At 40.5% G+C, this 57,671-nt stretch carries 46 protein-coding genes and 2 pseudogenes; 18 read left to right on the forward strand and 30 right to left on the reverse strand.

The annotated features are described in order from the left end of the window. From SCALIN_RS22095 to SCALIN_RS09445, 3 genes are all read left to right on the forward strand, one after another. Window positions 1-1,434, forward strand: a 1,434-nt coding sequence (locus tag SCALIN_RS22095; RefSeq protein ID WP_203415417.1) for an Ig-like domain-containing protein, incomplete at its 5' end; no start/stop codon positions are given. Then, the gene (locus SCALIN_RS22100; RefSeq protein WP_162532240.1) at window positions 1,424-1,579 is read left to right on the forward strand and encodes a hypothetical protein; all 156 of its coding nucleotides are present in this window, start codon (window positions 1,424-1,426) and stop codon (window positions 1,577-1,579) included. The genes SCALIN_RS22095 and SCALIN_RS22100, both read left to right, overlap by 11 nt. 145 nt (window positions 1,580-1,724) lie before the next feature. Further along, window positions 1,725-2,348, forward strand: coding sequence for a hypothetical protein (locus SCALIN_RS09445; protein WP_096894262.1), 624 nt, complete (start codon window positions 1,725-1,727; stop codon window positions 2,346-2,348). A 19-nt stretch (window positions 2,349-2,367) separates the two neighbouring features. Here SCALIN_RS09445 and SCALIN_RS09450 read toward each other — a convergent pair whose 3' ends face one another. From SCALIN_RS09450 to SCALIN_RS09510, 14 genes and pseudogenes are all read right to left on the reverse strand, one after another. After that, window positions 2,368-2,787 carry a hypothetical protein gene (locus SCALIN_RS09450; protein ID WP_096894263.1) on the reverse strand — a complete coding sequence of 140 codons (420 nt, stop codon included), beginning with the start codon at window positions 2,785-2,787 and terminating at the stop codon, window positions 2,368-2,370. Between the two features lie 328 nt (window positions 2,788-3,115). After that, entirely contained in the window at window positions 3,116-5,431 is a 2,316-nt protein-coding gene (locus tag SCALIN_RS09455; RefSeq protein WP_096894264.1) for a lamin tail domain-containing protein, read from the reverse strand. A 130-nt stretch (window positions 5,432-5,561) separates the two neighbouring features. After that, window positions 5,562-6,239: a prepilin-type N-terminal cleavage/methylation domain-containing protein gene (locus tag SCALIN_RS09460; RefSeq protein ID WP_096894265.1), complete on the reverse strand. Its 678-nt coding sequence runs from the start codon at window positions 6,237-6,239 to the stop codon at window positions 5,562-5,564. Between the two features lie 112 nt (window positions 6,240-6,351). Next, window positions 6,352-7,020 (reverse strand): hypothetical protein, encoded by a 669-nt coding sequence (locus tag SCALIN_RS09465; protein ID WP_096894266.1) that lies wholly within the window; start codon window positions 7,018-7,020, stop codon window positions 6,352-6,354. A 134-nt stretch (window positions 7,021-7,154) separates the two neighbouring features. Next, window positions 7,155-7,616, reverse strand: coding sequence for a pilus assembly FimT family protein (locus SCALIN_RS09470; protein ID WP_096894267.1), 462 nt, complete (start codon window positions 7,614-7,616; stop codon window positions 7,155-7,157). A gap of 48 nt (window positions 7,617-7,664) precedes the next feature. Continuing rightward, window positions 7,665-8,123 carry a type II secretion system protein GspG gene (locus SCALIN_RS09475; RefSeq protein ID WP_162532241.1) on the reverse strand — a complete coding sequence of 153 codons (459 nt, stop codon included), beginning with the start codon at window positions 8,121-8,123 and terminating at the stop codon, window positions 7,665-7,667. Then, window positions 8,104-8,763: a prepilin-type N-terminal cleavage/methylation domain-containing protein gene (locus SCALIN_RS21665; protein ID WP_133111807.1), complete on the reverse strand. Its 660-nt coding sequence runs from the start codon at window positions 8,761-8,763 to the stop codon at window positions 8,104-8,106. The genes SCALIN_RS09475 and SCALIN_RS21665 overlap by 20 nt, the downstream gene beginning before the upstream one ends. A gap of 46 nt (window positions 8,764-8,809) precedes the next feature. After that, window positions 8,810-10,060: a type II secretion system F family protein gene (locus SCALIN_RS09480; RefSeq protein ID WP_096894269.1), complete on the reverse strand. Its 1,251-nt coding sequence runs from the start codon at window positions 10,058-10,060 to the stop codon at window positions 8,810-8,812. 112 nt (window positions 10,061-10,172) lie between these two features. After that, window positions 10,173-11,891 carry a GspE/PulE family protein gene (locus SCALIN_RS09485; RefSeq protein ID WP_096894321.1) on the reverse strand — a complete coding sequence of 573 codons (1,719 nt, stop codon included), beginning with the start codon at window positions 11,889-11,891 and terminating at the stop codon, window positions 10,173-10,175. A gap of 183 nt (window positions 11,892-12,074) precedes the next feature. After that, complete coding sequence (locus SCALIN_RS09490; RefSeq protein ID WP_230406587.1) at window positions 12,075-13,814, reverse strand: GspE/PulE family protein; 1,740 nt, start codon at window positions 13,812-13,814, stop codon at window positions 12,075-12,077. A 502-nt stretch (window positions 13,815-14,316) separates the two neighbouring features. After that, window positions 14,317-15,384, reverse strand: coding sequence for a prepilin-type N-terminal cleavage/methylation domain-containing protein (locus SCALIN_RS09495; protein WP_096894270.1), 1,068 nt, complete (start codon window positions 15,382-15,384; stop codon window positions 14,317-14,319). A gap of 60 nt (window positions 15,385-15,444) precedes the next feature. After that, complete coding sequence (locus SCALIN_RS23880) at window positions 15,445-16,797, reverse strand: HD domain-containing phosphohydrolase (RefSeq protein ID WP_420885423.1); 1,353 nt, start codon at window positions 16,795-16,797, stop codon at window positions 15,445-15,447. A gap of 69 nt (window positions 16,798-16,866) precedes the next feature. Continuing rightward, a pseudogene (locus SCALIN_RS23885) lies at window positions 16,867-17,771 on the reverse strand (CHASE2 domain-containing protein); the annotation flags it as partial. 239 nt (window positions 17,772-18,010) lie between these two features. Further along, window positions 18,011-19,066: a sigma-54 interaction domain-containing protein gene (locus tag SCALIN_RS09510; RefSeq protein ID WP_096894273.1), complete on the reverse strand. Its 1,056-nt coding sequence runs from the start codon at window positions 19,064-19,066 to the stop codon at window positions 18,011-18,013. Window positions 19,067-19,661: 595 nt separating this feature from the next. On the opposite strand from SCALIN_RS09510, the gene SCALIN_RS09515 reads away from it, so the two are divergent. The 5 genes and pseudogenes from SCALIN_RS09515 (at window position 19,662) to SCALIN_RS09535 (ending at window position 26,262) form a co-directional block, all read left to right on the forward strand. Then, a complete protein-coding gene (locus tag SCALIN_RS09515) occupies window positions 19,662-20,489 on the forward strand; it encodes a CheR family methyltransferase (RefSeq protein WP_096894274.1) in 828 nt (275 codons plus the stop codon). A 66-nt stretch (window positions 20,490-20,555) separates the two neighbouring features. Continuing rightward, a pseudogene (locus tag SCALIN_RS09520) lies at window positions 20,556-21,090 on the forward strand (chemotaxis protein CheB). Window positions 21,091-21,219: 129 nt separating this feature from the next. Continuing rightward, a complete protein-coding gene (locus SCALIN_RS09525; RefSeq protein WP_096894275.1) occupies window positions 21,220-22,854 on the forward strand; it encodes a diguanylate cyclase in 1,635 nt (544 codons plus the stop codon). Window positions 22,855-22,963: 109 nt separating this feature from the next. Further along, the gene (cysS, locus tag SCALIN_RS09530; RefSeq protein ID WP_096894276.1) at window positions 22,964-24,430 is read left to right on the forward strand and encodes a cysteine--tRNA ligase; all 1,467 of its coding nucleotides are present in this window, start codon (window positions 22,964-22,966) and stop codon (window positions 24,428-24,430) included. Window positions 24,431-24,723: 293 nt separating this feature from the next. Beyond that, window positions 24,724-26,262: an AMP-binding protein gene (locus SCALIN_RS09535; RefSeq protein ID WP_096894277.1), complete on the forward strand. Its 1,539-nt coding sequence runs from the start codon at window positions 24,724-24,726 to the stop codon at window positions 26,260-26,262. A gap of 151 nt (window positions 26,263-26,413) precedes the next feature. On the opposite strand, the gene SCALIN_RS09540 is transcribed toward SCALIN_RS09535, so the two are convergent. Together SCALIN_RS09540 and SCALIN_RS09545 are read right to left on the reverse strand one after the other, a co-directional pair. Then, a complete protein-coding gene (locus SCALIN_RS09540) occupies window positions 26,414-27,034 on the reverse strand; it encodes an OmpH/Skp family outer membrane protein (RefSeq protein ID WP_096894278.1) in 621 nt (206 codons plus the stop codon). A gap of 31 nt (window positions 27,035-27,065) precedes the next feature. Next, window positions 27,066-27,602 carry a YIP1 family protein gene (locus SCALIN_RS09545; RefSeq protein WP_096894279.1) on the reverse strand — a complete coding sequence of 179 codons (537 nt, stop codon included), beginning with the start codon at window positions 27,600-27,602 and terminating at the stop codon, window positions 27,066-27,068. A gap of 398 nt (window positions 27,603-28,000) precedes the next feature. Between SCALIN_RS09545 and SCALIN_RS09550 the strand changes: the two genes are divergently transcribed. The 3 genes from SCALIN_RS09550 to SCALIN_RS09560 all read left to right on the forward strand — a co-directional run bounded on the left by SCALIN_RS09550 (window position 28,001) and on the right by SCALIN_RS09560 (window position 33,255). Continuing rightward, complete coding sequence (locus SCALIN_RS09550) at window positions 28,001-30,133, forward strand: hypothetical protein (RefSeq protein ID WP_096894280.1); 2,133 nt, start codon at window positions 28,001-28,003, stop codon at window positions 30,131-30,133. A gap of 156 nt (window positions 30,134-30,289) precedes the next feature. Further along, window positions 30,290-31,540 carry an ATP-dependent Clp protease ATP-binding subunit ClpX gene (gene clpX / locus SCALIN_RS09555; RefSeq protein ID WP_096894281.1) on the forward strand — a complete coding sequence of 417 codons (1,251 nt, stop codon included), beginning with the start codon at window positions 30,290-30,292 and terminating at the stop codon, window positions 31,538-31,540. A gap of 257 nt (window positions 31,541-31,797) precedes the next feature. After that, on the forward strand, window positions 31,798-33,255 hold the full coding sequence (locus tag SCALIN_RS09560; RefSeq protein ID WP_096894282.1) for an efflux RND transporter periplasmic adaptor subunit: 1,458 nt from the start codon (window positions 31,798-31,800) through the stop codon (window positions 33,253-33,255). Between the two features lie 43 nt (window positions 33,256-33,298). On the opposite strand, the gene SCALIN_RS09565 is transcribed toward SCALIN_RS09560, so the two are convergent. The 8 genes from SCALIN_RS09565 to SCALIN_RS09600 form a co-directional block, all read right to left on the reverse strand. After that, window positions 33,299-34,018, reverse strand: coding sequence for an ABC transporter permease (locus tag SCALIN_RS09565; RefSeq protein ID WP_096894283.1), 720 nt, complete (start codon window positions 34,016-34,018; stop codon window positions 33,299-33,301). A 522-nt stretch (window positions 34,019-34,540) separates the two neighbouring features. Further along, window positions 34,541-37,966 (reverse strand): SUMF1/EgtB/PvdO family nonheme iron enzyme, encoded by a 3,426-nt coding sequence (locus tag SCALIN_RS09575; protein ID WP_096894285.1) that lies wholly within the window; start codon window positions 37,964-37,966, stop codon window positions 34,541-34,543. 469 nt (window positions 37,967-38,435) lie between these two features. After that, window positions 38,436-38,705, reverse strand: a complete 270-nt coding sequence (locus SCALIN_RS23890) for an SUMF1/EgtB/PvdO family nonheme iron enzyme (protein ID WP_420885422.1) — start codon at window positions 38,703-38,705, stop codon at window positions 38,436-38,438. A 112-nt stretch (window positions 38,706-38,817) separates the two neighbouring features. Further along, on the reverse strand, window positions 38,818-39,828 hold the full coding sequence (locus SCALIN_RS09580) for a reverse transcriptase/maturase family protein (RefSeq protein ID WP_096894286.1): 1,011 nt from the start codon (window positions 39,826-39,828) through the stop codon (window positions 38,818-38,820). 101 nt (window positions 39,829-39,929) lie between these two features. After that, window positions 39,930-40,268 carry a diversity-generating retroelement protein Avd gene (gene avd / locus SCALIN_RS09585; RefSeq protein WP_096894287.1) on the reverse strand — a complete coding sequence of 113 codons (339 nt, stop codon included), beginning with the start codon at window positions 40,266-40,268 and terminating at the stop codon, window positions 39,930-39,932. Then, a complete protein-coding gene (locus tag SCALIN_RS09590; RefSeq protein WP_096894288.1) occupies window positions 40,268-40,762 on the reverse strand; it encodes an HRDC domain-containing protein in 495 nt (164 codons plus the stop codon). Before SCALIN_RS09590 ends, avd begins: the two co-directional genes overlap by 1 nt. Window positions 40,763-41,062: 300 nt before the next feature. Then, window positions 41,063-43,927 (reverse strand): SUMF1/EgtB/PvdO family nonheme iron enzyme, encoded by a 2,865-nt coding sequence (locus SCALIN_RS09595; RefSeq protein WP_096894289.1) that lies wholly within the window; start codon window positions 43,925-43,927, stop codon window positions 41,063-41,065. A gap of 93 nt (window positions 43,928-44,020) precedes the next feature. Next, window positions 44,021-45,400: a nicotinate phosphoribosyltransferase gene (locus tag SCALIN_RS09600; protein WP_096894290.1), complete on the reverse strand. Its 1,380-nt coding sequence runs from the start codon at window positions 45,398-45,400 to the stop codon at window positions 44,021-44,023. A gap of 100 nt (window positions 45,401-45,500) precedes the next feature. On the opposite strand from SCALIN_RS09600, the gene SCALIN_RS09605 reads away from it, so the two are divergent. The 6 genes from SCALIN_RS09605 (at window position 45,501) to SCALIN_RS09630 (ending at window position 50,987) form a co-directional block, all read left to right on the forward strand. Next, complete coding sequence (locus tag SCALIN_RS09605) at window positions 45,501-45,992, forward strand: thiamine pyrophosphate-binding protein (RefSeq protein ID WP_096894291.1); 492 nt, start codon at window positions 45,501-45,503, stop codon at window positions 45,990-45,992. Then, entirely contained in the window at window positions 45,989-46,546 is a 558-nt protein-coding gene (locus tag SCALIN_RS09610) for a thiamine pyrophosphate-dependent enzyme (RefSeq protein WP_203415419.1), read from the forward strand. Before SCALIN_RS09605 ends, SCALIN_RS09610 begins: the two co-directional genes overlap by 4 nt. A gap of 134 nt (window positions 46,547-46,680) precedes the next feature. Next, window positions 46,681-47,784, forward strand: a complete 1,104-nt coding sequence (locus tag SCALIN_RS09615) for a 2-aminoethylphosphonate aminotransferase (protein WP_096894292.1) — start codon at window positions 46,681-46,683, stop codon at window positions 47,782-47,784. 153 nt (window positions 47,785-47,937) lie between these two features. Further along, entirely contained in the window at window positions 47,938-48,675 is a 738-nt protein-coding gene (locus SCALIN_RS09620) for a phosphocholine cytidylyltransferase family protein (protein ID WP_096894293.1), read from the forward strand. Next, complete coding sequence (locus SCALIN_RS09625) at window positions 48,659-49,315, forward strand: CDP-alcohol phosphatidyltransferase family protein (protein WP_096894294.1); 657 nt, start codon at window positions 48,659-48,661, stop codon at window positions 49,313-49,315. Before SCALIN_RS09620 ends, SCALIN_RS09625 begins: the two co-directional genes overlap by 17 nt. Window positions 49,316-49,328: 13 nt before the next feature. Then, window positions 49,329-50,987 (forward strand): SagB/ThcOx family dehydrogenase, encoded by a 1,659-nt coding sequence (locus tag SCALIN_RS09630; protein ID WP_096894295.1) that lies wholly within the window; start codon window positions 49,329-49,331, stop codon window positions 50,985-50,987. Between the two features lie 254 nt (window positions 50,988-51,241). Here SCALIN_RS09630 and SCALIN_RS09635 read toward each other — a convergent pair whose 3' ends face one another. Continuing rightward, complete coding sequence (locus SCALIN_RS09635; protein ID WP_096894296.1) at window positions 51,242-51,643, reverse strand: hemerythrin domain-containing protein; 402 nt, start codon at window positions 51,641-51,643, stop codon at window positions 51,242-51,244. Between the two features lie 341 nt (window positions 51,644-51,984). Here SCALIN_RS09635 and nadB point away from each other — a divergent pair, with 341 nt between their 5' ends. Then, window positions 51,985-53,616 (forward strand): L-aspartate oxidase, encoded by a 1,632-nt coding sequence (gene nadB / locus SCALIN_RS09640; RefSeq protein ID WP_096894297.1) that lies wholly within the window; start codon window positions 51,985-51,987, stop codon window positions 53,614-53,616. Window positions 53,617-53,656: 40 nt separating this feature from the next. Here the strand turns inward: nadB and fabF are convergent, their stop codons facing one another. From fabF to rpmF, 5 genes are all read right to left on the reverse strand, one after another. Next, complete coding sequence (fabF, locus tag SCALIN_RS09645; protein ID WP_096894298.1) at window positions 53,657-54,898, reverse strand: beta-ketoacyl-ACP synthase II; 1,242 nt, start codon at window positions 54,896-54,898, stop codon at window positions 53,657-53,659. Window positions 54,899-54,903: 5 nt separating this feature from the next. Further along, entirely contained in the window at window positions 54,904-55,146 is a 243-nt protein-coding gene (acpP, locus tag SCALIN_RS09650; RefSeq protein WP_096894299.1) for an acyl carrier protein, read from the reverse strand. Window positions 55,147-55,333: 187 nt separating this feature from the next. Continuing rightward, window positions 55,334-56,323, reverse strand: a complete 990-nt coding sequence (locus SCALIN_RS09655; RefSeq protein ID WP_096894300.1) for a beta-ketoacyl-ACP synthase III — start codon at window positions 56,321-56,323, stop codon at window positions 55,334-55,336. Window positions 56,324-56,357: 34 nt separating this feature from the next. Continuing rightward, window positions 56,358-57,377: a phosphate acyltransferase PlsX gene (gene plsX / locus SCALIN_RS09660; RefSeq protein ID WP_096894301.1), complete on the reverse strand. Its 1,020-nt coding sequence runs from the start codon at window positions 57,375-57,377 to the stop codon at window positions 56,358-56,360. 2 nt (window positions 57,378-57,379) lie between these two features. Further along, entirely contained in the window at window positions 57,380-57,610 is a 231-nt protein-coding gene (gene rpmF / locus SCALIN_RS09665) for a 50S ribosomal protein L32 (protein ID WP_096894302.1), read from the reverse strand. Between the last annotated feature and the right edge of the window lie 61 nt (window positions 57,611-57,671).

Below are 57,671 nucleotides of genomic sequence, written 5' to 3' on the forward strand. Positions count from 1 at the left end.
GATGGCAATGATACTGATTCGGAAAATATAACGATAACAGTTGTTGATATTAATCGGCCGCCAGTGCTGGATCCGATACCAGATATTACGGTCAGCGAAACCGCTATCATAACCCTTAACCCTACAGCCACCGACCCGGATGGAGATAATCTTACATACACGTGTACTGGCTGGATGACTTCAAGCAGCTATACAACCGATTATGATGATGCTGGTACTCACACGGTAACGGTAACAGCAAGCGATGGAACATTAACTGATTCTCAGGTTGTAAGCATAACGGTAGAGGACATTAACAGGGCACCGATATTGGATTCTATACCTAACATTGTTGTAAATGAGGGTGCTACCATAACCCTTATCCCTACAGCCACTGACCCGGATGGAGATGCTCTTACATACACGTATACTGGCTGGATGACTTCAAGTAGCTATACAACGGATTATGATGATGCAGGTACACATACAGTAACTGTTACAACAAGTGATGGTTCATTGTTAGATTCCCAGGTTGTTACTATAATTGTTAATGATACAACTCCCTTAATCATAACAACCGGCGATATAGATGGAAGTGGACAGGACGACGTTATAATTGATTTTGGACCTGGCAATGGTATCTGGACACGAATGAACAATAATGGGTGGCTAAAACTGCACGATCTAACTCCAGAGATCATTACAACCGGTGATGTGGATGGTAATGGACAGGACGACGTCATAATTAATTTTGGGCCTGGCTATGGTATCTGGATACGAATGAACAACAGTACATGGGTATTACTGAACTTTCTATCTCCAGAGATCATTACAACTGGTGATATAGATGGTAATGGACAGGACGACGTCATAATTGATTTTGGGTCTTTAGGTATCTGGATACGAATGAACAACAGTACATGGGTATCACTGAATAATGTACCTCGAGAGGCCATTACAACCGGTGATATAGATGGTAATGGGCAGGACGACGTCATAATTGATTATGGGTCTTTAGGTATCTGGATACGAATGAACAACAGTACATGGGTGAAACTGCATAATCTCTCTCCAGAGATCATTACAGCCGGTGATATAGATGGTAATGGGCAGGACGATGTCATCATAGACTTTGGTGATCCCTATGGTATCTCTGTCTTTATGAACAACAATACATGGGTAAAACTACACGATCTAACTCCAGAGATCATTACAACCGGTGATACGGATGGCAATGGGCAGGACGACGTCATCATAGACTTTGGTGATCCTGATGGCACCTCACTCTTCATGAACAACAGTTCATGGGTAGAACTGCACAATCTATCTCCAGAGGCCATTTCAACCGGTGATATGGATGGTAATGGACAGGACGATGTTATCGTAGACTTTGGCGATCCTTATATCTCGCTCTTCATGAACAACAGTACATGGGTAGAACTTCATGAACAATAGTACATGGGTAGAACTGTACAGTATAGATCCAGAGATCATTACAACTGGTGATATGGATGGTAATGGGCAGTACGACGTTACCATAGACTTTGGTGATTTTTGTGGTATCTGGGTCTTCATGAACAACAGTACGTGGACTCGTTAAACGGTAATGAGAAGTTAAATAGCACTAGTCAGAAAAGATTCACATACTAAGTCCAGAGATTACAGCTATAGGGGATCAAGACAGGAACTCAAGATCAATTGCCGTGTTTATGGCTTTAAGTTTATGCTTAAGGCCTAGAGAAAATATGCAGAACAGAAAATCTCAATGTAGAGGTTACTTAATAGTCGGGTTGGTGACAACCTTCCTTCTAGTGGGCAATAACACTTATACCGATGCCCATGGAAAATCCCCGGCAACTATTTCATCCAAACATAATGAGTTAGGGGACATTAAAATTTTTCATTCCCTCGAACTTGACTTTAGACTTGTAGGTACGATTATAGCTGGTGAAGAAAACTCCTATGCTGTCATTATGGATGAAACAACCAGCAAACAAGGTACTTATAAATTAGGAGAGTCTATAAATGAAGCTACAGTGCTTAAAATCGACAAAGAGAGCATAACAGTCGAAAAGGATGGAACGGCTCAAGTCTTGAGGATTACGGGAGGTAGTTACACCGAGGCTGCATCTTCAGAGTTGCTGAGTGGGGATGTGCCGCCTTCCATAGGTGTATCAAAGGACCTCCCCTACTTTGAACCTGTATTTAGCATGACAGGTCCTCCAGTAGATGAGAACATAGCTGTTGAGGAGCTTCCGTACTTTGAGCCCATCACTAATAACACAGGACCTTCGTTTGATGACGAAGAAATCTATGAAGACCTGCCGGGATTTGAACCTTTTGTTAGTTATGCGGAGCTACCTGAATAAACAGGACAAATTTATTGATTTAATCGGTAGCTTTATCGTAAACTCCCCTGGCCTTTTGTGATGCCTTGTTATATAAATCCTTAGATCCTTCCACTGTTGCAGCACCGATCTCCTTGGTTTTCTCAGATGCAGTGCCATAAAACTCTTTTGATTTTTCTATTGTAGCAGTACCGATCTCCTTGGTTGTTTCAGATGCTGCGTCATAAAATTCTTTTGATTTTTCTGCCGTAGCAACGCCTATCTCCTTAGCTTTTTCAGAAGTTTTGTCATATATCTCTTTGGATTTTTCTACAGTAGCTTCGCCAATTTCTTTGGCTTTTTCAGTATAGCTTATTTCCTGTGAAGTGACGGACTCGCTAACAGGTTGGTCCGAACCTCCATTACATGCATTTAGTGCGATAGCCAATCCTATTATTACGAACCATTTAAATTGTTTCACTTTATGCTCTCCTTAGTTATTTAATTAAATTACTTTGTTAATTATGAGGATGTTAGAAACAGCGACTATTTATTTGTTTAACGAAACCAATGACCACTTTTATAAAAGCATAATATATGAAACATATCCTTCAAATGGTGGTCTTATGTCTGTTGCAATAATTACCCGGTAGATCGTGCAAATATAGGGATATAATAAATTGGTTATTAACTAAATGCAATGGAAAAACTGTACCTGTGAGATTTAATGTGCTGCTCTGACCAAGGGTAAATTTTCCCAGGTAATTACTTGTTAAGTCTCTGTCAGGAGTAGATCAAGCATTTATAAATTACTCCGTAATCAACCTGAAGTATCTTACCTCAATAGGGTCGACAGAACGGTCAACTAATGCCAGTATTCTTTTTTCCGCAAACACCTCTGTTTCACCTTCGTTAGTTATCTGAGCTGTGACATAGACCGTGAAGACATTTGAACGTGTGGTAATCAGGTTTGAGATTGCACGCAATGCCTCTTCTTCATTCCATTTATCAGAAGCTGAGGTATCAGTGATTCCATCTGCTCCATCAACTTTATCTATTAAGTCTCCTATGCTCTCATACGGTTTGTTTCCGTTAAATATTTCCGATGCTATTGTGCTGCCTAGAGTTCCGCCCAAACCATCTGGTAATGATGCCAATACTTCAGTAGGAGCTGTATTGACATTGATCAGTCCGGGAATACGATATTCAGGCCCGTCAAGATCTCCTTGCTGGTAACCTGTATCAATAGAGTCTATATCACCATCACCATCATTATCAATACTATCCATTGATGGGTCAGTTACGGTAATGTAATCTAACAGATCTGGATAAACTATCGGGTAGCCAGGTGTGTCACCGACTCTGGTACTTGACCATTCACTCCCTTTATGAATAAACCCCAGATAACCAATGTTTGAAAATCTCCTGTTTGCAACGAGAAAACTGTTGGCCTGTGTCACCACTGTCCAGCCGTCACTTCCGACAGTCGGGTTAAAATTACTGTTTTCCGCACCAATTGTGTTTGATGAATTTATTGCCCAGTTCCATGGGTTTGATGCAGATGCACTTAAGGGGATTGGCCTCGGATCATTTAAAGAGCAGGTATCATTTTGATTTGCACTCCCGTAGTTTGTGACCTGTACAACATTCCCACTACTATCCCTTAAGATTAACTCTTCTCCACCATCATCAAGGTTGTTGATATTGGTGTCAATCTGGTTTACTCGCGCCCCTGCTTGATCTGCTATGACAAAGTAACCTCCCGCAGGAACTGTCAGACCGGGAAGTGTGATAGTAGTTGTATCTCCATCCAATGTGATCGTCCAATCTCCAGTATTAGGGATTTCTGTGTCGTATGGGTTAAACAGCTCAATAAATTCATCTGTTCCGGTAGTTGTCCAAGCCTCTACTTCATTTATGTATGGAGTCCTTTCAATGCCGTAGTAAGTGTTTGACCCATCATTGTATGCCGTTACGGTATTGTCGGAATCAGTGAAGTCTTTTATATTTACGGCCAGTTGATGGCGTTCTATATCTTTAGCTGGTGTACCCGTTATCCCTCCTGCTACCAGTGTGTCCATTATCATTTCTACTTTTTGAATATCGGTGTATGCTCCATTGTTTACCAACGCATTGATATTTAACTTGGTTGTAGACGTACTTCCAGCCAGTGTGTAAGGTCGACAGACTATGGTATCAGCGGAGTATGTAGTTATCAGGTTATTGAGCAAATTCTGTTCGCTGTCAGATACACCTCTGGTATTGAAGATTGTTTCCAGTCGGCTCGTATATGATGATGTGCCCATGATCTCGGCTTCCGAAAGAAGACCGAAAGGTATGTCATCACTATAAGGATATATTGAATTGAATTCATTTGGTTCATCTGTGGCTTCATCTGACTCGTCAAGAACAGAATCACCATCATTATCAATACCATCCGCTTCAGGGTCGGGTACTATTCCCGCATTATCATTTATGGCGCTGGTTCCGGGAGCATCGTCACTCCCAAGTCTTGTGTCAATAATATCGCTTGCTGTCGTGTCTCCCTTGCCTGTTGCCGCCAGCTCTATTATATTGGATAAATCAATCTCAAATGTTGACCAACCCTCATTTGAGGTGTGCACACCACTGCCACTGGCCTCGTTTCCTGTTACGTTAACATTTACCCTTGCCTCTTTATCATCGCTTATCAGTACAGCATACTTTGCCCTGAGTCTACCGGGAAGCCTTATGTCTGATGCCGAGTCAGTTGCCGGGAAGTATATCCACCTTGAATCGTCTGTAGTGTCACCATCATTATCGTAATCACTGCCTGGAAAGCGAGAATTTCCAGGCCACGATGCACCAGTGGAGTCAAAGTTTTCATCTAGTTCATAATTGCCATTGTCATCATCATTATACGCAAGTGAATCGGTCCCAAATTTATCCAGCCATATTTCGTATATCGCATGCTCAAGTCCGGCTTTTGCGATCTTCTCGCACTTAACACTATCGGTATAATTTCTAGTGGCCCTGGTCTCTATTCGTGACAATGTGGCGAACGTAATCATCATCAATGACAGGATTGTTAATATGCCGATGATGACTACCAGGACATAACCGTTTTCGTTTTTCGAATCTGCCATTTATTTGTAGCTATAATAGTTTATGTATGATTCAATCAACATGATTGGACCTGTAAAGTTTTTCGTTTTTGCGGATTCCCTGCGATAGCAGGGATGTTTGTCCTCGCTTTCGTGAGGAGTCCGGTAGTCATCACGGTATTGAAATTATATTTGTAGATGTTCCCGTAAATCGACCAAGTGTATCTGAAACCATCATCTCTACTTCAACTGCATCCGGCAGATATTGGTATGCCGTGTTGGTGCCGGTGTCCCATGTGTCTTCCCATGTTCCATCACTATCTTGATATCTAAATTGTAAGGTGCTGACATTAAGTCCGAGTTCTTTGTATCCAGTTTCTGTTTCAATATTAAAACTGGTAATGTCAGTATTAAGAGTATGGGTATCAGTTTTTTCAAGTTTGTACAAAATATTATTATCTTTCAAATAATACGTTATTAGAGTGATAGGTTGATTATTGTTATTAGGAGTACTCGACAGGAAAACAAGTATATCACTTCCTTCCTTAGCTGCAATGTTAACAGAATAGTCACTTGCATCAATATTGTCGAACGCCTTGAACAGTTCATATCTAGTATTCAGGGTTGCTCCGGAAACATCTCTTTTTACAATATCAAAAGCAGCCCTTACGTTCTGGTACACTTCGTTTCGCGCGTCTGACTGTGAAAAGGCTCTGCTTGCCTGTTTGAATATCATTGCTGTTACCAGGATAAGTATTGTGGCCAGAGCAATGGCTACCATGAGTTCTACCAGAGTAAAAGCGGAATGGTCACTATTGATGATTGTATATTGACGATTGTTGGTCTTCAATTAAAGTGTTTTCTTTCTTTGATAAAATTATACTTTTAATGCTTGGTCTGCACCAAAGTCATAATATTGATTTTTCCAATAACAAAAAGTCAACCTGCAATCATCAATCGAGTTATCGGTTTGAAAACATGGTTTCGTAGATGTCTATAATTTTGTCTGTTGTAGAGAATGTAACATTTCCTGTGCTTCCTAAAAACGGTCCTTCCAGCATGATAGTCCTGCCAGGAATGCTTATGTTGTTGATTCTATACCAGAATTTGTCACTGTCCGATCTTATGTAGTGTTTAGATGTCAGCCATGAAGGAAATGCTGAAACATTTGATACCGTTGTACTTGCCGCAAAATCAGCAGTTTCAGCCCCAGCAAATTGAGTAGGATCGAAATTCTTGAATATGGCTATCTGTGCTCTGACAAGGTTATTGTCGGCTGTTACGTTCTGTACTACAGCCTGCCAGGAGTATTGGGCCGATATAGTATTTCCGTAGGAATCTGTAAATTGATTATCCTGGTCCGGGTCGGTATCAGGATATGTATTATTGCCGGTATTGGTACCTACAAAACCTACTACATCATTTGCTTGCAGATAGGATATTACTGACTCCACGAGAACGGATGTATTGGAATACTGCTCTACTTTTTTCATAGAGTCCACTCCGATGGGAAACAGGGTCAACATGCTTATCAATCCGATACCGAGGATAAAAACAGCGATACCGATTTCTATGAGTGTAAAACCATTATTGGATTTGAGATTTACGATTTTAGCTTTATTATTTAACATTGAAGTTTTATTATTGTTGATTTGTAAAAGATCTATTTTCTCAGTAACGTCCGGTCATGTCTTTGCGTATTACAGATTAATACTCCAAAACCGTCATTTCCGCCCGCTTCTACTTTTTTTGATTTCTTGCCATTTTAGTCACTTATTATTTGTCCTGTATAACTGATTATCTTGAGATTTTTTGAGTTGCCCTGCTGGTCTTGAATTGTAACTGTATCTGTGCCTAAGGTCGTAGTGTCTGCAGAACCGTCTGGATCAAAAGAGACGGTACTTGTACCGGCGATCCATGTTACTGTACTTGTGCCAAATTCAATAGCACCAGGCAGAAACTCTTCTTTGCCTAATACACTTGAGTTAGTTTCATCTTTAACTGTCAACTTGTAGCGTGTCGAATCAATTACCAACCATCTTGTCTTTCTGGAATTAATTGCCATAGTCCTTGCCGCCAGGGCCTGCGCCTGTACTATACGCGCGCCTTTATTTAATCTTTGACTTTTGAGAAAGGGTGTAATTGCGGGTATTGCTGAAACGCTTACCAGAATAATGATTGAGATTACAACAAGCATTTCAATGAGAGTAAATGCATTTTTTTTCATAACTTTAGTCACTTTAGTCCACTGAAGGCACTTTAAACTTATTTACGGTTATCGACCCCAGTTATTAATATCATCTGTATCATCTCCAAAAGTAGTAGAAGTGCCATCCATACCTGTCGAATATAAGTCGTATGTAGTAGTATTATAATCAGGGGATGCATCTGTTGAAGATACATAAACAAAAGGATTGCCCCATTGATCAATAATGTCACCGTTGTTCACTTCATTACCATCAAATTCAATGTATTGTTTCGAAGTAGAGTCTGATGGTTGCAGGGTGGATTTGAGATTTACATTTCCTGTAGAAGGATAAATCCTGTTATCATCATAGTATTGTTCTATCGCTATCTCCAGACGATCCATGAAAGCCTTTGTAGCTTTTTCCTGGGCCTTTTGCCGCATACCGGGAATAACGGTCAGTACTGAAGCGGCGATGATGATAATTATTCCTATAACTACCAATAGTTCCATTAATGTAAAACCTCTTTTACCAGTTATTGATATCATCCACATCATCTCCACTAGAAGCTGTCTCTTGGTCCGGACCATTTGAGTAAAGATCGAATGACACGGTGTTGTGCGTTGGTGCACTGCTATCATATGAATAATATATGCCAAAGGGATCTTTGTATCGATATATATCAGTTGTACCATTTACTCCTGCGATAGTAATATCTGTGTCAATGCCGGTAAAGGATGCTCCTGAATCCTTTTCTAATTGTGATTTTTTGAATTCTATGTATGGTCCGTACGTTGCAGTAAAACTGGATTTAGTAAACATAAACTTGCTGCCCAGGAAAAATATGAGACATTTTGAACCGGTATCGAGATCGTCATCACAAGGTATGTTGACACTACCAAGAGATAATTGCGTGTCAGTTGTTTTGTAACTATCAGGTGGAAAAAAACCAAAATCACTTTCAAACTGTTTAAGCGCGAGTTCCAGTTGACTTATCTGTGCTGAGGTTACTCCCTTTTTAGCATTGGTTTGAATGGAAGATATGATTGGTATGGTAATCCCGGCCAGGAACATCATGATTACAATAACGACGAATAACTCTACGAGAGTGAAACCATTTTTTGATTTCAGATTTACAATTTCAAGTTTGCGACTTAATATTCGAGATTGAATGTTACTAGTGCTCATTTTATAAATATTGTGGTAGATAATCAAAGATTCATCTTTTCAGGGACTACATCCCGCTGCCCAGACTGTTCATCAGCTTTATGAGGGGCAGGAAAAGCGCTATTACGATTGTACCAACCGAAGCTCCCAGAAATATAACTATAAGAGGTTCCAGCATATTTGTCAATGACTCAACAATAGCATCAATCTCGTTGTCGTAATTATCGGCAATCTTGGTGAGCATCTTGTCAAGTTCACCTGTCTGTTCTCCTATCTCTACCATATTAACTACCATGGCATCGCATATCTTTGAATCTCTCAGCGGGTTTGCAATACTTTCTCCCTCACGGATACTGTCGTGTATCCGGTTTACGGCTTTACTCATTGCCATGTTCCCGGTAATATTTTTAACGTTATTCAACGCTTCCAGGATAGGCACACCGCTTGATATCATGGTTGCAAGTGTCCTTGCAAACCTGGAGATAACGGATTTGTTTATAAGTTTACCGAAAACAGGTACTTTAAATTTCAGTTTATCAATCACTAACCTGAATTTCTCTATTTTACTGACTAACTGAACGATAATGAAGATGACTATCGGAATTCCGAAGATAGTATACCAGTGAGTATAAAGAAAGTTGCTTACGTTTATCAAACCGGCGGTAAGCCACGGAAGGGCTACTCCCATTTCCTGGAACATCCTTGCGAATCGTGGTATTATGAATATCATGATAGCTGACAGTATAGAACATGATGCCAGAATAACAGTTGTGGGGTACATCGTTGCGCTTATGATTTTCCGTTTCAATCTCTGGATATTCTCTCTATATGTTGCCAACCTTTCTAATACTATGTCGAGGGCTCCACTTATCTCTCCTGCATTAATGATGTTTATATAAAGTTTATCGAAAACTTTGGGGTGTTTTGACATTGCTATGGATAATGTGTCGCCGCCTTTGATATCAGATATTATTTCTCTAACAGCATTCTTCAATAAGCCATTTCTCATTTGTGATTCAAGAATAGTCAAGCTTTTTACAATAGGTACGTCGGCGTTTTGAAGTGTAGATAGCTGTCTTGTGAAAGGATTAATCTGTTTGTCACTTACTTTGCCAATAGTTATTGATGATAGCGAACTCTTCCGTTTTTTTGCAGTTGTGGAGTTTGCCGTGGCTTTGTCTTTAATCTGCTTAATTGTAGTGGGGTAAAGGCCCTTGACACGTATAGCCTCAACGGCTGCTTCAGACGACAAGGCTTCTACCTTGTCTTTGATAGAGGTGCCTCGATTATCAATAGCTTGAAATTTAAATATTGGCATAGTTGTCCTGTTAAAGTCAGAAGTGCCTAAAGTGTGAAGTGAGCTAAAGTTATGTAAAAAAATAAATTTTTAATTCTTTAAACTTTAGTCACTTCGCACTTTAGGCACTTACTTAATTCACACTTGTTTCTCTTGCAACTTCTTCCAGTGTCGTTAATCCGTTGTATACCGCATTTATACCGCTTTCTAATAATGTCCGCATTCCGTTATTTCTGGCAATTTCTCTTATAGTTTCAGTAGAAGACTCTTTAATGATGTGCGAGGATATCTCTTCATCTACTGGCATTATCTCAAGGATTGACATTCTGCCTTTATACCCTGTACGGTTACAACGGCTACAACCTTTCCCATTATAAAAGTGTTTTTCCCGTATATCATGATCAGAAAAATTGAACTCATTCATAATATCATTACCGGGAGTGTATTCTTCTTTACAACCAGGGCAAATTCTTTTTACTAATCTCTGGCTTATAACAGCTACCAGTGAAGCTGTTATTAAGTATGGTTTGAGTCCCATGTTCATTAATCTTGTTATTGTTGATGGGGCATCGTTTGTATGAAGTGTACTTAATACCAGATGACCGGTCAGAGATGCCTGTACCGCTATTTCCAATGTTTCCAGATCTCTGATCTCACCTATCAGAATAATATCAGGATCCTGCCTTAAAATGGCCCTCAAACAATTTGAAAATGTTACATCGATCTCCGGATTAATCTGAATTTGCATTATGCCGTCAATATCATACTCAACAGGGTCTTCTGTTGTAATAATTTTCAAGCCGGTTACATTTATATGGTTAAGGCATGCATATAAAGTTGTTGTCTTACCTGAACCTGTTGGTCCGGTGACCAGTATAATCCCATTAGGTTTATGCATCAGTTTTTTGACGGTTTTTAGGCTGTCCGGCATCATTCCTAATCTTGTCAGGTCAAGAGATACTGCACTTTTGTCAAGTATTCTCATGACAACGCTTTCTCCATAATTAGTAGGTAATGTTGAAATACGTATGTCTACAGAGTGCCCTCTAATAGTCAGGAAAATACGGCCATCTTGTGGCAGTCTCCTTTCTGCTATATCCATGTTTGCCATAACTTTGATTCTTGAGATAATACCGTTTGCAAAAATAACAGGTACCGGTACTTTTTCTCGCAAGACACCATCAATTCTGTAGCGGACTCTGAATTCATTTTCGAAAACTTCAAAATGAATATCGCTTGCTTTAACTACAATAGCTTGTAAGAGAATCAAGTTTACAAAACTTATTATTGGTGTCTCATTGGACATCTCCTTCAGATGTTCTATTTCAATGATTTCCCTGTTCTGAAATTCATTTGTTATTGATAGGTCTTGTTGGAATTTATCAAGGATTTCATCTACTGATCCATGTCCACCCGGATAATATTTATCTATGGCATTTGCCACATCTTCTCTATCAACTAAAACGGGTTTCACATCATGTTTCAAGAGAAACCGTAGATCGTCTATCTGCCGTATGTCCAGTGGGTCCTGTTGAGCTACGGTAATTGTCGGCTCTTCATATGCTATCGGAATAATTCTGTAAAGCAGAGCAATAGAGTGTGGGATCTGGTCCAGCATATCCTGCTTAAAATCTACATCTTCGATGTTGATAACTTCCATGCCAAGATAATCACTGAGTACCTCGGTAATCTGCCCACTTGTCGTATAGTCAAGGTCAACCAGCACATCTCCCAACGCTTTACCATTTATTTCCTGTATTTCAAGAGCTTCTTTTATCTGGTCTTCACTTACCAGTTTTTTTTCTAATAATATCTGTCCGAATAATTTTCTCTTGTCTTCTTTCGTTGCCATGTTTTTTATGCTGAGTTTTGGTATATGAATTTCAATACAATAACACTTCAACTTCTCCCGGTGTAACGTTGTCCTGAGCACCCGCCCGTGCCGGATCGGATGGGGAGCAGTAGAAGGACAGTCTTCAGTCCCGTAGCGCCTGACTTGTACGACGTATCTCTTCTCCGTGTATGAGTACAAGTTTTACATGGAATCTAGCGTAGTAATCCTGATTACCTCTTCCAATGTTGTAATTTGTGCCCTTGCCAGTCTTAACCCATCCTCGGCCAGCGTCGTCATTCCATTAGATTGCACAATCTTTCTCAGTTCATTCGTTCCCAGATTGTTAAATATTGCGTCTCTTATTTCCGTATTTATACTCATGAACTCAAAGATAGGCTTTCTACCACGATAGCCGGTCCTATTACAATATTCACATCCTGTACCATGGTAAAATTCAGAATTCGCAAGATCATTATTGTCTATATTTATCGCCTCTAAAACATCCTTTTCTATTTTGTGTGGGACCTTACACTTTGGGCATATTACTCTGACCAGACGTTGTGCCAGAATCGCCTGGATTGATGATGATATAAGAAAAGGTTTGATTCCCATATCTACAAGCCTTGTTATGGCTGAAGGCGCATCATTTGTGTGAAGTGTGCTCATGACCAGGTGCCCGGTTAATGCGGATGTAACAGCTATCTCTGCAGTCTCTACATCGCGTATCTCTCCTATGACAATTATATTTGGGTCCTGTCGAAGTACGGAACGGAGCATACTGGGAAATGTCAGTCCAATCATCTCGTTTACCTGACATTGATTAATTCCTGAAAGGTTATATTCTATCGGATCTTCTACGGTAATGATCTTGTTTTCAGATCGATCTATCTCATTTAAGGACGCATATAGAGTTGTGGACTTACCACTGCCGGTAGGTCCTGTAATCAGGAATATACCATTTGGTTTCTTTAATACGCTCTTAAAATTATAAAAATCTTTATCAGAGAAACCCATGCTTTTCAGTTGTATAAGCACTGTTGACTTTTCCAGTATCCTCATCACAATACTCTCTCCGCAAGTCGTGGGTATTGTGCTTACTCTGATATCAACCGATTTTTCATCAACTTCTGAGCTTATACGTCCGTCCTGTGGTTTCCTCTTCTCGGTAATATCAATTCTGGCAAGTATTTTTATTCTGGAAATCAGCGCATCATGTATGCATCTTGTAATTGAGTGTACATCCTGACAGACACCATCAATTCTATACCTTATACGGGTTTTGTTCGGAAATGGTTCAATGTGAATATCACTGGCACGGGCTTTTACGGCCTCATCAATTATATAGGTTACAAGCTTGACAACTGGCGCTTCCGCTTCTTCCTCAACTCCAAATGAATAGTTCAGAGATTTGTCTGTACTTGCAATTATTGACTTAAACCCATCCAGGTAACCATCAAAAGAGACGTATCTTTCTTTGTCATAATATTTTTTTATTGCATCTTGTATGTTGTTTTTCGTGGCCAGGACGCATTCAACATTAATATTCAGTGTAAACCGCAGGTCTTCCAGTGTACTGATATCAAGTGGGTCGCTTATGGCAATGATAAGTAATCGGTCATGCTTTGTGACAGGTATAATATTATGCTTTTTTGCGATATTTTTTGGGATTATGTTAATCACATCTTCCGGAATCTGTATATCAACAGGGTTGATAACCTGGAAGTCAAATTGTTCTGCCAGGCTGCTTATTATGTCTTCATTATCGGCGTAACCCATCTCTGCTAACGCCTCTCCCAGCCTGATTGATTGCCTCTTCTGGTGTGCCAAAGCCCTGCTTAGCTGGTCATCAGAGATGATTCCCTTCTCTTTCAGCAATTGCCCCAGAGATAGAAATGAAGTTTTCATGTCGTTTTCGTATATTACAAAATTATTTAACTGCATTATACCAAGTCTCCTGTCGCCTGAGGATGACCCTCCGGGTGGTTGGCTGGCACAACTCAGTCAGGGAGACAATAATTTATCAATCCCGTTTGCCTGGGAATACTTCAAGAAAAAAATATTGAATCTCACCTTGAACTCCTTGATCTGCTGTATATTATAATATAGTCGGGATATTGCACTATCAAATTAAAATCAGTGAAAAAATACGCGGATTAAGGAATTTCTTAATCCCTGAATTAACGTAATAGTCTTTCAATGTTGCGTCATTTGCCTCCATGACTAACAGACGAGTGAGGCTGGGGAACATTACTTGAATCTATCTTAAGAAAACAAAATATTCAAGTAAAAAAGCTTAGTCCTGTTTCAGTCACCGGCACAACCATTTCATGGAGATGTACCTATATCATCAACATATGCCTGATGTTCTGATCATGTGGATTGTGTAACTACCATCTCCTTTTTTTTACTTCTGTCCGGTCTGTAGTATATGGTTATGTTACATTTAATCATAGGATTCTTCGTCGCCAGTTCCTGCGATAGGTTTGCCATGGTGGGCATTGTTTATGGATGGATGCTCGTGAATATGCTTTTCTCCATTTGCATGCGTATGATAGTGTGAATGCATTGGCGTGTCACCTGTAGTAGTAACGGATTGACCGGTGCTTGTTGTTAATATGGTTGTCTCTCCTGTCTCGCGGTCTAATACACAAACATTTCCTGAGAAAAGTTCTACATCTGTCTGGTAACCGGCCCTGGAGCCATTATCACTGGTAACTACGGTAAAGTGAGTACCCCTTACTCCGACGATCGCGCTTGGCGCAACAACCTCAAACTTAGAGCCGGATGTAACATTAACATCTATAGTCCCACTGTCCTGCACCTTTACGATACTGTATAGTGTGCCATCAGAAAGCCTGACAGATTGTACCAGGAAGCAGCCATAGCTGCCACCTGAATCATCTGTTATTTTAACAGTGCTGCCATCGGCAAATGTCATATTATCTTCTTTATTACTGATTGTCCTCTGTGCGGTGTTCCCATCCGGCGGTATCTCCTGTCCGTTAATATCTACCGCACCGACACTCGTAATTTTCGTAGAACCGTTGGTAAAAGTACCTGTTGAGCTCTTTCCGCCTCTGTGTCGGGGACAACCAATGGCAAGTTCGTCACTGCCATAAGAACCCTTTCGCGCTACATAGTACGGATCATAACTTGCAAAGTTGTTGATACTGGTAGTATCGTTATCTTCAGGGCATACAAACGTAGATTTGTCGTTTATATAGTTAGCAAGATCGGCAGAAAGCGGATATTTATCTTTTTTATTTTCGCCGAGGTAACCATCATCGGGGTAACCATCATCCGGGAAGGACATGTAATCGTTATAGTACTGTTGCAAACCCTGAGATATTGCTCTCAGGTTATTTACACATAATGTTTGATTTTTTGTTGAACGTATCTTGCCAACGGCTATCGTTGCTATACCGGCCAACACGCCAATTATGCTAATCGTTACAAGAAGTTCAATAAGTGTGAATCCACTGTTTCTGTCTTTATATTTTAATTCCCACATGATAGATTTCTCTTAACTATATATACTTACAAGTTATGAAATATAGATGTTCATCTTCTTTTAACTGTTTTTCATAAATTTAATAAATGCTAATACCAGTTTGGGGTCGAACTGAGTACCAGACCCATTTTCAATTTCTTTAAAGGCGACTTCCGGTGGCAGGCCATTTCTATACACCCTGCTGGATGTTATCGCATCGTATGTATCGGCGATCGAAATGATCCTGGCAACAAGATGAATCTCATTACCCTTTAAACTGTCCGGATATCCTTTGCCGTCATAACGTTCATGGTGATGACGTACACCTGGCATTAAAGCGCGTAATCTGGACATGGGCTCAAGGATTTTGCTGCCTTTAACAACATGTGATTTAATGATCTGAAACTCTTCACCTGTTAATTTTTCCGGTTTATTTAAGACGTTCTCTCCTATTCCAATCTTGCCTATATCGTGAATGGTAGCGGAGAGTTCCAGAAATTCCAGTTCACCATCTGAAAGACCTATCTCCTTTCCTATTCCAACGCTGAACTCTGCTACTCGTCGGGAGTGTCCGTGTGTATACGCGTCTCTTGCATCAAGCGCTGCCGCAATCGACTTGATATAATCCAGAAAAATGTCATGGATGTCAGTATAGAGCCTCTGATTTTCTAACGCAATTCCCACTTGATGAGAGAATGATGAGATCAATCTCAGCTCTTCAGTAGTAAACTCCGCAAAAGGAGAAATTTTTGAAGTTTGTTTATTATAGAGATAAAGTATCCCAATAGTTTGTTTCTTTACAACTAGTGGTACTGCCAGGAAGGAGTGCAGGTTATTGTTTTTTATATGTGATAACCCAGGATGTCTTGACACGGTTTCAACCCAGATTGGCTTTGCGTCAACCCGCATTTGTTTGTTTACTGGCTCGGAGATTCTCTGCGCTTCGCCCTTTATCTCGTCAGGTCCGATGAAAGCTGAGTGTTTATAACTGCATGTGTCACCATTCAGTGTATACAGAGCAGTTGCTTCGCAGTGTGTTATCCTCATAATCGGCCCCAGTAATTCTTCCGGTGGCCTGGAAGGGATTGCGAGCGCAGATGTTATTTGAATGTCCTCCTTATTAAATAATTTCAGAGAATATTGGTTTGATTCATCTTGAGATGTTGTAATCTCACCTACCTCCAGAAGCAGGTTTAGCTGAATATCTCTCATGGCAGATTCCCCACTTACCGAACTCAGATTTACCGTCAGACAAGTTCCTATAAGCATAAGAAACATAACGACAAATGGGACCATGTCTATCATTAAATTTGATTTTCTGAATAGTATAAGCCCTGTAAACACAATGATTGATGCAATCACGAATGAAAACAGAACACCACCTGCAAGCAACATGTATGCGCTGCCCCTTATATGTATTCGGAAGATTAACATACTAATAATTATTGATAACGCTGTTACAATCGTGATTGTGTAGAAGGGACCGGGAATAGAGATAAGCCTTTCTGTTAAAAAATTGTAAAAAAGATTAGCCTGAATAAAGATACCAAATTTGCGGCCGAATGGCGTAACATGGATATCTTGTTCAGACCCGGGAGTAGCGACACCTATAAAAACAACTTTGTCTTTAAATTGGTCTGCGGGGACCCTGTTTTCATTCTGTGGTGATACGTCATAAAAAGAGTATAAGGTTATGGGCTTTTCCTGACCAAGAGTTTCTATCCACTTAATATTTGTTCCGTGATAGATATTTACCTGTTTTTCAAAATCAATATAATTGATAGGTATACAACTCCTTGAGTTAAGGGGTATATACAGCTTTCCTATTTGCAGTGAGTTTCCCGGATTTAATATCATCTTTTGATCAATCCCCATCTGCTCCAGGTAAACAGCAAGTGAGAGAGGAATAAATCTTTCATTGCTGTCACTACCTGCTATCTGGACGGGTGTACTCCTCGCCGTTCCATCACTGTCGTAGAAAACATTTAAATGGCCAACTCTTTTAGCTGAATCAGAGATTATGTCGATGTTCTTAATTAATCTTCCTTTATAGATTCCGTCAGCCGGTCTTGATCTCAAAAGATTAGCAGTTGGACTCCATACAGGGAAAATAATAGCGTCGATATCACTGGCAGCATCTGACAAAGCCACATCGTTCCTGGGATGTTTTATATCAGGAAGGTCGAAGAACATATCGAAGGCAATAGTATCTGCACCACCTTCTTTCAGGTAATATAGTAGTTCTGCATAACGGTCCTGGGCCAGGGCCACCGCCCCAGATGCTCCATATCTTTATCTGATATACCAATTAGAGCGATTTTAGGTATGTCGGGAGCGTTTTCATGAGAGTTATGTGTTATACGCCAGTCATACAAAAGTTTCTCAAGTCGGTTGAAAACTCCGGTCAAATATAATAAGGATATTATCGCTGCAATTGACAGTCCCCAGATAAGACCGTAGTATTGATAAGATGAGTGCCTGATGTTATGTTCCGAAAAAAATACTTGAATTTGTCATTCTGAGCGAGACGGAGTAAATCGAATGACCTCTCATTAGTAAGCCAATAACATTTTGTAAAACCAACGAGACTTTTCAGTCATTCCTCCTTCAGAATAATGTGTAAATGATATAATCCTGCCAAAGATGCTTATTCGCCGGATTGATAGTCTTCTATTTTAATTCCGTACTCCTGCATCTTTCTATAGACTGTAGATCTTCCGATATCTAATTTTTCAGACGCTGCGGATATGTTACCATTTGTCGCGTTCAGCGTTCTTCTGATGAAAATCTCTTCAACTTCACTAAGGGGTAGCAAATCTCCTCTTCGCAACGCCGCTTCCAGTTTAGACAATCCATCTTCCAGGGATTCAGTCATCCTCAAACCATTTGAATCCATATCCGGAAAATCAAAATGTTCCGGGAGAAGTGTATCATTGGGTGTTATCAGTATCGCTCTTCTGATGCTATTCTGAAGTTGTCTGATATTACCCGGCCAATGGTAAGTTTTCAGTTTATCCATAGCCGAAGGGTCTACTTTGTTTATTTTTTTACCTGATAGTGTGTCAAATCTATTAACAAAGACATTAACAAGTTCAGGAATATCTTCTTTTCTGTCACGTAATGGGGGGATGTGTATTCGGAACACATTAAGGCGATAGTACAGATCCTCTCTGAAGTTTTTAGAATTAACTTCACTTAATAACTCTTTATTACTTGCAGAAATAATACGTACATTTGTTTGAATTAATTTCTGCCCACCTACTCTTTCAAATACCTGTTCTTCAATTACACGCAGAATTTTTGCCTGCATTGTAAGGGGCATCTCCGTTATCTCATCCAGAAAGAGAGTTCCCATATTTGCCCGTTCAAGCTTACCTACTTGTTGTTGGACTGCTCCGGTAAATGCGCCTTTCTCGTGCCCCATTAATTCGCTTTCCAGCAGATTTTCAGGAATTGCAGCACAGTTTATGGTGCATAAAGCCTGCTTGCTTCTAGGCCCTCTATAGTGAATAGCTTTTGTAACCAGTTCCTTTCCCGTACCGGTTTCTCCATGAATAACAACCGGTATATCACTCTCCAGGACAGTCTGTATCTTTGCAAGAACATCCTTAATTTCTTTACTGCTACCAATGATTCTCCACAATTCAGGCTCCTCTCTTAACTTGAACGTGTTTTTCATTTCTGAGCGTTTTGTCCCTTCCATACATCCCTTTCCCGTCTTGACATTGTCTTTCAATATTATTGACGAAAATCCTACAACTATAAAACTAAACTAATAAATATTGTTATTTTTGTCATAATTTGCATCAAATATAGTGTGATTCCATATTGTATACTTTTATTATGATTATGTCCCGAAGTGGATCTCTCCTTTTGCATGACTTCAGCATCCATTTCTCAATACCTGGCATAATCATGTAAATTTTGCAACCTGAAGATTGTAGCTGCAGAATTATCCAGTTTAAATTATAAATAATTTTATACAGCGAGATTGGGTTGTCAATAAAAATATCCCTTAAGTCTTTTTAATATTAGTCCTTATAGACACATTATATTCTGTTTGACTTATAACATATTTATTCTTTTCATGGAACAAAAAGATTAAAAATATGATATTTCCTGACAGTGCAGACTTGTGAGTAAACATTTGTGACTGCATTGTGTCTTTTATGTCCGGAAGGACAATCTATCATTTATTATCTACAATGAATTTGGATTGCTCTCTTTCATGTAAAGTGTATAATCCCATTACGTTTATGTAAATATGAGTAAAATTGCTTTCCGGGTTTCAAATTGTTATGGACAAAACGAGCGAAAATGAAAATATTGAATTTGACCTTATATTACAGGCAATCTACTGGAAGTATGGCTATGATTTTAGAGATTATGCCAAGGCATCTATCAGGCGCCGTTTACGCCATCGACTCTCACAATCCAATCTTAAGACAATATCTGAAATGCAGCACAAATTGCTTTACGATATACAATTCTTTGAAACACTGTTATTAGACCTTACTATTAACTCTACCGAAATGTTTCGGGATCCATTTTTTTTTAATACCCTCAGGAAAATTGTAATACCTGAATTGGGAAAACAATCTTTTGTAAAGATATGGCATGCCGGCTGTTCCAGTGGTGAGGAAATTTACTCTACAGCTATTCTATTGAAGGAGAATGGAATGTACGAATCATCCCTGATATATGCTACAGATGCCAACGATGAGGTCCTTGATGAAGCGAAATCGGGGATTTTTTCTATCGATAAAATGAAAGATTATACCATTAATTACAGAAAGTCTGGCGGACTGGCATCTTTTGCGGATTATTATACGGCCAGATATGACAGTGTAATCATGGACAATTCCTTAAAAAAAAATATTGTCTTTTCCAATCACAATCTGGTCACAGATAACGTTTTCGGAGAGATGGATATGATAATGTGCAGGAATGTGCTTATTTATTTTAACAGGAAGTTACAAGACCGTGTATTGGGGCTTTTCAGGGACAGCCTTCGACCTGATGCGTTCCTTTGCCTGGGTCCTAAAGAAACCGTAAGATTTTCATCATATTCGGATAGTTTTGAAAATGTAGCAGAGAAAGAAAGAATATACAGAAGAATCGGATAGTAATTAACCAACAATGAAACTCCTCAATAATTAATAATATGGACATGATACAAAAGTTAAATACTGATTGAAAAAAAGAGTCACAAATATAAAGTAGTTGTTATAGGTGTTTCCACCGGAGGCACAAAGGCCCTTAAAACTATTCTTTCGGTTTTACCGTCCGGATTTTCTCTCTCAGTTATTGTTGCCATGCACAGACACAAAAATACCGATGGTTGTTTAGAACAGTCATTGGATAATGAGTGTGAAATAGAGGTAAAGCAGGTTGATGAAAAAGAAGAGATCAGGGCAGGATTTGTTTATGTTGCGTTACCAAATTACCACTTATTGTTAGAAGATGACGGTACATTTTCCCTATCAGTAGAAGAGACTGTTAATTACGCACGCCCGTCAGTTGATGTGACTTTTGAGTTGGCAGCATCGGTTTATGGACAGGAGCTTATCGGGATTGTTTTGACTGGAGCAAACAAAGATGGCAACCAGGGACTAAAACAGAATAAAGAAGGCCGGTGGCCTTGCAATTGTCCAGACACCCGAAACATCTGAAGTTGCGGATATGCCAAGGGCGGCTATAGCATCTGTTAAACCTGATGATATTTAACCTCTCGAAAAAATTGCTCCTTTGCTGAGAAAACTTGAAAGCGAAAGATAAGATTAGTATAATGACAGTTTTACAATATGAGTTACTTCTAGAGAGCTATTTATAACATGAATAAACGAGACAGATATTGTGAAAATCCTTATTGTAGATGACAAGCCGGCAAATTGTCTGGCACTCCAAAAAATTCTTGCCAAACCAGGCTTGAATATCATAGAGGCTTCAAGTGGTAATGACGCCCTGGCTCTGGTCCTGGAGCATGATTTCGCGCTTATTCTCCTTGATGTTCAAATGCCTGATATGGATGGTTTTGAGACCGCGGAGATAATACGCGGTAACCATGAAACAAAACATATCCCCATTATCTTTGTCACCGCAATCAGCAAAGAACAAAAATACATTTTTAAAGGATATGATAAAGGCGCTGTGGATTATCTGTTTAAGCCATTGGATCCTGATATTTTGAAGAGTAAAGTTAATGTATTCCTTGAGTTGTATGGACAGAAAGAGGTCCTTAAGAAAACTAATATCGAGTTAAAAAAGGCAAATGCAAGAATTCTGGAGCAACAGGAAGCTCTTATTGAAGAAGAACGTATTAAAGTATTGCTTCAGATGGCCGGAGCAAAGGCCCAGGAGCTGAATCAACCATTGGCGTCTTTGTTGGAAAACATAGCATTGATTGGAGAAATTAAAGATAATACTGCAAAAACTAAAGAGTGTATTTATCGAATGAAAGTATCCGGACAGAAGATATTAGATATAACAAAAAAAATTAATACAATGAATTATGCCGAACCCATACCATCATATTACAATAGCGCTGCTGTTGTCAGCTTTAATAGAAAAATACAAATACTTGTGGTGGATGATTCAGAGGATGTTGTGGAATGGTTCAAGGCATTTTTAGCAGATCAGGATCTTATCGTTTTTTCCTGGGCGGAAAATTTTAAAGATTCATTTGCCATGTTAGAACGTGAACAGTTTGATATAATTTTTCTGGATCATATCTTAAAAGACGGAACCAGTATAGAATATCTTAAAAATATTGATGAAAAAAGTATAGAAACTCCAGTAATAGTCGTTACAGGATATGGCGATGAGATGTTAGCATCAAAGTTGATACAACTTGGCGCATATGATTATTTACCGAAGAGCAGGATAAACACGGAGTCTCTTTCCAGGGTTATAAATAATACACTGGAAAGAGCCCGTCTAAGAAAAGATGTGAAAAAAGCCCAGGCAAAAATGGCGGAAATGTCTACTGTGGACGAATTAACAACATTATATAATCGCCGATATTTTATAGAGGTGTTGGAAGGAGAGTTTGAAAGAGCCGATCGTTATGAGACAGAGATGGCACTTATCATGATGGACTTGGATTATTTCAAAAAAATAAATGATTCGCTTGGTCACCCCGCAGGTGACATGGTATTGTCAGATACAGGGAAGAGACTCAGGAGACATGTAAGGAAGAGTGATCTTGCGTGTCGTTATGGTGGAGAAGAGTTCGCTGTTATCCTGCCGAATGTAAGAAAGGATAGTATCTTTTCGGCATACGAAAGATTCAGGGAGATGGTATCAAAACAGTCATTTAAATACGAGTCAAAACAGTTTCATATAACAGTTAGCATTGGTATTGCGTTCAGTAATGACGCGGAGTCTGCAAATGATTTATTAGCCCATGCAGATCAGGCTCTTTACCAGGCGAAAGAAACTGGTCGGAACAGGACAGTAATTTATAACACTAACGCGATATCGGTTGGGTAAAGATATCGAATTAATTTATTTCATTTTGTGAGGATGGTACTTTGTCATGAATATGCAGGCTAAGTGCTTTTTTATTTTAGTAAACACTTTATAACGATTGATAAGAACAATGACACTAAAGATTTATAACACATTGACCAGGCAGAAAGAAATTTTTACCCCTTTAGAAGAAGGAAGGGTTGGGATATATGTATGTGGGCCGACTGTTTACGACCACCCTCACATTGGACACGCCAAGAGTTATGTCAGCTTTGATATTGTTGTACGTTATCTGAGACATCTTGGTTATGAAGTTAGATATGTGCAGAATATTACTGATGTCGGGCACTTAACGGATAACGCTGATTCCGGGGAAGATAAGATTGAAAAAAGGGCTAAGCTGGAGAAAGTCGAACCAATGGAATTAGTTGAAATGTATATGCGGAGCTACTATGAAGATATGGACGAGTTAAATAACCTGCGGGCTGATATTTCACCTCGGGCTACCGGGCATATTCCGGAGCAGATAGATCTTGTAAGCACGTTAATCGATAAAGGATTTGCTTATGAGTCAAACCAGTCTGTCTATTTTAATGTATCGAAGCTGAAGGACTACGGTAAACTTTCAGGGAGAAAACTGGAGGAACAGGAATCTGGGGCACGCATAGAGATAAATCCTGAGAAAAAAAATCCTGCAGATTTCGCACTCTGGAAGAAGGCAGAATCCGGGCATATTATGAAATGGAACAGTCCCTGGGGTGTCGGGTTTCCGGGATGGCATCTTGAGTGCTCGGTAATGTCTATGAAATATCTGGGTGAGACGTTCGATATTCATGGTGGAGGACTTGAAAATGTATTCCCTCATCATGAGTGTGAAATCGCGCAAAGTGAGACTGCCAATGAGCAACCTTTTGCACGTTACTGGATGCATAATAACATGGTCACCGTCGATGGACAGAAGATGGGTAAATCTCTGGGAAATTTCGTTACCCTTAAAGACGCATTTAAAAAATTTTCACCTCTTACAATACGTTTCTTCGTTCTTAATACACATTATAGCAGCCCGATCGACTATAGTGACGAGGCGTTGGAGGCAGCCAATAAAGGCTTGGAGAGATTATACAATACAATACATAACCTGAAAGCACGAATGGAATCTTCTAACGGGACCGAGGGGCAGGAAATATGGAAAACAAAATTGGAAAGTTACAAAAATGCTTTTGAAGAAGCGATGAATGAGAATTTTAATACGGCAGAAGCGATGGCCGTTCTCTTCAACTTAAGCAAAGAAGTAAACAGCCTCCTTAACACAGATGAGAAGGTTAGTGAATGGGTATTGTCAGAAATAGATTCCTTCTACAAAACTTATGGTGGTAATGTACTGGGTATAATTACAGATAAAGCAGCACAACACTGTCCTGACGGAGCAGATGTTTATAAAATGGAGGATGATTTAATAAAAGTGTTGATTGATACAAGGAATGATTTACGTGCTTCCAAACAGTGGGATCTGGCAGATAAAGTAAGAGACAGGTTAAGCGAGCTGGGAATCATCATCGAAGATAAAAAAGAGAAGGTTGCGTGGAGGAAGAAGTAGTATAGGAGTTCCATTCTGACAGGATGTTGGGTGGATTAAATTCCTCAACGCTTTTTGTCCTGGGATGCGAATCGACCTTTATCTATAAGGTATCAGCATATGGATTTTGTTGGCGGATTCATTTCGCTTAATCCGCCCTGGACGAGTATCTAGTTAAGTTTCCAATATACATTTTATGAGATAAAACATGAGATTGAAAAGAGACAAACTATTTTAGTATATTGTCATAATGGTAATAGAAGCAAGACGGCTTGTGAATATCTTACATCCAAAGGTTATGAGGTTGAAGAATAATGATTATAGAAAGCTTTATTAAGACTGCAAAGAAAAATTTCAATAAAATTGTGCATGAAGACTCTACCGGGATTGCTCTGACATTCGGCCAGACGCTTACTGCCGGTATTCTTCTCTCCAGACATGTTCGCAATTTTGAAGGCGATAATATTGCTCTGGTTTTTCCTGCCTCAGTGGGTGGTGCTTTGGCGTTTATTGCCACGACACTGTCAGGCAAAACCCCTGTTGGACTCAATTTTATTGCTGGAAAGGAAGAACAGGACTGGGTACTGGATACCTGTGACATAAAAACAATATTTACTTCAAGAGTGTTTATTCAGAAGGCGAAGATTGATGAAGATCCAAGGATGGTATTCATTGAAGATATAAAAGAAAAAACATCAAAACTGGAAAAAATGATGACTTATTTCTCCTGTAAAATCAGGTCGAGTCACTCTTTGGTTCAAAAATATAAAGAGCTTGATGCGCCTGACAAGCCAGCCATAATATTGTTTACCTCAGGTTCGGAATCCAAGCCTAAGGGTGTCCCCCTGACAAACAAGAATATCTACGTCAGTATCCGGGCTTTCAGTACTGTTTTTCAACCAAAACTGAATGACAAAGTGTTAGGTACATTACCATTCTTTCATGTATTTGGCTTTATTGCATGTCTCTGGTTACCTTTGATAATGGGGATGGGGGCCGTTTTTCATCCAAATCCAACTGATTATGAAAGGATTGGCAGGATTGTTCACAGAAATCGTGTTACAATGCTTTTAGGTACCAGTACACTTTATAGAGGGTTTATGAAAAGGTGGAAACGTGAGCAGGTTTCGAGTGTTCGTCTGGCATTTGCAGGTGCGGAAAAGTTAAATGAAAGTGTCAGAAAAAAATTCGGAGAGAAACTTGGTATAACCATTTTTGAAGCTTATGGGGTTACTGAAAGCTGTTCTTGTATTACGGTGAATTACCCTGATGACTTTTGTCACGGAAGCGTGGGAAGGCTCATGCCTGATGTTCAATGTAAAATAGTGAACACTGAAACTTATGAGGAACTTCAACCGGGTAATGAGGGTTTGATACTCATAAAAGGACCCAACGTCATGAATGGATATTATAAGGCCCCTGAGTTGACTGAACAGGCATTTCATGACGGTTTTTATATTACCGGTGATATAGGAAAAATAGAAAATGGTTTTTTATTTATTACTGATCGTCTGAAAAGATTTGCCAAGATAGGAGGTGAAATGATTCCATTGGCTCCTATTGAAGATAAACTGTCGAATGTATTAGATCAGGATACTGAAAATGAAAAAAGGAGCTGCGCAATTGTAAATATTCCTCACTCACAGAAAGGTGAACAACTTGTGGCATTTGTTGTTGATGAGAATCCTGACAAGATATCACTCAATAGTGAACTCGATCAAGCCGGTCTGCCAAAGTTGTCCCAACCTGACCACTACATATCAATAGACTCTATCCCGATGCTTCCATCAGGCAAAGTCGATTATAAAAGTATAAAAAAGAGCGCTTTAGAGAAATTTGAACGGAATGTCTGATTTGTTTAAAAGAAACATTAGTGGCCAGGTGAATAATTACTTCAGTTTAAGTGTAGCAAGTTTGTTCTGACATTAAGACTTTAGAAAGGTGTCATCTTCCCCATAAATTTTGTTGTTACAGGGAAGATGTTATTTGTTCTTTTACGTCTTATTACTTAGCGCTCGAAGGTTTCTCCTTCTGGTAACGTGTATTTAAACGTTCTGTTATGAGAGGAGTGACATCCATTGCACTCGAATTGTACAAAACAGTTCTGATTCCTATCTTAAACTGAAGATCGGAAAGTTGATTACTTTGTAAGTTTGGTTTTTCTTTCTTTATGATAACACTGTAATTTTTTTCTTTTCCAAAAGAGTTGACTTCGTTAATGATCTCTTCATAAACTACCTCAAAGGCATCCTTATATTTCTTAGTGAGTTGCTTTTCAGCAAATTTAGCATAACCTTCTAGTTCTACGTTTTTTCTTTCCAGTATCTCCATATTCTTATCTCTGCTTTCACTTCCTAAATCCAGCAACTGTGTCTCTTCGTTGAGATCAATCATTACTTTCTTTTTACTCTCTATCTCTTTTTTAAATTCTGCTTCAGCATTTTTTAATTCTTGATCGAGATCATTTCTTTTGTCATATTTATCAAATATTTCATTGATATCAACAACACCGATCTTGAGTTCTTCAGCAGTAACATCTTTCGGAACGCTTTTAAATGTTACAATGCCTGCAACAGAACAGAGGAAAATTGTTAAAATTCGATATTTGATAGATTTTTTGTTCATGATTTTTCATCACCTTTCATAAAATAAAAATTTAAGCGGGTTTTGGTAAAACATTAAGAATGAGAAATACGCTTCTGATAATTGCAAACTGCACAGCAAAACTGATTATACAGACGAGAACGGCACGCCAGGTTGCTTTATAATCAAGTGCCTGTCTTACGGCGACAACCATTGCAACCAACATCCATACAGCTGCGAGAGAAAAAACCAGAGGTTGTATTGCAGGGAAAATACCTAATACTCGGATCAAACCCGGTGCACTTGCAAACCCAAGAGTCCTTAATAATTCGCCTACATCAGATTTGGTTTGATGTTCCGGTAAAAGTTTAGTTCCTATAAAATATATAATAAATGCCCAGATGTACCAGCCTGCCAGCCCCAAAACAATTCCTAAGGAGACGCCCAGGGCTCCTCCTCTTGATATACTTCCTATTCCATACGCGAGACCCGAGAGAATTACGACAACCATAGCCTGTCGCATTGCAGACTTGTCAGATTCCACTTCTTCATAGAGATGTACATCAAGCTTTGCAGCTCGAATAATTCGGTTTGTAAAACTACTACTCATATTTCTTCCTTATACTGACAAACAGTGTTGTGAACAATAACAACTTCGTTATTGAAAACACAATCTGAAAAACGTATCTTATATCAAAATATAAGCGTTATTACCAATGAATAATATGGTCACGCTCCATTTCCCGGTCATCCTAATTAAGCTTTTTTCTTGAGTGTTTTTATTAAATACAATATTATCACAGATATTCATATACATGGCGATAAATAGCAGCAAGGATGTTTTTGTCGCCTTTAAGCATTTAATAACAGTAAAGTCTATTAATAAGTTTCCTCTTACTAATTTATTCTTACTGCATGAAGAGTTAATACTTAATATACTGCAGAATTAGAGTGTATAAACAATATGCAAATTTATTCTATATATGTATCAAAAAAAAAGGTAAATAAATGACACTTTCTCCAGAAGATGTAATAAAAGCCTATCATGATATTATATTTTGCCTTATAGGTGACGTATCTGAAAATGGGGCCTGTGGGATTGATATTGTAGCACAATTTAAACCGTACGATAATAGTCGGGTTGCCGTCCCCAGAAATATCAACGCCGCATTTTTGATCTCTCTTTCGGGAAATAATCATTCAGAATATAATACGGCCATAGAGTATCTGAAAGAGATGAAGAGCGATCCTCTCTGGACAAATCTTGTTACGTTTTATCGAGAAGGACTTTGTTTGTTGTTAAAGGAATTCCAGAATTTCTGTTCCAACAGCAGTGATGGTGTAGCAAGGACGGAAGAATTAATGACAAAATTAGCGCGACACAAAGGGTCGCTTTCATCTTCTGAAACTATTCAGGAGGAAATCTGGAAGCTGTTCCATCCTGAAGCATCAGAGATTCTTGGTAATAAAGAATCTCAAGCAGATGCCCTGAGAAATGAGCGTAAAATAGAGATAACCGATCTTAACTCAAGACCTGTAGGAAATGTCCCACAAGAGGTTATCTTTACAGCGAATGCTCTTTTAACTGTCCCACCGGTCGGAAAAGGACTAAAAGACCTTAGCATAAAACCAGGGTTGTGGAACGCCCTTCAGGAAGTTGTACAGGAAGACCAGCTCTTCTGGTATGACCATCCGGTCCAGATAGGCGTTGGGCCGGACAGAAATGAAATACTATACGGTCTCCACCATCTTTCAGAATCACTTCTCTTTGAGAAGAAATTGGGAAATGCGGCAGAAAAGGACGAGTTAACGGTAATATTATCGGCATCAGTTACGCACGAGGGTTTACAGGGTATTGTTAAAGAATATATCGAGTACGAACTGGAAAAAGGCGGTGACTTACCAGGACTCAAGGTATATCTTTTTACTGAAGCTGAAACCGCCGGGTTAATCCACGAGATTCTCGTTCCTGCGGTAAACAGGTATTTTAATGATATAAAGGACCCATCGTCTCTTTTAAGGGAAGTTGTGGGTGTTAACGGAAAATATGGAAGACACTATAGCTTTCTTAAGGCGATAACCGCCTTCTGGCAAGTCTTTGAAGATCCTGACAAGAAGGCCACATTCAAGATTGATCTTGACCAGGTATTCCCACAGGAGAAGCTGCTTGAAGAAACAGAAAAGAGTGCGTTTCAGCATATGATGTCTCCACTTTGGGGTGCTGAAGGTGTTGACACTCAGGGGAACACTGTTTATCTGGGTATGATGGCTGGGGCGTTGGTAAATGAAAAAGATATCAGTGCTTCACTCTTTACACCCGACGTAACATATCCATCTCCACCTTTCAGGGGTGAAGATACTGTTTTCTGCAGTAGGGTACCCCAGGCATTGTCTACTTTATCTGAGATGATGACAAGGTACAAGAAGGGTGGTATTGATGGAGACAATTGGTGTATATCAAGGATACATGTAACGGGTGGGACGAATGGGATTTTAATTCACGCGCTAAGAAAGTATCGACCTTTTACTCCGGTGTTTATAGGAAGGGCGGAAGACCAGGCTTATATACTGTCTGCTTTGTTTCCTGAAGTCAAAACGCCGGCGCTGAGATATTTTCATAATGATGGTTTGTTTATGAGACACGACAAACACGCTTTTGCGGGAGAGGCTATAAAGGCGGCAGCTATAGGAAAGATAGTGGGTGACTATGAGAGGATTTTGTATTTTTCAAAATATGCCGGGATAATTTCACCGGATGTAGATGCAGTCAAGAGTGTGATAAACCCGTTTACCGGAAGCTTTGTAAGTCCTCTATCCCAAAATCTTGCGTATCTTCGTCTTGCACTCAAAGCGGCTGGGTTTTTTGCTACAAAAGACGAGGAGGATAAATATAAAGGGGCCGCACTTGTTGAGACAGGGACGAGAAGGTTACATTCCTGCATCCAGGATGTGTCTAAAGGAGGAGTAAATGGACTTAAGGAACGGTACGAAAGAGAAAAGGAGGCCTGGGCGCTTTATTACGATATTCTTGACGAAATTGAAAGCGCCCTGAAAAAAGGAGACCAATTTGCCATAGAATTGCGGGAGAGGGCCAAAAAATTAATCCGTGACGCTCGCGTAATTACAGATGAAAATTCATAATATGATCATCATTTGTGTAACGGTTAACACAGGCGGACGGGTGATAGCAAAACAAATCCATTAATCCAAAAAAATTGGCAATGTTAGTGGCTTTTTGTTATTATACATAAATTATATTTTACTATTATACAGAGATTTTATAAAAAGGGATGAAAAATGGACAAGAAGTCCAGAGAGAAAAAAGGCAAGGCGATGTCATGTTCTTTTTGTGGCAGAAATTATAATGTTGTTAAAAGATTAATACAGGGTGACCGCAATGTATATATTTGTAATGAATGTATTGAGGCTTGCTACACCCTGATACAAAAAGATAAAGAAAAAACATCAACTAATATAAAAAGAAAAATACCAACTCCGGTATATGTCAAAGAACGTTTAGATGAATATATTATCGGGCAGGAAAGAGCAAAAAGAGTATTGGCGGTAGCAGTCCACAACCATTACAAAAGATTATCATTAGAAATATCTGATGATGGTGTGGTGTTAGAAAAAAGCAATGTGCTTCTTGTCGGGCCTACTGGCTCAGGAAAAACCTTGTTGGTTAAAATACTCGCGGAGGTCCTCGATGTACCCTTCGCGATCACAGACGCAACGACTTTTACCGAAGCCGGTTATGTTGGTGAGGATGTTGAAAATGTACTATTAAGATTACTGAGAGATGCTGATTTTAATGTAGAACGGGCACAGCAGGGTATTGTTTATATAGATGAGGTAGACAAGATCGCCAGAAAGGGCCAAAACGCTTCTATTACACGAGATGTTTCCGGTGAAGGAGTACAACAGTCACTGCTTAAAATGTTTGAGCAGTCTATCATCAATGTACCTCCACAGGGTGGAAGGAAACATCCGGAGCAGCAATACATACAAATGGACACTAAGGATATTCTGTTTATTTGTGGTGGGACCTTCAGCGGTATAGAGGACATAATAAGAAAAAGGATAGGCAAAAAGGCAATAGGATTTGGTACTACGATGGACAAGGCGGAGAATAAATCTACCGGAGAAATTCTTTCTGAAATCAAAATGAATGATTTAATCAAATTTGGTATGATCCGCGAATTTATTGGCAGACTTCATGTCCTTACAACGTTGATGCCACACTGTCAGAATGACTTGATAAGAATTATGCTTGAGCCTAAAAACGCTATCGTCAAGCAGTATCAAAAGATCTTTGAGATGGAAAATGCTGTCCTGGAATTTCCAAAAGACGCTTTGGAAGAAATAGGCAAGATGGCACTGAAGCGAAAGACGGGAGCCCGGGCATTACGCTCTATTTTTGAGGGCTTTATGCTGGATGCCATGTTTGATTTACCAACAGACGGTAAAGGGTCGGTTTATGTAGTGACGCCGGAAGTTGTAGCAGGAGAAACGCCGCTTATGCCGCAGAAACTCCGCAAAAGCGCTTAACACAACCTGGCTTTTTACCAGTAAGCACATTGGCAAACTTGCTTTAATGACAAAGTAATGTGGCCAGGCAATCATATCCATGAACATATCCATCCCCAATAAACTCACCTGTTTGTCTACCCTTATTTGAAGTTGAATTGCAATCACTGTATGTTAAAATCTCAAGTAGTCCATAAGTCGATAATTTCTTGCTAATTAATATTTTTCACGTCTAACAATTTTTTCGGTCATGGCTCAGACGGATTTGGTAGTGAACTATGAAATCAAAATTCATCATTAGAATATGTTTTATCTGTATAGGTATTGTGGCGGCAACATTTATGGTGTTGAAACTGACCGTATGGAAGGACACACCAGATGCCTATCTTTATGATGGCCCGAAGAGAGGTACAAAGACGTACAATGGTCCAAATATAAACAATTTGCAAGGAAAGGATTATGAGGCTGTTCCGGTTGAAACAATACAGGTTAAAAGGAGAAATATTGAAATTTTCTTAGTTAATAATTGTACTCTTGAATCTGAGAAACAGGTTGAAGTATTAGCAGAGACATCCGGTATAGTACAAAACATCCTGGTGGAAGAAGGTGACCATGTAAGGTCCGGTATGCCACTTGCGAAACTTGACGAAGAAGAAGTTTTGTTAGCGCTCAGGGAAGCAAAGCTAAAGAAAGAGAATGCTGAAAGAGTTTACAGAAGTTCTTTGGACAATTTCAAAGAGAATATCATCAGTAAAGAAGAGTTTGAAGAAAAAAAATTTCAACTTGAGATCGCGACTGTAGAACTTGAAAGAAAGCAGATGGAATATGAATATACAACAATTAAGTCTCCAATTGATGGTATCATTGTTGAAAGGAATATTGAAGAAGGCTATGACATAGAGAAGGGCCGGATGGTATTCAAGATTGCGGATTTTGACCCGATACTGGCACGGATTTACATTCCTGAGAAGGACGTTAATAAGGTAGTGGAAGGACAGATGGCAAGAGTTGTTTATGAATTCCTGACCGGAATAGAATTCACAGGCAGGGTAAAAATGGTGAGCCCGGTCGTTGACCCTGAAAGTGGTACTGTTAAGGTAACAATAGAGATAAATGACCAGTCAGGTGGAGCATTGAAACCGGGGATGTTTGTCTCTGTTTTTACGATAGTAGGCCAGCACCAAAATGCTCTCTTAATACCAAAGAAAGCGCTGATCCTGGAGGCAGAAGCCGATGAGGTGTTTGTTGTGAGAGAGTTTATTGTATTGAGTATCAGTTCGGACAAGATCAAAAAATTGGCTATGGGTGATAGCGTTGTATGTGAGCAGAGAAGCACAATTAATGAAGAAAGCAGAAAAGGACTATCGCTGAGTGGAAAAGTTGTAGATATTTCAGGGAATCATGAAAATGGGGCAATATACAATATTACAATTGAAGCAACAGACATTCTGAGTAGAAATATAAATAAAGAATTTGAAAAAGTCTCTTTCTATAATGATCGTGGCGATTTATTGCTATCGAAGAATAATGTTAATTTCCATGTAAAAAGCAGGGCCTTTAAGACAAAAATAACACCGGGTTTTAAAGAAGGTAATTATGTCGAAATATTAACCGGCCTCAAAGAGAGTGACAGAGTTATTACAGTCGGACAAGATGACGTTGGCCACGGTGCGGATGTTGTCATTATTAACGAAGAAAAAGAGGCTGGAGAAACTGCAGTTTTAGGGGCGCCATAAAATACTTAGTTTAGCGATGGGGTTTAACCATGCCAACATGCCTCTATGTCACATTATCGGTAAAATCAGACCTGACCAATGTCAGGAAACAGGCTGATGAAATACCTGCTGAACCGAATATCATACACATTACCATGATCTGATAACGCGCCGCTATAAACGGTGAAACACCGGACAGAATCTGGCCTGTCATCATCCCTGGCAGGGAGACCAGCCCGACTGCAAACAGGGAATTTGTTATAGGAATAAGCGATGCACGGAGTGCTATAACTCGTGCCTTTTCATACGGAACGTCCCTCTCAATCTCCGCGTCAAGTCTCTCTACCGCGATGCTGACGCTATTCATCGCACTGGCAAAGATCATCCCCGCAAGCGGAATCACATTACTCGGCAGATACCACGGTTTCAGATTAAGGACACCCTGTGTTATTAACAGCAAAATTAACCCTCCACCAATCAAAATAGAACAGAATGATTTCAGATACAATACCCTGCGGGGTATCTTTGCCGTTCGCAAAGCTATCCAGCTCGCGGCGAAAAGCATAACTGCCAGAACAGATCCAACTATCAGATAACTATCCGATTTGAAAATAAAGATCAGAAAATACCCTATCAGCAGAAGCTGAATAAGCATCCGCAAAATGGCATAGAGCGAGTTCCCGTAACCAAGCCCCCATCGCCACAGGATACCGACAACAGCAATAGCCGGGATAAAAGCCAACATCAGATTTATAAAGGGAATTGTATGTACTGTATTATTCATGATTGATAAACAAAAACATATTTATACCACGTTCTTTACTACTCAGGAAAGCAGGAAATACATGAAAAAGTTTTTAAAACAGACACATTGCAACCATATCCATAACGAAAAACATATGGTATTGTATTTGATGTTAGCTTGCCAAATGATTATCGTAGGGGCACGAGGCATCGTGTCCCTACGATTTGAAACATCTATTTCAAAAATACCATGCATATGGTTTGGCATGATTACTAATTTTTGTAATAAAATATTTTTTCGCATTTAACGTCGGTGATGGATTTCAGGGTTGCATTTTTTTTTGTTTCATTAATTTAAATTTGTAAAAATTTATATAACCCCAGATCATTCGTGTCATTAGTGAAATTCGTGTCTCGCTACGTTACGGTCGCTCTTCAACCGCCGGCTTCGCTTCGGCGGCTGATCGCTCCCTTCACTCCGCTACACGGTGTCACCACACACCATTATGATATCGCAATTCTGAATAAGAAAACAAAATCATGCCGCCAAGGGTACAAGGGATCAAGAGCCAGGGGCAACAGACCTGGAGAGGCGGAGGCCCAAGTTGATGTTGCGGCCGTCTGGCCCGTAGTCGCCACGAAAAGCCGACCGGCAGCTCTGCGCGACATTGCGCCAGCTGCCGCCGCGAATCACACGGCCGGAGCCCACTTTCTTACCAACCCAGGCATTACCGTTATCAGGAGCTCCATTATAGTCCTCATGCCAATCATCCTCTACCCACTCCCATACATTACCATGCATATCGTACAAGCCAAACCCATTCATTGCTTTTTCTCCCACAGGATGGGATTGTCTGCTTGAATTAACTGTATACCAACCAGCCCTTTCAAGATCACCCTCTTCGTCACCCAGATAATAACGAGTAGTTGTCCCGGCCCGGCAAGCATACTCCCACTCCGCCTCAGTTGGCAGCCGCAGTCCCGCCCATTCAGCATACTTTTTCGCGTCATCCCAGCTTACTCCAACTACCGGCTGTTCCGGTTGGTTGAATCGACGATCGGCCCAGTATTCAGGTTCAGTTACTTCCGTGTTTTCTTCCATAAAAATACCATACTGCCTGTTTGTAACCGGAGCTACTCCCATGTAAAATTCCGGTACATTGACCTCATGCTGCGGGCCTTCATCATCATAACGACCTTTTTCTGTTTTCGGAGATCCCATCATAAAGGACCCTCCCGGTATTTTGATAAGTTCATACCCTCCCTGTTTAGCCGACACAACATTACTATCAACACTTTCCTCCCGGTTGTACTCTTTGAATCTTTGGTTTATCTCGGCAAATGGGTGTTTTTCCAAACAGGTTTTAACCGCCTCTAATGCTGATTCGTCCAGACGTTTAACAACCCGAAGCGCGGCAGCCTGCCGCTTCCATAGTTCTTCATCTTTGCCCGGGTCCTCATTAAGGACATCCATAAATGGTTGAACTGAAGTCTCAGCCGCGTCCTCAAGGCACATGTCCACCAGACTCGGATTTGAGGCAAACACTGGTAGTTTAACCACCTCTTCCATAAAATCCTCAAAAAGCGATGGGTCTTCAAGGGCCAGCATAATCAGGGTGACCTCCTGCCACCACGATTCACCAAAGTGTGATGCCAAGTCACGCAAAACCCCCTTATCCTTAAAAGCCCTGCTCCTAATCTCACGCGCTACCAGGTACTCTTGAAACCCAAGATGCATAAAGCCATAATGCTCCTGGTCCCATCCGGTCAACAGACCGCTATCGTCACGGATGGTACTCAGAAAATCTTCAGCAGTACCTCCAGGCCATCCTACAGCTTTTAAAACAGGTTCAATATGTGGAAGTAGTTCTGTTGCCTTTGCTTTTGTACGGCCCTCTTCTCCATGCAACCATAAAGCCACCGGCTGAAGTACCCTGCTTCCATCCTGAGCAGTCACACCCACTTTCAACTTTTTAGGTTTACGCCAGTGTTCTAAAAGTATAGCAATGCACTCTTCATACAGCTTATGCCGTTTATATGGTAGATCGTCGCGATGACGATGTATAAGACAGATGTTTGTAAGCAGTAGTGGGTTTCGTGTGAGCTCGAAGACCTTGCTGGCACGAAAATCTGACTCTTTAAGTCTCTCTACCAGTCTTTCAGCTTTTTCCCTGGCAATCTCACCTGCCTGTTTCGGATCTATAGCTAAACCCTGCTCAACCGTCTTATACCAGTTGTGTACAAAACGGCCTACCTCATCATTGTCAAAAGGTCGTATGTACATCTCAAGAAAATTTTCGTTCATGTGGACCGTGGGACTATAGCCCGCGAAACGACATGTAACTACAAAATAACATTTTGGTCGTGAATTTATGGATTTTATAATCCACCTTGCTACCATTTCACGCTTTTCCAGGTCAGCTACTTCGTCCAAACCGTCTAATAAAAAAAGAAGATTCTTTCTATCAAGCAACCGTTTACCAAACCCTTCTTTCGTATCAAGATGTGCGCCTTCAAGCTGTTGTTGAATAAAAACATCCAGGCCCTTGTCAAGGTCCTTTAATTCTCTAAGAGGAAGAAAAACAGGTAAAATATCTGGTGGCAAATTAAGTTTCTCAGGGCCTTCTCTTAAGCATGCTAAAAGAAGACGTTTCAAGTGAGTTGTTTTGCCAGAGCCAGGATCACCAAGAACAACGATCCCCTTACGTTTATTACGTTCTCGTGCCTCTTTAAAAGCATCTGGTAAATGGATTTCAACACTATCTCTCTCCATTCTTTTTTCCGCGTGATCAGCATTAGCAAATACTTCATCTTTACCGCTGAGATTTAACATGGCACGTAAAGGTACATAAATTTCATCTATATCAATAGGAACTTTTAACTGATTAACAAATCCTGCTACCGGTAAATGAGCGTGAAGAGCATCAGCTTTTTGGCAGTAGGAACTTATTTCATCATCCAAGACATCAGCTTTAGGAGAATCAGCAATTGCTACGGCAGCTCTAGATTCAGGTTTTAGCAGTGACTGTGACTTGCCATCATCTCTTTTCCATTTACACCTACTCGGATTATACTCAAAAGCACATCGCTTGAAAGAACGTGTTTTTGTATCTACTTGATATATAGAAAAGTTATTTCTGTAATCATCCCCTGAATATGTAGCGCCTCCCTTAAAAAAATATGCTGAATTGCTTTTCCTGTCTGGTTCCTCTATAGCCCCATGAACATGACCGCAAAGAATAATATGGCTTCGTTCCGATATATAGCTAAATGTATTTATACGTTCATCGTAGCTGTTGGTTTCATAATCGTTTAACCACCCAGGTGGATGGTGAAGAATTGAGATAGTTATAAGTTCGGTATCATATTGTTCAGGATCAGCAAGTTGTAATGCAGCATTCATTACTTTAAGTTGAGGCAGGCCCATCCATAAATTACCTCTGTCATCATCTCCTCTGCAAAACCATGCTGAATTAAGTACTACAAATCGAAGTCCCTTTATCTCTCTCTGCCCAATAAGGTGATACTTGTTCTCGCTAATACTTAATTCTGGGATTTTGAATTCTCCACAAAATCTATTGTAGTCTTTAAATGGTTCAATAAATTTTTTAATGTTTTCTATCAAAAGCCATTTATCAGCTTTTTCATGAGTAAGCGGTGGTTCCATACCCATTGTTTCATCTCTGTTAATATCGTGGTTGCCTGCGCATACAATAAGATTATCAACACTCAACTCAAGCACTTCCAGTAGTTCGTCCTCAATCCATTTTCGTGCTTCGATATAATCTTTTTCTCGACCACTCCACCCAATATCCCCTGATATCGTAACTATATCTGGTCTCCATTCAGTACCAACTGTCTTTTTTAGCACCTTTATTAATTCATCAAGCGTATTCTCACGCTTTGACAGTGCTGTTACAGAACACTTCTTTGAAGTTTCAATACCAAAATGCAAATCAGAAAGATGAAGTATGTTAACAATTGCCATCTGGAACTCCGAAGAAATCTTCTATTTAAAATAAATTTCTCATATTACCCATTCCTATTACACCTACACTCCTTAGCCACCTTTTTTTACCGCTTAGGAAAGCAGGAAATTCAGGAAAAAAGAATAAGGAAGCAACAATTTTTTTTTATATCCACGGATACTAACCCGTTGTGTTCGTTGTACGAGGGCACGAGGCCTCATGCCCTCGTACAACGAACACAATGTCATTGAATTAAGAGATTGATTTTAAAATGATAAAAATAAACTTCCTTTTTGAAGTGCAGTGTCCGAGTCACTACTTCAATACGCATCATCACGGATAATGTACTCCATATTTCACCCTTTGGAAAAGGGGGTTAGGGGTATTTTCCCCTTAATTCAATGACATTGCCCCTACGAACCTGGCAATTAATTTACCCGGTGACAGCTTTCAAACCATTTTGGCTTACTAACAGCCTCCGGGCGGTCCTTATTTGTCCGGTTTGTGCCGGAACAGGTCCGGGGCGTTGGTCAGGGAATGACGCGGGCGACGAATCCGTAGACGCATCACATCTAGTCGTTTCCTTGAACTGGAGAGGCGGAAGCCCAAGTTGTTGTTGCGGTTGTCTGGCTCGTTGTTGTTACGATAAGCCGACCGGCAGCTCTGCGCGTCATTGTTCCAGCTGCCGCCGCGAATCACACGGTTGGAGCCCCTTTTGCCCCTGGCCTTAAGGGCTAAGAAAGAAAATAGCCCCCCCAATATGCTTGCCTTTTGCCCCTTCTTCGGTGTTGGTTAAAAGGTTACATAGCCAGGCTATGCGCCCTTTTACGCACCTTGAACACGGGCCAAAATTCAGCGCATTTTAGAGAATTTATTTTCTTCCGCAACCCTTAAAGAACGCGTCACGCAGATTGCGTGTTGCCGCATTCCTGAGATGGCCTGTCATACTCTGCATTGAATCAGTCCACTCTTCAATATCAAGCATATCATTTGCCAAATCTTCATTTCGCCTCTGTACCTTTCTTCTGAATCTACGCCATCCCTGGCGCTGTATCCGTATGATACCTGGAAATATCCTGAAGCCTAAAAATGACAAGCCCTGAGATCCAGGAGCAACGATTACCGAATTCCCCTTTAGCTTTAAACCAAGCTCACTGCTTAAATAACTTTCAATTCTATTCTTTGCATCCCACAAAGTATACTTCTCATCGGCAAACAGAACACTGTCATCCATATAACGTATGTATCCCTCAATTTGTAACTGCTCTTTTACATAATGATCCAAACCAGATAGATAAAAGTTAGCAAAATGCTGACTGGTCAGATTGCCGATAGGAATCCCTCTCCCGGGTTCTGTCCATGGTACCGGATGGTCGATGAAGGTGTCAATCAACCGGAGAAGATCATCATCCTTAATCTTACGGCGAACCATGTTCTTTAGTATTTTGTGGTCTATTGTATCAAAAAATTTTCTGACATCCAGTTTTAAGAAGTAGTGGTATCGTCTGGAAAAATATTGAGCGCGTTTTATAGCTCGATGTGAACCCTTAGCAATACGGCAAGCATAGGTATCAAAAATTAATGAACGTTCAAAGATTGGCCCTATCGCGGAACAGACAGCATGGTGAACGACCCTGTCCCTGAAGTCAGCGGCACAGATCATACGTACCTTGGGATCGTGCACCATAAATGTACTGTACGGACGCGGATTATACCTCTTCTCTAATAGCTCCTGCTCAATATCTATAATCTCATTCTCAAGATTAAAGAGAAAGTCGGCAATCGCCGGTTTACTCTTTTTCCCTCTTGCCGCTTCATGCGCTGACAATATCAGGTTTTTAAAGGAGCACACATGCTCAAACAGGTAACCATATCGTTTCATTAATTCCTACTCTCCCTGTTTTGGTATTAGGGTAGTGATCTATTAATTGTGGTGGATTCGTCCTTAATCCACCCTGCAACCTATTATAGACACTGTCATACCTACCACCCCTGCTGTTTACGCCAACCTCCCACCATTTTACCTGCCTCGATTATCTGTTTTGAAGCGAACTCATATCCCTTATTATCCAGATAACGTTTGTCGTGGCACAAACGAAGATGTATCCTCAACCTTGATATACCAAGATCAATACGACGCAGGGACTCCTTCTTCTTTTTACTATAACGAGCATCTACGATCCATTCCATAATATCAAGTACTAGATTGTCTATACGGTTACTAAATGTAAACCTTGCTTTCCTGGGAAATTTTTCAGTTTTGTCTAACAACCATTTTACAAATTCATACCAGTGTCCAAAAAGAGGTATCTCATTTTCCACTAATCCTCTCCTTCTTTTATCTCTCGTTTTTCATCTGAATCAGGCTCCTGATGCCCAACCAGGGTTTTGATTATATCTTCCGCGTATCTGGAAATCTTAGCCTCACCAAACCCTTCAACCGCGTCAAAATCTTTTTTACTCCTTACTTTCAATTTAACCATACTGGCAACCTGCTTGTTATTGGCAATCATGTATGGAGGTATACCCTCCTGTGTAGCGCGCGCGGCCCGCCACTTTCTTACAACATCGTAAAGCAGCTTTTCATGCTCATCCAGTTCACTTCTGGGATCTTGCTTGCGAACACCCTTATTCGTGCTACCAGATGGCTTATCACGATAAGAGAGAAATACCGTTAAATAGGGTCGTTTTTCAAATGTAAAGAAATGTTCCGCGAATTCGATTATCTCTTTTTCCATAGAAAACAGTTGAAGTTTGTCATCATTGAATCCACCCGTGTTTTCACAAAACCTGAATGTAAATATCTTGAGTTTCAAATTAGAAGATTCCTGAAAAAAGTATTTTTAATTATTCCTTTACCTTCCTGCTTTCCTCATCGGCTAAAATCTTTTAAAGATAAGGTGGCTCTAAGGAAAGCAGGAATTGCAGAAAAAAGGGTATATACTGATACGATTCAACGTGCCGCTTCGTTCCGGTCGCTCTACAGCCGCCGGCTTCGCTTCGGCGGCTGATCGCTCTCTGCACTCCGCTTATTTGCGCTGTCACATTCAACTTTATCTCTTTTCTACACAACATTGGCGCTACAAACACATTCCTGCTGCCAAGGGTACAAGGGATCAAGGATCAAGGGAAAAGGACCTGGAGAGGCGGAAGCCCAAGCTGATGTTGCGGTCGTCCGGCTCGTAGCGGTAACGATAAGCCGACCGGCAGCTCTGCGCGTCATTGCTCCAGCTGCCGCCGCGAATCACACGGCCGGAGCCCCTTGGTTCATCAACCCAGGCACTGCTATCATCAGGTCCACTCTTTTCTTCGCTATGCCAGTCATCCTCACACCACTCCCAGACATTACCTGCCATATCAAGATGACCACCGGGTGCGGCGCCTGCCGGATAGATCCCAACAGGTGTTGGTCTACCAACGTTTTCATTAAAATTTAGCATTTCATCATCCGGCTCAGTATTACCCCAGGGATACTCCCCTTCAGAATTATGAGCAGCAGCCTTCCACTCTCTTTCAGAAGGCAATCTGTATTCATCTCCAGTCTGTTCACTCAGCCAGGAGCAGTAAGCACGTACCTCATACCAGGAAACATGTATCACTGGTCTATTAGGATAATCCAGCTGCTCATCCCAATTGTCCGGCCCTTCCCAGCCACCTTTCTGTTTAATATCCCAACTATCTTCCCAGAAACGATGATCATGGTATCCTTCATTATCTACAAAACGTTGATATTCAACAACAGTTACCAGGTATTTTCCCAGTTCCACTCCTTCATAGTCAGGTATTGGTAACATATCCGGATCTAACTTTAATCGGTGATCACCTGCCTGACCTAAAGCTTCCGCTGCGTCTATGCGCTGCTGTGCAGACACTTGTTTTGCACCGTTAACAGTAAAAATATCCATCACTTCAGTTTGTGCTTTTTCCCATCCAAGACGTGTTGGTGGCTTGTAATCGTATACTTCAAGGATACGCAACAACCGTCCCAGAACACCTACAGAACGGGCCAATGAAGAAAGATCACCATAGTCCACTGCGGCCAGGATATTTTTTACCAGCATATGAAGCCTGTATACACCAGTCCATGCCAGGCACCCTGCCAAATGATCCAACACCTCTCTCCATTGAGGATTAAACAACTGAGGAGCAACTAAATCCCACCACTCCTCATCACTCCTATCAACAAGGGCACGCGCGGTGAAGTGTTCCTGGAAATTGAGATGCCAGAATCTCAACCGTCCAGGGCCATACTTCTCTATAATTCCACTGGCGAGCATCTCCTCTTCCAGAAACCGCATTCCCTCCCGACGAACACGATCATTATCATCAATACCCTTAATGTCCGAAAAGGGGATATTAAGCTGTTCCGCTGCCTGCGACAGGTCTACAATCACCTGCTTACCATCATTGCTGCAAGTCATAGCCATAGCAAGGACCTTAAAACACTCCTCAGCAAAGACATTTGTATAACCCCTTTTTTGACGGTTCTCCTCACGCGCGTTCAGCAGCCACCTTAATACAGCAGCCAGCAAATCAGCTTTTCCATGAGGAAGTTTACGTTCATTCCAGTGGACCACACAAAGATAGGTTAGCATAACCGGGTTACGCGCCAGTTTACGGATAGGCGCTGAGTCAACAATCGCCTCTTGAAGCGCCGGCAAATATTCAGAGAGGCTTGTTCCATCTCCAGACTGAAAAAGGGCACGACACCACCTGTCCAGAAACTCTATTATCTCCTTTTTACCAAAGGCATCGATATGTGCCGTAGTAATTGTCTCAATATCCGCGATATCATGGTAACCGAATGGACGTGAGCTTATGACAATCAAATTTTTACCCCAGTGGCTGAGGATTGAATTTACAATATCCACTATCAGGTCTCTGACATAGTTTTCCGCCACTTCATCCAGACCATCTAACAGTAAAGCACATCCTCCGTTGTCCATCTTTTCTTTCAGCAGTGTAGCCTTTGTCTTACCATAAATATTTTCCATCACCTGAATAAGCTTACGCCAGGATTCTCCGCACGAAACGTACGCCGTATTTTCTTTTAAAGTGTCAGCAAGAGCGGCAAGCCTTATAAAAACCGGAACTGGCGCTGGCTTATCTAAGGACAATCCAAGGTGGTCCAGACGACCAGGTTTTTCCATGCCTAACGCGTCCTTTGCCAATACACCAGCGATAAGCTTCATAAACGTTGTCTTACCACCTCCTGGATCACCCACAATCAACAGACGACTGTTTGTTGACAGCAAATCCGTAAGTGGTACACGCTCACCCGCACGCGCCTTCTCCATATCCAGGTGACATGCATCTTCCTTCCTGGAATGACTTGTCTTTAAAGGTGTGTAGATCTCTTCAATAGGGAAGTTGATCGCCTGCCTGCCGGAACCGGAGCGGGAGAATATTCCCTTAATATCTATCCTGCTGTTTTCGGCAGCGACTGATCTTAGATAATCCGGAAGCAACTCTTTACTGAAGCACTCTCTGATCTCGCCAAGACTTCCATCTTTAATAAGCCGAATTATCTCATCCAGCTTATGCCCATCAACTGTCTGTACAGGGGTCCGGGTCCGGTCAACCATCTCGTTGAAGACAAGGGAAAGACGGGCAAACTCAAGGCGAAGTTCAACACCTGAATCACGCAACTCATCACCTAGCCTATTCCACTCAACAAAAGTGTCCGCCTCACTCTCCAACATAGAAATATCATTTGTTCTAAAAGCTTCTTCAAACGCCCTCTTTATCTCTTTACGATTGAAAAACTTCAAGATCTCTTCCGGCTGATCAACACCGTATGCAACCAGAGTATGGGCATAGACAGAATCAAAGTTTGGATCCGGCTTTTCAGGCTTGAGACCAACGGCATTAAGTATCCTCAGAACTTTACTGCTGTGTTTAGCCTCTTTCCAACCGGCAGTGCCGGCCCCTTTGACTATTTCAAAAATCACACTTCCAATAAGACCTTCCATCATTGCCATTTATTACCCTCCTTATTCATTCCTGTGATTCCTGCTTTCCTTAGCGGCCATTGTTTTTTTCTTTATACCACGATGTTTCTGATTATAAAGCATTTAAAATGCAATGTGCCCCGATTTTATTTTTTCCATGACCTTCTTTAATCTTCTACTGATTGTCACCGGATAGGCTGTTTTACAATTCAGGTCCTTAAACTTTTTCGGTAATCTGGACATATTCTTTTCTACCGTTTTCTGTATTTGTTTGACGGTTGGTATTTTATAGACGAGTTTGCCTTTTTTCATAATGGGCTGTAATAGCTCCTCGGCATCAAACTCTTCATCTACCAAGCCAATTATGTCTTTTTTATACAAACCTCTCTTGTTAAGAAAACGATAGATCTGTTTTTTTGACGGATATGTCTCCTTCTCTTTACTTAATTTCATCTTTGGTACCACCTTGCCTTTGATCTCCTGCTCAACCAGTTTATAGACGCCGCCAAGCGCAGGTGTGTCTTTTGACGTAACCATCTCTGTGCCGACACCAAAGGAGTCAATGCACGCACCTTTAGCAAGCATCTGGGCAATTTTGTATTCATTAAGGTCACTGCTTGCCGTAATCTTTACGTGACCGAGACCTGCTTCATCCAGAATTCTCCTTACTCTTTTACTTAGAAGTGTTATATTACCGCTGTCCAGCCTGACACCTTTCAACTTCATCCCGATCTTTGTGGCCAGTTTAGCGCCTTTAATTGTATCGTAGGTATCAATCAAAAGGACCGTGTTATCCGGAAAAACATTGTGGAAGTCTTGGAACGATTCGTATTCATCACCATAGGCCATAATCCATGAATGGGCGACAGTACCTATTGGAGGTATCCCCAGCTCGCGGGCCGCTAGAACATTAGAAGTGCCAACGCACCCGCCTATATAACACGCCCTGGCAGCCAATACGCCAGCCTGTGGGCCGTGCGCTCGTCTTGTCCCGAAATCAATTACCTTCCTGCCATCAGCAGCAAACACTACCCTTGACGCCTTGGAGGCAATAAGTGTCTGATAATTTATTATTGAGAGAAGATACGTCTCGATTATCTGGGCCTCAATCATTGAAGCAGTCACCCTTATAATGGGTTCATTCGCGAAAATCACAGTACCTTCAGGGACAGCATAGAGATCTCCTTTGAAACTAAAATCTTCAAGATAATTAAAAAACTTGTTACTTACATTTTTGAAAACGGGAAGCTCCTTAAGGTATTTCACATACTCGGCCGTAAAGCTTATATTTGCAATATAGTGAACCGCCTGTTCAAGACCTGCGGCAATAAGGTACGAACGTCTTTCCGGCAAGTCTCTGACAAACAGTTCAAACGTTGATTTATGGTTTATCCCATGTTCAAAATAACCTGCAATCATGGTCAACTGATAGAGGTCAGTAGAGATGCAGGTGTTTGCATCATCTAAAAAGAGTGATTTTGGCTTTCCGGTATTTTTTTTCATGTTTTTTATTAATAATGTATCCCGGTTATTGACACGTATGTTAGTATAGTTTATGCTTTAGTACTATATTTTTATATACAAATTTATTTTAATTACATATATGTTTAAATCTGAAGAGTTTGTACAGAAATTGATAGACAGCGGCTTTGACTTTTTTACAGGTGTTCCCTGTTCTATTATTGGAAATGTGATTAATAATCTTACAGAGAGGCATGACGTTACATATGTACCAGCGGTAAGAGAAGATGCCGCAGTCGGGGTTGCAAGCGGAGCATATATGGCCGGAAAGATGCCCGTGGTCTTGATGCAAAACTCCGGACTTGGACAATGTTTAAATACCCTGACTTCTTTAAACCTGATTTACAAACTTCCCTGTCTGTTGATAGTCACATGGCGAGGGTTTGAAGGAAAGGATGCGCCTGAACATCTCGTGATGGGCAGGACATGCGCAAAACTCCTTGATCTGGTCGAGATACCGTACTTTACCTTTAATCCGGACAATATCAGGTCCTTCATTAATCATGCGCATAATTTGATTGTTGAGAACAGTGGCCCGGTAGCTCTTTTTCTCAAAAAAGGGGTAATTGATTGAACTATAAAGAAGTAATTACGACAATAACAGAGTTATTGACAGACCAGTTAGTTGTCTGCGCGAATGGTTTGATAAGCAGAGAAGCATTCACAATACGAGACAGGACTGAAAATTTTTACATGATAGGGTCAATGGGAATGGCGTCATCAATAGGCCTGGGAATAGCATTAAATAAGCCTTCAAGAAAGGTAATTATCCTGGAAGGTGATGGAAATCTGCTGATGAACCCTGGTTCCCTTCCAATGACAGGCGCTCTTCATCCTGTAAACCTTCTGCATATTGTGCTGGACAATGAGGTATACGCGTCAACAGGAAATCAGCCGACTATTTCCAGCAAAATAGAACTGGAAGAGTTTGCAAAGTCAGCAAAATATGCATATGTAAAAAAAGTGACAACGAATGAAGAGCTGAGAGGAGAGATAGTACATGCTCTGAAAAATGAAGGCCCATCATTCCTTCTGGTCAAAATATCTGATACAGCAGAACAGATAGAAATTGGCAGGGTAACGCACAGCCCGGAACAGATTAAAGAGAGGTTTATGTCTGCAATGTAAAGTTTTGAGTCCTTTCAAAATAAAGGCCAGACCACAATGCTTCCTCGAACGCAAAGAAAAAAAGCCTTTTAATTTTAATATGTTTTCTTGGAGATCTTTGCGATTTTGCGTGAGGACTCTATTTTTGTTTAATAATGAAAAACTTAAATAAAACGAAAAAGATGATTTTACTTAACCCCGGACCGGTATGTACCTCAGAGAAGGTCAGAAACTCGCTTTTAAAAGGTGATATGTGCCACCGTGAAAGTGAATTTTCTACCTTGCTAACCAACACACGCAAGAAAATCTTACAGGCATTTACACCAGACGGAAGCTACACGACTGCAATCATTACGGGTTCCGGGACAGCTTCTCTGGAAGCGGGTATCTGCTCTTCGGTAAGCCAGGGAAAGAAGATCTTAATCATAAACAACGGTGTTTATGGTGAAAGGATGTCACGTATCGCGTCGGTATATAAGATTGACAAAGTTGAGCTCAAGTACGACTGGAGCGAGCTGCCGGATATTAATCAGATCGAAGAAACGATCTCACAAGACACAGAGATTGAAGTAGTCGCAATGGTACACCACGAAACTACTACCGGCTTGATAAATCCAATCAACGAAGCGGGTGCTGTTATAAAAAAACATGGCAGGACTTTCTTCCTGGACTCGATCAGCGGGCTCGGAGGTGAAGAGATAGACCTGGTTAATGACAATGTGGATATATGTATCTGCACCGCCAATAAATGTATCCAGGGACTTCCTGGATTGTCATTTGTTCTGCTCAAAAATAACGAGGTAAAGAGAATGAGAAATATACCGCCCCGTTCTCTCTATTTTAATGTTATCTCTCAGCTTGATGAGCAAGAGGAAAAAGGAGAATGTCCGTTTACACCATCAGTGCACACTTTCTATGCTTTTGAAGAAGCGCTGGATGAATTACTGAAAGAGGGTGTACAGGGCAGAATTGACCGATACAAAAAAGCCTCTTCATATTTAAGGCAGGAATTTAAAAGGCTTAATCTGAAGTTACTTTTGCAGGAAAAGCTCCTTTCCAATACGATTACTGCTTTGTATCTGCCTGAAAATATGACTTATACCCGTCTGCATGATAATCTTAAGGAGAGAGGTTTTATTATATATGCCGGTCAGGGTGAGTTAAACAAAACGATATTCAGGATTGCAAATATGGGAGAATTGACCATGGAAGACCTGGAGTCTTTAATTAAAAATCTACAGGAGGTGTTAGTTGAATAATCGGCGGCCACGTTGCAAACTGCCCAGAGTACTTCAGGGTGGCATAGGCAAACTTTGTTTGTCCGTGTTTGCAGAATATATAGCACCTGCATGGACAAACGAGTTTGTCCATGCCACCACTACACAGTTATGTTATAAAAAGGAATCGCAACAATGAAAGTTATAATGTTAGCAGCGGGTGTTGGAAAGAGGATGTCGGCAGTGACAGACAAAATACCCAAATGCCTTATTAAAATCGGCGAAAAGACACTACTGGAAAGGCACCTTGAAACAATATCTCTTTTAGGAATAGAGGATATCGTCTTCGTTGTCGGCCATTTCAAAGAAAAAATAAAAGAGACTGTAGAAAGGAGTAACAACGGATTTAATATTAAATACATAGAGAACGAACAATATACAAAAGGCAGTATTCTATCCCTATGGTATGCCAGAAACGAGTTAAATGATGACGTGCTGATTATGGATGCCGATGTGTTGTACCATGAAAAGCTTCTTAGAAAACTGGTAAAATCCAAACATAATAACTGTTTTCTACTGGATCCAAACTGTGAAGACACAGGTGAAGAGATGATGCTGTTTATAAAAGAAAAAAAAGTAGTAGGAATCTCTAAAGTCCACTCATATGATTGCGACTTTAAAGGAGAAGGAGTAGGGTTTTTTAAGCTGGCTGCAAATGACTGCCACAAACTCAGAACCATTCTTGAAGAGTTTGAACAGGCAGGAAAAGTCAATGTTGAATATGAAGACACATTACACGAGTTGATTTCACAACACCCAGCCGGCTTTGAAAGTGTGAATGATCTACCATGGATAGAAATTGACTTTGAAGAGGACATAGAAAGGGCTAGAAGAGAAATACTTCCAAAGATTGAAAATGTCATTAGAAACTGAAAACCAGAGCAGCCGACCTGTTGTTTCCGATTTAGACAGCCCCATAATTGACAGATACATAATCCGCAGAATATCAGGGTTTATTACCGGACTTATCGTAAAGACACCAGTTACTCCGAATCAGGTAACTATCTTAAGCCTGGTAACTGGCATTACCGCGGCCCTCTTCTTCTCCCATGGATCGCGTATTTATACTATAATAGCCGGTATTCTCTATTTTGTATCAACTATCTTTGACCAATGTGACGGAGAGGTTGCAAGGTTCAAACACATGGAGTCAGAATTTGGCAGGGCTTTTGATATAATAGTTGATTCTATAGTGAATGCCGGAATTGTTGCCGGAATTACGGTTGCGCTCTATAAAAATAGCGGCTCCGGATTCCATATTATTATAGGTGTTATGGCAATAACCGGCATTTCAATCTCAATCCTCCTTGCAACATATTTTGGCAAGGAGAATAAAACCGATACAGGAACAAAGGAGATGCTTGATAAACTGAATAACAAAGACTTTTTTTATATCATCATGCTCGCATCCGTGTTCTTTAATCAGATGATATGGTTTCTCCTGATTATGGCGGTCGGAACAAACATATTCTGGATAGTACACAAAATTGCTCATCGTAAGGTTACAACCTAAAGGAGCCAGGTTTTTGAACACAAAAAGTCATTCTCAACGTGTGATTGAGTATCATGAGAGAACAAAGCACTTTCCGAATCGTCCCGCAAATTCTGCAGGTTATCTAGATTGGGCCAGCCAGCCTGATTCGTTTAGAAACTATGAAGGTGCAGGTACTGTCAGGCTTCCTTTCTCAAATAGTACTTCGATTGCAAATTATTATGATTTATTTGTCAGGAAGAACAATAAATTCCAGGTTTTTTCATTAACAAATATAGCCTTGTTCCTTGAACTGTCCATGGGACTATCCGCCTGGAAATCTTACTCAGGAACTACATGGGCTCTCCGAATGAACCCTTCAAGTGGCAACCTGCATCCCACAGAGACACATCTTGTCCTGCCTCCGGCCCCGGACAGCAATAATAACGGTGGAGTATTTCATTACAATCCGTTGCTCCATGTCCTTGAGCAGAGGGCAGAATTTGATGAGCAGTTCTGGTTAAGACTGGAGGAACACTTTCGTCAAAAAGGACTTCTAATCGGACTTACGAGTATATATTGGAGAGAGTCCTGGAAGTATGGAGAGCGCGCGTTTCGCTACTGCAATCATGACATCGGACACGCAATGGCCTGCCTGAGTTTCTCTGCGAACCTCCTGGGATGGAAAATAACCTACCTCAACTCTTTATCAACGAAAGACATTGAGATTATTCTGGGATTTCAAAAGACCAGATGGAAAAAATTTGAAAAGGAAGAATCTGACATTCTATTCTTTGTACATAAAAGTACTGAACATCTTGACATGAGAAACATTCCCCATGATATTATCAAATCTTTTGATACTCTTAATTTCAGAGGTGAGCCAAACCGTTTAAGCAATGACCACCAGGACTGGTATGTTATCGATGAAGTATCTTCAGATACTCACAAACCAGTAACAGAAGGAGAAATATACCATTACAACGATCATGTATATTTCGAGAAGAATGTACCTTCGATATCCGCTGAAAAAATCATAAGACAGAGAAGGAGTGCTCAAGCTTATGATGGAAAGACTTCCATTACAAAAAATGAATTCTTTGCCATACTTGACAAAACCATCCCAAGGGGTCAAAACGCTCCATTTGATCTGGAATTGGGTGAAATCTCCGTACACCTCCTTATCTTTGCACACAAGGTTGTTGACCTGGATCCCGGTCTTTATTTCCTGATTCGTAACGAAGAAGATTTTGCAGACATTAAGCAGAACTGCCATCCGGATTTCTTATGGAAAAGAGTAGACGATGCACCCCATAAGCTACCTCTCTTTCTTTTGAAAAAAGATGATTTAAGGAGCGAAGCGATGTTTGCAAGCTGCCAGCAGGATATTGCAGGCGATGGTGCATTCTCAGTAGGTATGATTACAAAGTTTAAAGAAAATATTGAGAAAAATTGTTTTTCATATCGCCGTCTCTTCTGGGAAACGGGAATGATCGGACAAATTCTTTACCTTGAGGCAGAAGTTCATTCACTCAGAGGTACAGGAATCGGATGTTTTTTCGATGATGTAGTTCACAAACTCTTAGGGCTCAATGATAACTCTTATCAAAGCCTCTACCATTTTACTATGGGAGGCGCACTGGAAGATAAACGTATCACTACACTACCACCCTACTACCATTTAAAAAACAACAAACATCCAGACACAAAGTAACACGAGCAAAGAAAACTTTCCTCTCTTTATAAGACCAGATGTATCGCAGTACAATATCACCTTCGCCCCTAACCGTATCGTGAAAAAGTTAAACCTTCAGTTTTTTCAGATAATGGAGAAGCTATATTTGTTTTTGCGAAATCATCTTTTTCGAGTACCTCAAGATTGTTTATTTGCTTCGCAGATACTTAGCCGGATAACGCTGATACGTGGTAAACATTAAATTGGAAAATAAACCAGTTTTTCTTTGGACATCAATAACCTAGTTTCTCAAGCTCCGGATAAAACTTCCCTTCTTCAAATGCTATTCTATCTGCAAGTGCACTTTTTATTCCATTGAAATCATCCGCAAAGTCTTCGCTATCGACTGTTTCAGGCGATGAAAATTTATCAAAAAATGGTAATAGCGCTGTCTGGGCTATGCTGCCAAGTTCATCCATAAATCTTTGTGCGGAAGATTTAAAAGGCCCTTCAACATCTGACTTGTCCATTGCTTCCTGTATAACACTGTTTTCTTCTCCAACATGAGCTAACAATGCTTCTTTTAAACTATTTAGGGCATCAATTCTTTGTTGCCCTCCGGATGAATCAATTTCTCCTAATAAGCTCACTGCTTCCCGGTGTGTTGCTTTAAAACCGTCAACTGTTGCTCCCATGAGAAACCCCCTCCTTTCTTCACATTATAATAATTTAGCCCGATTGTAGTACGTCTCCATGCGGTAACAGACTATCCTTTGACTCGCCGCCTGTGCCTATTGGTGCAGGCACTCAGAATGACGCCATACTGAACGGGTCAAACGAAGTTAAACTGAACAGAGTAGAAGAATCATAACTTTAAAATCGCTAAACTTAACTTCATTATGACATGGAAATGATAAAAATAAAGAGAACACCTTCTTAAAACTGAAAATTTATCTTTTTGACAATGATTAAAAGCCAATATACAATTCATCTACTGACCAACAGGTTATTCTAACACTAACAATATTTTGAGATTATGACAATAAAAAATATTTTCAAGAGGTATCTGGTATCTTTTAACAGTAAAACACTTCAGCATATTTTTACTGACACGCTGGTAATAGGCAGTGGTGTTGCCGGTCTAAGTTCTGCCATCCACGCTGCAAGAGGTGGATCTGTCTTAGTCGTTACCAAGTCCATGATAAATGAGAATTGTACAGAACATGCTCAAGGAGGTATTGCCGCAACATTAAACCCGGTTGACAGCTTTAAGCAGCACATTAATGACACTCTGAAAACTGGACATGGTATCTGTGATGACAAGGTAGTTCGTGGTGTAGTTAGAGAGGGCCCAAAGCGTGTAAAGGAATTAATAGGTTGGGGCGCTAAATTTGACAGGGAGAACGGAAAGCTGGCATTCACAAAAGAGGGCGGACACAGCTATCCGAGAATATTAAGGGCCAGAGGTGACTCTACTGGTAAAGAGATTGAAGAGACACTGATTAATGTAGTTAAAAAAAACCCTAAGATCAGAGTTTTTGAAAATACGTTTGCTCTTGATTTACTGGTAAGTAAAAACAGCTGTAATGGGATTATAGCGTGGCGTAGCCACGCGGGAAACACGTTGATATGGGCCAGGCAGACTATTTTAGCATCAGGTGGTTGTGGCCAGGTTTATAGAGAAACAACAAATCCTGAAATAGCGACTGCAGATGGAATTGCAATGGCCCATCGCGCAAGGGTAAAACTTCAGGATCTTGAATTCGTACAATTTCACCCAACAACATTATATGTCGCTGGGGCCGAGAGAGTTTTAATTTCTGAAACGGTCCGTGGTGAAGGAGGAATCTTGCGGAACAAATTTGGTGAAAGATTCATGCCAAAGTATCATTCCAGCGCCGAACTGGCGCCAAGGGATATCGTCAGCAGGAGCATAATACAGGAAATACGCAACACTGATTTTACACATGTATATCTGGATGTAAGGCACATTCCAAAAGAAAAGCTCAGCACAAGATTTCCAAAAATAAAAAAATTATGTAAGTCTTTCGGCATTGACATAACTCAAGAATTAATCCCAGTTCATCCGAGCGCTCATTACATGATTGGAGGTATTCTGGTGGACCAAAAAGGAAGAACAAGCATGGAAAACCTTTATGCATGTGGAGAAGTATCCTGTACCGGTCTTCATGGTGCAAACCGCCTAGGAAGCAACTCGTTATTAGAAGGACTGGTTTTCGGTTACAGGACAGGCCACCTGGCAGGTAAGGAATCAGCAAAAAAGAAAGATGAATTATTATCACCACGTTTCTTTAAAGGACCATCCAAGAGCCATTTATATAACGAACTGGATTTAAAAGATATTAAAAATTCACTAAAAAGTATTATGTGGAGAAATGTTGGTATCGAAAGAGACGGCAAATACCTTAAAGACACAATCAATAGCATTAAACATTGGTCAAAGTATATTATTAGTAATGAATTTTCATCACCACTTGGCTGGGAAGTACAAAACATGCTCACCGCATCAATCTTAATTGCAAGTTCAGCTTTTAAAAGGCGTGAATCAAGAGGCGTTCACTATCGATTAGACCATCTAAATACAAATGACAAACAATGGAAAAAACACATTATCGTCAATAATAACACAAACGGATTTGAGCAATAAGAAAATAACAACTTAATGTCTTAGTTTCAGACAATGAGAATTAGCGTACCTTACCCAGAATAATACTGACATTGTGACCGCCAAAACCAAAAGAATTGGACATCACATTCTCTATTTGTCTTTCCTTCGCCTCATTAGGAACAAAGTCTATTCCATCACAATCAGGGTCAGGATTATCATAATTTATCGTAGGAGGAATAACGTTCTTATCTAATACCAACGAACATATTAATGCTTCAACTCCACCTGAAGCCCCCAGTTGATGACCCAGCATGGATTTCGTCGAGCTGACAGATATATTCTTTACGTGATCGCGAAAAACATTCTTGATGGCGTTAATCTCAACCATATCTCCAAGGTGAGTAGATGTCGCATGTGCATTAATGTAGGATATCTGTTCAACATTCAACCTGGCATCTTTTAATGCGTTCCTCATGGCGGTACAAGCACCTTTACCTTCAGGATGGGGGGCTGTTATGTGATGTGCGTCATCACTCATTGCAAAGCCGAGCATCTCAGCATAAATAGTCGCACCTCTCCTCTTTGCACTTTCCATCTCTTCTAAAATGACCATACCGGAACCTTCCGAAATGACAAACCCGTTTCTATCTCTATCAAAAGGTCTACTGGCTTTCTGAGGCTCCTCGTTTCTTGTAGACAAAGCCTTCATATTATTAAACGCGCCTACACAGAGTGGAGTAATCGTTGCTTCAGTTCCTCCCGCAAACATTACATCTGCTTCTCCTCTCTGAACAATCCGGAATGCTTCAACAATGGCATGCGCGCCAGACGCACAAGCGGTAATAACAGAAAAATTTGCGGCTCGAAGGCCAAATTTAATAGCTATGTAACCCGGTGCTGCATTAGCCATTAATTTAGTAATCATAAAAGGAGAAACTCTTGATGGACCTCTTTCGAGTAAAATCTTATGCTGCGCTTCAATCTCAATAATACCACCAATACCGGTACCAATAATTGCACCTACCTTATCCCGGTCCATATTATCAAGATCGATCCCGGAATCTTCAAGGGCAAGGGCCGCAGAGGCTACAGCGAATTGAGAAAATCTGTCTAACCTTCTCTCTTCCTTCTTATTAAACCATCTAGCCGCATCAAAATCTGCCGCTTCTCCCGCAATAAGTACGTCATGACCAGTTGTGTCAAAAGCAGTTATATCAGCAATTCCGCTTTTACCATTACACAATGATTCCCAAAGTTGATCTTTCTCACAACCTACCGGGGTTATTGCCCCAAGACCTGTAATCGCTACTCTTGAACCCATCGTTTTTACTTGTGCTCCTTAATATATGTTATCGCATCCCCGACAGTTTGAATTTTTTCAGCTTCTTCATCAGGAATACTAACATCAAACGCATCTTCAAGCTCCATTACCAGTTCAACAGTATCAAGCGAATCCGCACCCAAATCGTTTATAAAAGATGTTTCCGGTGTTACCTGGTCCTTATTCACACCCATCTGCTTTACAATTATTTCTTTTACTTTTTCTTCAACTGATTCTTCTGTAGACAAGACGTTTCCTCCTTAGGACAAAATTCCCAGATTTTTCAATATTTCACTAAAGAATTGTAATAATTAATATTTCTCATCTCATTGTAAGATCTGTTTTTAATAAGTAGTCACGCAAATAACTTACCCAAATTCTTTCTATAAAACGTGTCTGTTTCCCACAATCCATCACATCATATATACTTCTTTTTTACCACTTAATTATAGACGAACTCCATGTTAAACCCCCTCCAAAAGCAACCAGAATCGCCGTACTTCCCGGTTTTAACACCCCCCCCTTCTCTATCTCATCCATTGCTATAGGAATAGAAGCAGAAGATGTATTGCCATAACGGTCGATATTAATGTATGCTTTTTCCTTTGGAAGTTTAAGCTTTTCCATAGCGGCTTCAATTATTCTAATATTGCTTTGATGTGGAATAATCATATCAAAGTCTTCTACCCGCATGTTATTTTCAGTAGCAGCCCTGGTGATTACATCAACCATGTTAATAATGGCTTGCTTAAATACCTCTTTACCTCTCAGCTTAATATAATGTGAACGCGAATCTACTGTCTCATGGGACGCAGGTAACCTGGAACCACCTGCCGGAAGCATCAACAACTCTGCCTGACTGCCATCCGAACCCAAATATGTCGTAATTATCTCTCTTCTGCCATTACCTTGTTGGACGACTACCGCACCAGCTCCATCACCAAAAAGAATACATGTTGACCTGTCAGTATAGTCGGTAATCTTCGACATGCATTCAGTCCCAACAACCAATACTGTTTTCATGGCTCCGGATGCAACAAAACTTCTCGCTACAGATAATGCATACACAAATCCCGCACAAGCTGCCAATAAATCGAAAGCACCTGCATTCCGTGCACCTAACTTCTCCTGTATATAACAGGAAGTAGAAGGGAATAAACAGTCGGGTGTGATAGTGGATGCAATTATTAGATCTACTTCAGTGGGTAAGACATTTGCATCATCCAGCGCACGTAAAGACGCTTCAACCGCAAGATCCGAAGCAGCAACTCCATTTTCTACAATACGCCTTTCCTTTATCCCCGTACGCTTGGTGATCCATTCATCCGTTGTATCAAGCATCTTCGACAGATCGTCGTTGGTGAGTACTTTTTCGGGTAAAAAAGACCCTACCCCTGTAATTGATGCCTTGTATTCATTATCCATTAATTATCCTAATAAATTAGGAAATTGGGTTTATTTATATAGCAGTCACAAGAGACGAATTTGCAATCTCAAGTTCTGTATTAATATGTTTATTTACTTCGTACTTACCAAACTGTATAGCTTCTCTTATTGCATTCTGGATTGTTTTGGAATCCGACCTTCCATGAGAAATAATGCAGATACCATCGATCCCAAGTAATGGAACACCACCATATTCGGTATAATCCATTTTACTGTACAGATGTTCGCGAACAGGTTTGCACAGCCAGGCCCCCAGTCTTGTCCAGACACTCTTCTTTGCCTCCAATGCAAATGCAGCCAACATACTTATCGAGAGCCCTTCTGCAAATTTCAACAGAACATTACCAACAAAACCTTCACAAACAACTATATCAAACTTGCCATCAAAGACATCACGTCCTTCCGCGTTTCCAACAAAGTTCAGCGAAGTATTTGAAAGAAGTGAAAAAGTCTCTTTTACCAACTCGTTACCCTTCGCGTCCTCTTCTCCGATATTTAAAAGCCCTACTCTCGGTTTCTCAATATTCAACACATATTTACAAAAGACAGATGCCATAACTCCGTATTGCATCAAATGTGAAGGCTTGCATTGTATATTCGCACCGGCATCAATTACCATACACGCACCATGAAAAGTCGGTATCGACACAGCTATCCCCGGACGTTTAACATGCTCCAACGTACGAAGAAACAAGGATGCCGCAGCTACAGACGCACCTGTGTTACCTGCGCTCACTACCGCATCTGCCGCTTTTTCAGCTACCAACTTTACACTTTTGGTTATTGATGAATCTGCTTTTTTACGCACGGCTACAGTTGCAGACTCGTTCATGCCTACTACTTGTGACGCATGCACAACTGAAATATTATCAACAGTAGTAGCACCACATGCAACCAATTCACTTTTAATTCTATCCTGATCACCTACTAATATCATTTCGTGATCGGTATAGAAGCGTGCAGCAGCCACTGCCCCTTTTATGATCTCAACCGGAGCCGCATCACCACCCATTGCATCAACCGCAATACGCATATCTACGCTCTCTCTACAGCAATAACTTGTTGGCCACGATAATAACCACAATTATGACAAACCGTATGTGGTCTTTTTATTTGTTTACAATGAGGACAAATATACTTCTTTGACCTACTACCTGATGTACTCCTCGCAAACTCAGAGCGTGGAACGTTTGGCGGTTTCAACGCATCATGTGCACGTCTCTTACCTGACCTGGAACTGGATTGCCTTCTTTTTGGAACTGCCATATTATGTAACTCTCATCTTAAAATCTAAAATAAATAAGGGAAGAATGAGAAAGAAAGGGAA

Origin of the sequence: Candidatus Scalindua japonica (genome assembly GCF_002443295.1) — a bacterium.
Classification (GTDB): Bacteria; Planctomycetota; Brocadiia; order Brocadiales; family Scalinduaceae; genus Scalindua; species Scalindua japonica.

Coding starts and splice junctions, on each gene's coding strand:
- SCALIN_RS22100 (WP_162532240.1), top strand. CDS start 1,424: ATGAACAATAGTACATGGGTAGAACTGTACAGTATAGATCCAGAGATC.
- SCALIN_RS09445 (WP_096894262.1), top strand. CDS start 1,725: ATGCAGAACAGAAAATCTCAATGTAGAGGTTACTTAATAGTCGGGTTG.
- SCALIN_RS09455 (WP_096894264.1), bottom strand. CDS start 5,431: ATGGCAGATTCGAAAAACGAAAACGGTTATGTCCTGGTAGTCATCATC.
- SCALIN_RS09465 (WP_096894266.1), bottom strand. CDS start 7,020: ATGTTAAATAATAAAGCTAAAATCGTAAATCTCAAATCCAATAATGGT.
- SCALIN_RS09470 (WP_096894267.1), bottom strand. CDS start 7,616: ATGAAAAAAAATGCATTTACTCTCATTGAAATGCTTGTTGTAATCTCA.
- SCALIN_RS09475 (WP_162532241.1), bottom strand. CDS start 8,123: ATGATATCAATAACTGGTAAAAGAGGTTTTACATTAATGGAACTATTG.
- SCALIN_RS21665 (WP_133111807.1), bottom strand. CDS start 8,763: ATGAGCACTAGTAACATTCAATCTCGAATATTAAGTCGCAAACTTGAA.
- SCALIN_RS09480 (WP_096894269.1), bottom strand. CDS start 10,060: ATGCCAATATTTAAATTTCAAGCTATTGATAATCGAGGCACCTCTATC.
- SCALIN_RS09485 (WP_096894321.1), bottom strand. CDS start 11,891: ATGGCAACGAAAGAAGACAAGAGAAAATTATTCGGACAGATATTATTA.
- SCALIN_RS09490 (WP_230406587.1), bottom strand. CDS start 13,814: ATGCAGTTAAATAATTTTGTAATATACGAAAACGACATGAAAACTTCA.
- SCALIN_RS09495 (WP_096894270.1), bottom strand. CDS start 15,384: ATGTGGGAATTAAAATATAAAGACAGAAACAGTGGATTCACACTTATT.
- SCALIN_RS23880 (WP_420885423.1), bottom strand. CDS start 16,797: ATGTTAATCTTCCGAATACATATAAGGGGCAGCGCATACATGTTGCTT.
- SCALIN_RS09510 (WP_096894273.1), bottom strand. CDS start 19,066: ATGGAAGGGACAAAACGCTCAGAAATGAAAAACACGTTCAAGTTAAGA.
- SCALIN_RS09515 (WP_096894274.1), top strand. CDS start 19,662: ATGGACAAAACGAGCGAAAATGAAAATATTGAATTTGACCTTATATTA.
- cysS (WP_096894276.1), top strand. CDS start 22,964: ATGACACTAAAGATTTATAACACATTGACCAGGCAGAAAGAAATTTTT.
- SCALIN_RS09535 (WP_096894277.1), top strand. CDS start 24,724: ATGATTATAGAAAGCTTTATTAAGACTGCAAAGAAAAATTTCAATAAA.
- SCALIN_RS09540 (WP_096894278.1), bottom strand. CDS start 27,034: ATGAACAAAAAATCTATCAAATATCGAATTTTAACAATTTTCCTCTGT.
- SCALIN_RS09545 (WP_096894279.1), bottom strand. CDS start 27,602: ATGAGTAGTAGTTTTACAAACCGAATTATTCGAGCTGCAAAGCTTGAT.
- SCALIN_RS09550 (WP_096894280.1), top strand. CDS start 28,001: ATGACACTTTCTCCAGAAGATGTAATAAAAGCCTATCATGATATTATA.
- clpX (WP_096894281.1), top strand. CDS start 30,290: ATGGACAAGAAGTCCAGAGAGAAAAAAGGCAAGGCGATGTCATGTTCT.
- SCALIN_RS09560 (WP_096894282.1), top strand. CDS start 31,798: ATGAAATCAAAATTCATCATTAGAATATGTTTTATCTGTATAGGTATT.
- SCALIN_RS09565 (WP_096894283.1), bottom strand. CDS start 34,018: ATGAATAATACAGTACATACAATTCCCTTTATAAATCTGATGTTGGCT.
- SCALIN_RS09575 (WP_096894285.1), bottom strand. CDS start 37,966: ATGGCAATTGTTAACATACTTCATCTTTCTGATTTGCATTTTGGTATT.
- SCALIN_RS09580 (WP_096894286.1), bottom strand. CDS start 39,828: ATGAAACGATATGGTTACCTGTTTGAGCATGTGTGCTCCTTTAAAAAC.
- SCALIN_RS09595 (WP_096894289.1), bottom strand. CDS start 43,927: ATGGCAATGATGGAAGGTCTTATTGGAAGTGTGATTTTTGAAATAGTC.
- SCALIN_RS09600 (WP_096894290.1), bottom strand. CDS start 45,400: ATGAAAAAAAATACCGGAAAGCCAAAATCACTCTTTTTAGATGATGCA.
- SCALIN_RS09605 (WP_096894291.1), top strand. CDS start 45,501: ATGTTTAAATCTGAAGAGTTTGTACAGAAATTGATAGACAGCGGCTTT.
- SCALIN_RS09615 (WP_096894292.1), top strand. CDS start 46,681: ATGAAAAACTTAAATAAAACGAAAAAGATGATTTTACTTAACCCCGGA.
- SCALIN_RS09620 (WP_096894293.1), top strand. CDS start 47,938: ATGAAAGTTATAATGTTAGCAGCGGGTGTTGGAAAGAGGATGTCGGCA.
- SCALIN_RS09625 (WP_096894294.1), top strand. CDS start 48,659: ATGTCATTAGAAACTGAAAACCAGAGCAGCCGACCTGTTGTTTCCGAT.
- SCALIN_RS09635 (WP_096894296.1), bottom strand. CDS start 51,643: ATGGGAGCAACAGTTGACGGTTTTAAAGCAACACACCGGGAAGCAGTG.
- nadB (WP_096894297.1), top strand. CDS start 51,985: ATGACAATAAAAAATATTTTCAAGAGGTATCTGGTATCTTTTAACAGT.
- fabF (WP_096894298.1), bottom strand. CDS start 54,898: ATGGGTTCAAGAGTAGCGATTACAGGTCTTGGGGCAATAACCCCGGTA.
- SCALIN_RS09655 (WP_096894300.1), bottom strand. CDS start 56,323: ATGGATAATGAATACAAGGCATCAATTACAGGGGTAGGGTCTTTTTTA.
- plsX (WP_096894301.1), bottom strand. CDS start 57,377: ATGCGTATTGCGGTTGATGCAATGGGTGGTGATGCGGCTCCGGTTGAG.
- rpmF (WP_096894302.1), bottom strand. CDS start 57,610: ATGGCAGTTCCAAAAAGAAGGCAATCCAGTTCCAGGTCAGGTAAGAGA.